The 47,788-nt window shown below is 69.6% G+C and carries 45 protein-coding genes and 1 pseudogene; 3 read left to right on the top strand and 43 right to left on the bottom strand.

Features of this window, described 5'->3' with window-relative positions; genetic code table 11:
- From ACFY9I_RS16610 to pyrR, 13 genes are all read right to left on the bottom strand, one after another.
- Positions 1-290: S-adenosylmethionine synthetase N-terminal domain-containing protein (locus ACFY9I_RS16610; RefSeq protein ID WP_391002100.1), on the bottom strand; the 290-nt coding region annotated here is incomplete at its 3' end.
- A gap of 239 nt (positions 291-529) precedes the next feature.
- On the bottom strand, positions 530-1,732 hold the full coding sequence (gene coaBC, locus ACFY9I_RS16605) for a bifunctional phosphopantothenoylcysteine decarboxylase/phosphopantothenate--cysteine ligase CoaBC (protein ID WP_391002099.1): 1,203 nt from the start codon (positions 1,730-1,732) through the stop codon (positions 530-532).
- A gap of 117 nt (positions 1,733-1,849) precedes the next feature.
- Entirely contained in the window at positions 1,850-2,119 is a 270-nt protein-coding gene (rpoZ, locus tag ACFY9I_RS16600; RefSeq protein WP_005485492.1) for a DNA-directed RNA polymerase subunit omega, read from the bottom strand.
- A 64-nt stretch (positions 2,120-2,183) separates the two neighbouring features.
- Positions 2,184-2,777, bottom strand: coding sequence for a guanylate kinase (gmk, locus tag ACFY9I_RS16595; RefSeq protein ID WP_391002098.1), 594 nt, complete (start codon positions 2,775-2,777; stop codon positions 2,184-2,186).
- Positions 2,778-2,837: 60 nt separating this feature from the next.
- Positions 2,838-3,161 (bottom strand): integration host factor, encoded by a 324-nt coding sequence (locus ACFY9I_RS16590; RefSeq protein ID WP_003977346.1) that lies wholly within the window; start codon positions 3,159-3,161, stop codon positions 2,838-2,840.
- A 265-nt stretch (positions 3,162-3,426) separates the two neighbouring features.
- Positions 3,427-4,266 carry an orotidine-5'-phosphate decarboxylase gene (pyrF, locus tag ACFY9I_RS16585; RefSeq protein WP_391002096.1) on the bottom strand — a complete coding sequence of 280 codons (840 nt, stop codon included), beginning with the start codon at positions 4,264-4,266 and terminating at the stop codon, positions 3,427-3,429.
- Complete coding sequence (locus ACFY9I_RS16580; RefSeq protein WP_391002094.1) at positions 4,263-5,369, bottom strand: quinone-dependent dihydroorotate dehydrogenase; 1,107 nt, start codon at positions 5,367-5,369, stop codon at positions 4,263-4,265. The genes pyrF and ACFY9I_RS16580 overlap by 4 nt, the downstream gene beginning before the upstream one ends.
- Before the next feature lie 53 nt (positions 5,370-5,422).
- A complete protein-coding gene (carB, locus tag ACFY9I_RS16575; RefSeq protein ID WP_391002092.1) occupies positions 5,423-8,731 on the bottom strand; it encodes a carbamoyl-phosphate synthase large subunit in 3,309 nt (1,102 codons plus the stop codon).
- A complete protein-coding gene (gene carA, locus ACFY9I_RS16570) occupies positions 8,724-9,881 on the bottom strand; it encodes a glutamine-hydrolyzing carbamoyl-phosphate synthase small subunit (protein ID WP_391002090.1) in 1,158 nt (385 codons plus the stop codon). The genes carB and carA overlap by 8 nt, the downstream gene beginning before the upstream one ends.
- Positions 9,878-10,444, bottom strand: a complete 567-nt coding sequence (locus ACFY9I_RS16565) for a hypothetical protein (RefSeq protein WP_391002088.1) — start codon at positions 10,442-10,444, stop codon at positions 9,878-9,880. The genes carA and ACFY9I_RS16565 overlap by 4 nt, the downstream gene beginning before the upstream one ends.
- Complete coding sequence (locus tag ACFY9I_RS16560; protein WP_391002086.1) at positions 10,441-11,727, bottom strand: dihydroorotase; 1,287 nt, start codon at positions 11,725-11,727, stop codon at positions 10,441-10,443. Before ACFY9I_RS16560 ends, ACFY9I_RS16565 begins: the two co-directional genes overlap by 4 nt.
- Before the next feature lie 3 nt (positions 11,728-11,730).
- Positions 11,731-12,762, bottom strand: coding sequence for an aspartate carbamoyltransferase catalytic subunit (locus tag ACFY9I_RS16555; RefSeq protein WP_391002084.1), 1,032 nt, complete (start codon positions 12,760-12,762; stop codon positions 11,731-11,733).
- Between the two features lie 89 nt (positions 12,763-12,851).
- Positions 12,852-13,436: a bifunctional pyr operon transcriptional regulator/uracil phosphoribosyltransferase PyrR gene (gene pyrR, locus ACFY9I_RS16550; RefSeq protein ID WP_391002082.1), complete on the bottom strand. Its 585-nt coding sequence runs from the start codon at positions 13,434-13,436 to the stop codon at positions 12,852-12,854.
- Between the two features lie 245 nt (positions 13,437-13,681).
- Between pyrR and bldD the strand changes: the two genes are divergently transcribed.
- Positions 13,682-14,182, top strand: coding sequence for a transcriptional regulator BldD (gene bldD, locus ACFY9I_RS16545; RefSeq protein WP_019059743.1), 501 nt, complete (start codon positions 13,682-13,684; stop codon positions 14,180-14,182).
- 217 nt (positions 14,183-14,399) lie between these two features.
- Here the strand turns inward: bldD and nusB are convergent, their stop codons facing one another.
- From nusB to ACFY9I_RS16450, 19 genes and pseudogenes are all read right to left on the bottom strand, one after another.
- The gene (gene nusB, locus ACFY9I_RS16540; RefSeq protein WP_391002080.1) at positions 14,400-14,834 is read right to left on the bottom strand and encodes a transcription antitermination factor NusB; all 435 of its coding nucleotides are present in this window, start codon (positions 14,832-14,834) and stop codon (positions 14,400-14,402) included.
- A gap of 2 nt (positions 14,835-14,836) precedes the next feature.
- Positions 14,837-15,403 carry an elongation factor P gene (gene efp / locus ACFY9I_RS16535; protein ID WP_033532566.1) on the bottom strand — a complete coding sequence of 189 codons (567 nt, stop codon included), beginning with the start codon at positions 15,401-15,403 and terminating at the stop codon, positions 14,837-14,839.
- Between the two features lie 59 nt (positions 15,404-15,462).
- Positions 15,463-16,569, bottom strand: coding sequence for a M24 family metallopeptidase (locus tag ACFY9I_RS16530; RefSeq protein ID WP_391002077.1), 1,107 nt, complete (start codon positions 16,567-16,569; stop codon positions 15,463-15,465).
- A gap of 198 nt (positions 16,570-16,767) precedes the next feature.
- Positions 16,768-17,769 (bottom strand): AAA family ATPase, encoded by a 1,002-nt coding sequence (locus ACFY9I_RS16525; protein ID WP_391002075.1) that lies wholly within the window; start codon positions 17,767-17,769, stop codon positions 16,768-16,770.
- 177 nt (positions 17,770-17,946) lie between these two features.
- Entirely contained in the window at positions 17,947-19,038 is a 1,092-nt protein-coding gene (aroB, locus tag ACFY9I_RS16520; RefSeq protein WP_391002073.1) for a 3-dehydroquinate synthase, read from the bottom strand.
- Positions 19,035-19,517 (bottom strand): shikimate kinase, encoded by a 483-nt coding sequence (locus ACFY9I_RS16515; protein WP_391002132.1) that lies wholly within the window; start codon positions 19,515-19,517, stop codon positions 19,035-19,037. Before ACFY9I_RS16515 ends, aroB begins: the two co-directional genes overlap by 4 nt.
- 32 nt (positions 19,518-19,549) lie before the next feature.
- Positions 19,550-20,734, bottom strand: a complete 1,185-nt coding sequence (aroC, locus tag ACFY9I_RS16510) for a chorismate synthase (protein ID WP_391002071.1) — start codon at positions 20,732-20,734, stop codon at positions 19,550-19,552.
- A 182-nt stretch (positions 20,735-20,916) separates the two neighbouring features.
- Positions 20,917-21,334 (bottom strand): annotated as a pseudogene (locus tag ACFY9I_RS16505) ((2Fe-2S)-binding protein); the annotation flags it as partial.
- Positions 21,335-21,346: 12 nt separating this feature from the next.
- Positions 21,347-22,186, bottom strand: a complete 840-nt coding sequence (locus tag ACFY9I_RS16500; RefSeq protein ID WP_391002069.1) for a shikimate dehydrogenase — start codon at positions 22,184-22,186, stop codon at positions 21,347-21,349.
- Complete coding sequence (mltG, locus tag ACFY9I_RS16495) at positions 22,183-23,991, bottom strand: endolytic transglycosylase MltG (RefSeq protein ID WP_391002067.1); 1,809 nt, start codon at positions 23,989-23,991, stop codon at positions 22,183-22,185. The genes ACFY9I_RS16500 and mltG overlap by 4 nt, the downstream gene beginning before the upstream one ends.
- A gap of 124 nt (positions 23,992-24,115) precedes the next feature.
- Positions 24,116-24,580 carry a Holliday junction resolvase RuvX gene (gene ruvX, locus ACFY9I_RS16490; RefSeq protein ID WP_391002130.1) on the bottom strand — a complete coding sequence of 155 codons (465 nt, stop codon included), beginning with the start codon at positions 24,578-24,580 and terminating at the stop codon, positions 24,116-24,118.
- Positions 24,581-24,618: 38 nt separating this feature from the next.
- Positions 24,619-27,291: an alanine--tRNA ligase gene (gene alaS, locus ACFY9I_RS16485; protein ID WP_391002066.1), complete on the bottom strand. Its 2,673-nt coding sequence runs from the start codon at positions 27,289-27,291 to the stop codon at positions 24,619-24,621.
- Positions 27,291-27,665 carry a hypothetical protein gene (locus tag ACFY9I_RS16480; protein ID WP_391002064.1) on the bottom strand — a complete coding sequence of 125 codons (375 nt, stop codon included), beginning with the start codon at positions 27,663-27,665 and terminating at the stop codon, positions 27,291-27,293. The genes alaS and ACFY9I_RS16480 overlap by 1 nt, the downstream gene beginning before the upstream one ends.
- Before the next feature lie 7 nt (positions 27,666-27,672).
- Entirely contained in the window at positions 27,673-28,119 is a 447-nt protein-coding gene (locus ACFY9I_RS16475; RefSeq protein ID WP_391002128.1) for a DUF948 domain-containing protein, read from the bottom strand.
- Between the two features lie 208 nt (positions 28,120-28,327).
- On the bottom strand, positions 28,328-28,942 hold the full coding sequence (gene rpsD / locus ACFY9I_RS16470) for a 30S ribosomal protein S4 (protein ID WP_033532580.1): 615 nt from the start codon (positions 28,940-28,942) through the stop codon (positions 28,328-28,330).
- 302 nt (positions 28,943-29,244) lie between these two features.
- A complete protein-coding gene (locus ACFY9I_RS16465; protein WP_391002062.1) occupies positions 29,245-30,597 on the bottom strand; it encodes an AAA family ATPase in 1,353 nt (450 codons plus the stop codon).
- A gap of 62 nt (positions 30,598-30,659) precedes the next feature.
- A complete protein-coding gene (locus ACFY9I_RS16460; RefSeq protein ID WP_391002060.1) occupies positions 30,660-31,298 on the bottom strand; it encodes a vitamin K epoxide reductase family protein in 639 nt (212 codons plus the stop codon).
- 146 nt (positions 31,299-31,444) lie between these two features.
- Positions 31,445-32,707 carry a histidine--tRNA ligase gene (gene hisS, locus ACFY9I_RS16455; protein ID WP_391002059.1) on the bottom strand — a complete coding sequence of 421 codons (1,263 nt, stop codon included), beginning with the start codon at positions 32,705-32,707 and terminating at the stop codon, positions 31,445-31,447.
- A gap of 13 nt (positions 32,708-32,720) precedes the next feature.
- On the bottom strand, positions 32,721-33,437 hold the full coding sequence (locus ACFY9I_RS16450) for an MBL fold metallo-hydrolase (RefSeq protein WP_391002057.1): 717 nt from the start codon (positions 33,435-33,437) through the stop codon (positions 32,721-32,723).
- Positions 33,438-33,604: 167 nt separating this feature from the next.
- Here ACFY9I_RS16450 and ACFY9I_RS16445 point away from each other — a divergent pair, with 167 nt between their 5' ends.
- Positions 33,605-34,441 (top strand): peptidylprolyl isomerase, encoded by an 837-nt coding sequence (locus ACFY9I_RS16445; RefSeq protein WP_391002055.1) that lies wholly within the window; start codon positions 33,605-33,607, stop codon positions 34,439-34,441.
- Positions 34,442-34,577: 136 nt separating this feature from the next.
- Positions 34,578-35,807, top strand: a complete 1,230-nt coding sequence (locus tag ACFY9I_RS16440; RefSeq protein ID WP_391002053.1) for a DUF349 domain-containing protein — start codon at positions 34,578-34,580, stop codon at positions 35,805-35,807.
- A gap of 88 nt (positions 35,808-35,895) precedes the next feature.
- Here ACFY9I_RS16440 and ACFY9I_RS16435 read toward each other — a convergent pair whose 3' ends face one another.
- The 11 genes from ACFY9I_RS16435 to pdxS all read right to left on the bottom strand — a co-directional run bounded on the left by ACFY9I_RS16435 (position 35,896) and on the right by pdxS (position 47,756).
- A complete protein-coding gene (locus ACFY9I_RS16435; RefSeq protein WP_391002051.1) occupies positions 35,896-38,457 on the bottom strand; it encodes a RelA/SpoT family protein in 2,562 nt (853 codons plus the stop codon).
- 320 nt (positions 38,458-38,777) lie between these two features.
- The gene (locus ACFY9I_RS16430; RefSeq protein ID WP_391002049.1) at positions 38,778-39,317 is read right to left on the bottom strand and encodes an adenine phosphoribosyltransferase; all 540 of its coding nucleotides are present in this window, start codon (positions 39,315-39,317) and stop codon (positions 38,778-38,780) included.
- Complete coding sequence (gene secF, locus ACFY9I_RS16425; RefSeq protein ID WP_391002047.1) at positions 39,314-40,408, bottom strand: protein translocase subunit SecF; 1,095 nt, start codon at positions 40,406-40,408, stop codon at positions 39,314-39,316. Before secF ends, ACFY9I_RS16430 begins: the two co-directional genes overlap by 4 nt.
- A 1-nt stretch (position 40,409) precedes the next feature.
- The gene (secD, locus tag ACFY9I_RS16420) at positions 40,410-42,212 is read right to left on the bottom strand and encodes a protein translocase subunit SecD (RefSeq protein WP_391002045.1); all 1,803 of its coding nucleotides are present in this window, start codon (positions 42,210-42,212) and stop codon (positions 40,410-40,412) included.
- Between the two features lie 132 nt (positions 42,213-42,344).
- The gene (gene yajC, locus ACFY9I_RS16415) at positions 42,345-42,854 is read right to left on the bottom strand and encodes a preprotein translocase subunit YajC (protein ID WP_239752461.1); all 510 of its coding nucleotides are present in this window, start codon (positions 42,852-42,854) and stop codon (positions 42,345-42,347) included.
- 174 nt (positions 42,855-43,028) lie between these two features.
- Complete coding sequence (gene ruvB / locus ACFY9I_RS16410; protein ID WP_391002042.1) at positions 43,029-44,099, bottom strand: Holliday junction branch migration DNA helicase RuvB; 1,071 nt, start codon at positions 44,097-44,099, stop codon at positions 43,029-43,031.
- Positions 44,100-44,172: 73 nt separating this feature from the next.
- Positions 44,173-44,778 carry a Holliday junction branch migration protein RuvA gene (gene ruvA / locus ACFY9I_RS16405; protein ID WP_391002040.1) on the bottom strand — a complete coding sequence of 202 codons (606 nt, stop codon included), beginning with the start codon at positions 44,776-44,778 and terminating at the stop codon, positions 44,173-44,175.
- Entirely contained in the window at positions 44,775-45,305 is a 531-nt protein-coding gene (gene ruvC, locus ACFY9I_RS16400; RefSeq protein WP_391002038.1) for a crossover junction endodeoxyribonuclease RuvC, read from the bottom strand. The genes ruvA and ruvC overlap by 4 nt, the downstream gene beginning before the upstream one ends.
- 117 nt (positions 45,306-45,422) lie before the next feature.
- Entirely contained in the window at positions 45,423-46,175 is a 753-nt protein-coding gene (locus tag ACFY9I_RS16395) for a YebC/PmpR family DNA-binding transcriptional regulator (protein ID WP_391002036.1), read from the bottom strand.
- A 48-nt stretch (positions 46,176-46,223) separates the two neighbouring features.
- On the bottom strand, positions 46,224-46,832 hold the full coding sequence (pdxT, locus tag ACFY9I_RS16390) for a pyridoxal 5'-phosphate synthase glutaminase subunit PdxT (protein ID WP_391002034.1): 609 nt from the start codon (positions 46,830-46,832) through the stop codon (positions 46,224-46,226).
- Positions 46,833-46,838: 6 nt separating this feature from the next.
- Positions 46,839-47,756: a pyridoxal 5'-phosphate synthase lyase subunit PdxS gene (pdxS, locus tag ACFY9I_RS16385; protein ID WP_033532596.1), complete on the bottom strand. Its 918-nt coding sequence runs from the start codon at positions 47,754-47,756 to the stop codon at positions 46,839-46,841.
- Positions 47,757-47,788: the final 32 nt, after the last annotated feature.

Here is a 47,788-nt window from a genome sequence, read left to right as displayed (position 1 = left end):
CCGATCGACACCGACACACCGCAGGAGGCGCCGTCGAAGCCCTTCTTCGACGAGTCGTAGCCGATGTCCAGGATGGTGTCGCGCACCAACTGGGCGATCGGCGCGTACGCCTTGGTCGTGACCTCTCCGGCCACATGGACCAGGCCGGTCGTGATCAGCGTCTCGACGGCGACCCGGGAGGTCGGGTCCTCGCGCAGGAGTGCATCGAGAATGGCATCGCTGATCTGGTCAGCGATCTTGTCGGGGTGACCTTCGGTCACGGACTCCGAGGTGAACAGACGACGGGACACAACGCTCCCTGTGGTTGCAGCGGCTGCTGGCTGATCATGGGCGGACGGGCTGGGGGCTGCGCCCGGCGTCGTCCGTGAACAGTTTATCGGTCGGGCTCGGCCACCGGCCCACCTGTCTCGCCTCTCGGGAGCTCTGTGACCTGCGGCACCTGCATTCTGCCCAATGTCCGTCGGTGTCCGCCAGGGTCGCCACGCCCGAATGTACGAGGTTCGAGGCGGCCTTGGCTCGAATGGAACCGTCAGTCCAGGCGGCTCGCCACCAGGTCCCACACCGTTTCGGCCAGGGCTTCCTTGGGGCCGTACGGCACTGGTGTCTCACTCCCGTCCGCTCCGAGCACAACGGCCTCGTTCTCCTCGGAGCCGAACGTCTTACGCTCCCCCACCTCGTTCACCACCAGCAGATCGCATCCCTTGCGTGCCAGTTTGGCGCGGCCGTTGGCGAGGACTTCGTCGGTCTCGGCGGCGAAGCCCACGACCACCTGCCCCGGGCGGGGGCGGTCCGCCGATATCTCCGCGAGGATGTCCGGATTGCGTACCAGGACGACAGGCTCGGGCTCCTGTCCGTCCTTTTTCTTGATTTTGCCGGCGGCGTAGGTCTCGGGGCGGAAGTCGGCCACCGCCGCCGCCATCACGACGACGTCCGCGTCCGGCGCCGCCTTGAGCACCGCCTCGCGCAGTTGGACGGCCGTGCCGATCCGGACGATGTCCACGCCCGCGGGGTCCGGCAGTCCGGTGTTGGCCTCGATCAGGGTGACCCGGGCGCCCCGCGCGGCGGCCGTACGGGCGAGGGCGTACCCCTGCTTGCCGGAGGAGCGGTTGCCGAGGAAGCGGACGGGGTCGAGGGGCTCGCGGGTGCCGCCGGCGGTCACGACGACGTGCCGGCCGACGAGGTCCGGCTCGGTGACGCCCCGGGCCAGGACCCGGCGGCAGACCTCGAAGATCTCCGCGGGGTCCGGCAGTCGGCCCTTGCCGGTGTCGACGCCGGTCAGTCGGCCCACGGCGGGGTCGATGACGAGGGCGCCCCGGCGGCGCAGCGTGGCCACGTTCTCCTGGGTGGCCGGGTGTTCCCACATCTCGGTGTGCATGGCGGGGGCGAAGACGACCGGGCAGCGGGCGGTGAGAAGGGTGTTGGTGAGGAGGTCGTCGGCGAGGCCGTGGGCGGCCTTCGCCAGCATGTCGGCGGTGGCCGGGGCCACGATCACCAGGTCGGCCTCCTGGCCGATGCGGACGTGGGGCACCTCGTGGACGCTCTCCCAGACCTCGGTGGAGACCGGATTGCCGGAGAGCGCGGACCAGGTGGCGGCGCCGACGAAGTGGAGCGCGGAGTCGGTCGGCACGACCCGTACGTCATGCCCGGACTCGGTCAGCCGACGCAGCAGCTCGCACGCCTTGTAGGCGGCGATCCCTCCACTGACCCCCAGAACGACCTTCGGCTTGCCCACCGGGCCTCCCCGCACTCGGATGTGTACGCCTCTGTGTACGCCTCAATGACACACCACAGGCCCGACAGTCGCACTGTCGGGCCTGTGGAAAAACCTACTGCGATCTGCTGATAGGACTTACGCGGGGCCCTCGACGGCCTCGGACGTCAGCAGACCGGCGTTGATCTCACGCAGGGCGATCGAGAGCGGCTTCTCGTGCACGTGGGTGTCGACGAGAGGACCGACGTACTCCAGCAGACCCTCGCCGAGCTGCGAGTAGTACGCGTTGATCTGGCGGGCACGCTTCGCCGCGTAGATCACGAGGCTGTACTTCGAGTCGGTGGCCTCGAGGAGCTCGTCGATCGGCGGGTTGATGATGCCCTCGGGCGCGGAGATGGAAGAGGACACGCTCTACCTTCCGATGGATGGGAAAAGATCGGTCGTGATCACAGAAAACGGACAGAGCCCGTGATCACACAACATCCATCAAGGCTAGCAGCTCGCGAGCCACGTCCTCGACGGAGGTGTTGACCAGGGTCACGTCGAACTCCGGCTCGGCCGCCAGCTCGATCTTGGCGGCCTCCAGACGGCGCTCGATCACCTCGGGCGGTTCGGTGCCCCGCCCGGTGAGCCTGCGCACCAGTTCCTCCCAGGAGGGAGGGGCCAGGAAGACAAGCTGGGCGTCGGGCATGGTCTCGCGGACCTGCCGGGCGCCCTGGAGGTCGATCTCCAGCAGGACCGGCTCGCCCCGCTCCAGGCGTTCGAGCACGGCGGCCCGGGGGGTGCCGTAGCGGTTGCCGGCGAACTCGGCCCACTCCAGCAACTCACCGTTGGCGATGAGCTTGTCCATCTCCTCGTCGGTGACGAAGAAGTAGTGGACTCCGTTCTGTTCACCGGGGCGTGGCTTGCGGGTCGTCGCCGACACCGAAAGCCAGACCTCGGGATGTGCTTTGCGCATATGGGCGACGACCGTGCTCTTGCCGACCCCGGAGGGGCCGGAGAGCACGGTCAGCCGCGGACGTACGTCCGGGGGCTCGGGGGTCGTCCCCCGGAATGTTGCAGCCATGCAGCGATTATTCCAGCAATCCCGGAGTGCCCGGGACTCCCTTCCCGTCAGGGGGCGGGATCAGGAACCGGTGCTGCCGAACTCACGCTCCAGGGAAGCGATCTGGTTGGAACCGAGGCCGCGTACCCGGCGGCTCTCGGAGATGCCGAGTCGCTCCATGATCTGCTTGGCGCGGACCTTGCCCACGCCAGGCAGGGACTCGAGCAGGGCGGAGACCTTCATCTTGCCGATGACGTCGTTCTCCTGGCCCTGCTTGATGACCTCATGCAGGGAGGCGCCGGAGTGCTTGAGTCGATTCTTGACCTCGGCCCGCTCCCGGCGAGCCGCGGCGGCCTTTTCGAGCGCGGCTGCGCGCTGTTCAGGGGTAAGGGGCGGAAGAGCCACGCCTACGTCACCTCGGATGTCGAACTGTCGGATACGGACCGGTGAGGAACCTAGTCGCCCCACACCTGGGGTGCTACGAGCAACACGCTTGCCCGAAGCCCCTGCTCGGAGACTAGCGGCCAAGTCCGCCAGAGTCAGCGAGAACAGCGGAAAAGTCCTGGTCAGCCTCCCTGGAGTCGGACATAAGCCGCATACCGCCCTGGATTTGAGCATGTATTCAGACTCAAGCCGTCCGGGAAGCACCCCTGGGGCACTCATCGGAGGCTCAGACGGGCGCCGTAGCGGTGCGGATCTCGTCCGAGAAACGATCCGAGGCGTCACGCAGCGCGACGACGTCGGGACCGTGACGAAGGACACCTCGGCTGACGTTCGGCACCACGTTGCGCACAGCGGTCCCGAAGACCGCGGGAAGATCGGCCGGTGTGGCCCCCTGGGCACCGATCCCGGGCGCGAGGAGAGGTCCGTTGATGTCCAGCTCGTACGACGAGAGGTCACCGAGGGTGGCGCCTACGACGGCACCGAAGGACCCCAGCGGCTCCTCCTCGGCGTTCTCGGCCGCCAGATGCGCCAGCATGGTCGCGCCGACGTTCCGGCCGTCCCCGCGCACCGCGTGCTGCACCTCGCCGCCCTCCGGGTTGGAGGTGAGCGCGAGCACGAACAGCCCGGCCCCGCTCTCGCGCGCCAGCTCCACGGCGGGTTTCAGCGAGCCGTAGCCGAGATAGGGCGAGACCGTCAGCGCGTCCGAGAAGAGGGGTGCGTCCTCGCGCAGGAAGGTCTCGGCGTACGCGGCCATGGTGGAGCCGATGTCGCCGCGCTTGGCGTCCATGACGACCAGCGCGCCGGCCGCCCGTGCCTGCTGGACCGACGTCTCCAGGACGGCGATGCCGCGCGAGCCGAAGCGCTCGAAGAACGCGCTCTGCGGCTTCAGGACGGCCACGCGGTCCGCCAGCGCCTCGACGACCGTGCGGCTGAAGCGCTCCAGGCCCGCGATGTCGTCGTTCAGGCCCCAGTCGGCGAGCAGGGAGGCGTGCGGGTCGATACCGACGCACAGCGGTCCGCGCTCGTCCATGGCACGGCGCAGCCGCGCGCCGAAGGGCTCGGTCATACCGTCTCCCTCACATCGGCGCCGACCGCGTCGGCGAGGGTGGCGTACGGGCTCGTCCGCAGGCGTGCGGCGAGGCCCTTGTGGAGGGAGCGGGACCAGAAGGGGCCCTCGTAGACGAAGGCGCTGTAGCCCTGGACGAGCGTGGCACCGGCCAGGATGCGCTGCCAGGCGTCCTCGGCGTTCTCGATGCCGCCGACGCCCACCAGGGTGATCCGGTCGCCCACGCGCGCGTAGAGGCGGCGCAGGACGGCGAGGGAACGGGCCTTGACGGGGGCGCCGGAGAGCCCGCCGGTCTCCTTCACGAGGGAGGGTGCGGAGGTCAGGCCGAGCCCCTCGCGCGCGATGGTGGTGTTCGTGGCGATGATCCCGTCCAGGCCCAGCTCCACGGCGAGGTCGGCGACGGCGTCGACGTCCTCGTCGGCGAGGTCGGGCGCGATCTTCACCAGCAGCGGTACCCGGCGCGTGCGGACCGTGCGGTCGGCGGCCTCGCGGACGGCGGTCAGCAGGGGACGCAGGGCCTCGGTGGCCTGGAGGTTGCGCAGGCCGGGGGTGTTGGGCGAGGAGACGTTGACGACCAGGTAGTCGGCGTAGGGCGCGAGGCGCTCGGTGGACTTCACGTAGTCCCCTGCCGCCTCGTCCTCCGCGACGACCTTGGTCTTGCCGATGTTGACGCCCACGACGGTCTTGAACACGGGCGTACGGGAGGCCAGACGGGCCGCGACGGCGAGCGAGCCCTCGTTGTTGAAGCCCATGCGGTTGATCAGGGCGCGGTCGGCGACCAGCCGGAACAGCCGCTTCTTGGGGTTGCCGGGCTGGGCCTCCCCCGTCACCGTGCCGATCTCGACGTGGTCGAAGCCCAGCATCGACATCCCGTCGACGGCGACGGCGTTCTTGTCGAAGCCGGCGGCCAGCCCGAAGGGCCCGTGCATGCGCAGCCCGAACGCCTCGGTGCGCAGTTCCTCGTAGCGGGGCGCGAGGGCGGCGGCGACGAACGTACGCAGTACGGGGACTCGGACGGCGAGCCTGATCCAACGGAAGGCCAGGTAGTGGGCTTGCTCGGGGTCCATCCGCTGGAAGACCAGACGGAAGAAGAGCTTGTACATGTGGGTGTCCTCATGCGGAGGGGGACACCGTTTCCGGTGTCCCCCTCGGGCTGCTAGTCGCGGGCCGCGGTCAGGTGTTCGGCGTGTTCCTGGAGCGAGCGCACGCCCACGTCGCCGTGGTTGAGCGCGTCGATGCCCTGGACGGCCGCGGCGAGTGCCTGGACGGTCGTCAGGCACGGCACGGAGCGGGCCACGGCTGCCGTGCGGATGTCGTAGCCGTCGAGGCGCCCGCCGGTGCCGTACGGGGTGTTGACGATGAGGTCGACCTCGCCGTCGTGGATGAGCTGGACGATGGTCTTCTCGCCGTTCGGGCCGGTGCCCTCGGACTGCTTGCGGACGACCGTGGCGTTGATGCCGTTGCGCTTGAGGACCTCGGCCGTGCCGGACGTGGCGAGCAGTTCGAAGCCGTGGGCGACCAGCTCGCGCGCCGGGAAGATCATCGAACGCTTGTCGCGGTTGGCGACGGAGATGAACGCGCGGCCCTTGGTGGGAAGCGGCCCGTACGCGCCCGCCTGCGACTTGGCGTAGGCCGTGCCGAAGACGGAGTCGATGCCCATGACCTCGCCGGTGGAGCGCATCTCCGGGCCGAGGACCGTGTCGACGCCGCGCCCGTGGATGTCGCGGAAGCGCGACCACGGCATCACGGCCTCCTTGACGGAGATCGGCGCGTCCAGCGGCAGCTCGCCGCCGTCACCGGTGGCCGGCAGCAGCCCCTCCGCCCGCAGCTCGGCGATGGTCGCGCCCAGCGAGATCCGGGCGGCGGCCTTGGCCAGCGGCACCGCGGTCGCCTTCGAGGTGAAGGGGACGGTGCGGGAGGCGCGCGGGTTGGCTTCCAGGACGTAGAGGATGTCCCCGGCCATCGCGAACTGGATGTTGATCAGTCCGCGGACCCCGACGCCCTTGGCGATGGCCTCGGTGGAGGCCCGCAGGCGCTTGATGTCGAAGCCGCCGAGGGTGATCGGGGGCAGGGCGCACGCCGAGTCGCCGGAGTGGATGCCGGCCTCCTCGATGTGCTCCATCACACCGCCGAGGTACAGCTCGTGGCCGTCGTACAGGGCGTCGACGTCGATCTCGATGGCGTCGTCGAGGAAGCGGTCGACCAGGACCGGCCGGGAGGGGCTGATCTCGGTCGACTCGGCGATGTACGACTCCAGGCGGGTCTCGTCGTACACGATCTCCATGCCGCGTCCGCCGAGCACGTACGACGGGCGGACGAGGACCGGGTAGCCGATCTCGTCGGCGATGGCCTTGGCACCGGCGAAGGTGGTCGCCGTGCCGTGCTTGGGCGCCGGGAGGCCGGCCTCGGCGAGGACCTGCCCGAAGGCGCCCCGGTCCTCGGCGGCGTGGATGGCCTCCGGGGAGGTGCCCACGACCGGTACGCCGTTGTCCTTGAGCGCCTGCGACAGGCCCAACGGGGTCTGACCGCCGAGCTGGACGACGACGCCCGCGAGGGGACCTGCCAGCGACTCGGCGTGGACGATCTCCAGTACGTCTTCCAGCGTCAGCGGCTCGAAGTAGAGGCGGTCGGAGGTGTCGTAGTCCGTGGAGACGGTCTCCGGGTTGCAGTTGACCATCACGGTCTCGTAGCCCGCGTCGCTCAGCGCGAAGGAGGCGTGGACGCAGGAGTAGTCGAACTCGATGCCCTGGCCGATGCGGTTCGGGCCGGAGCCCAGGATGATCACGGCGGGCTTCTCGCGCGAGGCGACCTCCGACTCCTCGTCGTAGGACGAGTAGAAGTACGGCGTCTTCGCGGCGAACTCGGCGGCGCAGGTGTCGACCGTCTTGTACACCGGGCGTACGCCCAAAGCGTGCCGGACCTCGCGCACGACGTCCTCGCGCAGCCCGCGGATCTCGCCGATCTGCTGGTCGGAGAAGCCGTGGCGCTTGGCCTCGGCGAGCAGCTCGGGGTCGAGCTTCTCGGCGGCGGCCAGCTCGTCGGCGAGCTCCTTGATCAGGAAGAGCTGGTCGACGAACCACGGGTCGATCTTGGTGGCCTCGAAGACCTCCTCGGGCGTGGCGCCCGCACGGATGGCCTGCATGACGGAGTTGATGCGGCCGTCGGTGGGACGCACGGCCTCTTCGAGGAGGAGAGCCTTGTCACCGGGCTCGCCGACGAACGTGAACTGGCTGCCCTTCTTCTCCAGCGACCTCAACGCCTTCTGCAGCGCCTCGGTGAAGTTGCGGCCGATGGCCATGGCCTCGCCGACCGACTTCATGGTCGTGGTCAGCGTGGAGTCGGCCGACGGGAACTTCTCGAAGGCGAAACGCGGGGCCTTCACGACGACGTAGTCGAGCGTCGGTTCGAAGGAGGCCGGGGTCTGCTCGGTGATGTCGTTGGGGATCTCGTCCAGCGTGTAGCCGACGGCGAGCTTGGCCGCGATCTTGGCGATCGGGAAGCCGGTCGCCTTGGACGCGAGGGCCGAGGAGCGCGACACACGGGGGTTCATCTCGATGACGATCACGCGACCGTCCTCGGGGTTCACCGCGAACTGGATGTTGCAGCCGCCGGTGTCGACGCCGACCTCACGGATGACGGCGATGCCGATGTCGCGGAGGATCTGGTACTCGCGGTCGGTGAGCGTCATCGCGGGCGCGACCGTGATCGAGTCACCCGTGTGGACGCCCATGGGGTCGAAGTTCTCGATGGAGCAGACGACCACGACGTTGTCGTGCTTGTCGCGCATCAGCTCCAGCTCGTACTCCTTCCACCCGAGGATGGACTCCTCCAGGAGCACCTCGGTGGTCGGCGAGAGGGTCAGGCCCTGGCCGGCGATGCGGCGCAGCTCCTCCTCGTCGTGCGCGAAGCCGGAGCCGGCGCCGCCCATGGTGAAGGAGGGGCGGACGACGACCGGATAGCCGCCGAGGGTCTCAACGCCGCCGAGCACGTCGTCCATGGAGTGGCAGATGACCGAGCGGGCGGACTCGCCGTGCCCGATCTTGCCGCGGACGGCCTCGACGACCTCCTTGAAGAGGTCGCGGTCCTCGCCCTTGTTGATGGCCTCGACGTTGGCGCCGATCAGCTCGACGCCGTACTTCTCCAGCGTTCCGGCCTCGTGCAGCGAGATGGCCGTGTTGAGGGCCGTCTGACCGCCGAGGGTCGGCAGGAGGGTGTCCGGGCGTTCCTTGGCGATGATCTTCTCGACGAACTCCGGGGTGATCGGTTCGACGTACGTGGCGTCGGCGATCTCCGGGTCGGTCATGATCGTCGCCGGGTTGGAGTTCACGAGGATGACGCGCAGGCCCTCGGCCTTGAGGACGCGGCACGCCTGGGTGCCGGAGTAGTCGAACTCGGCGGCCTGGCCGATGACGATCGGGCCGGAGCCGATGACCAGGACGGACTGGATATCGGTGCGCTTAGGCACGCTGGCCCTCCATCGGGACTGTGTTCATCAAAGACGTGAAGCGGTCGAAGAGGTAGGCGGCGTCGTGCGGGCCCGCTGCCGCTTCGGGGTGGTACTGGACGCTGAAGGCCGGCCGGTCCAGGAGCCGGAGCCCCTCCACCACGTTGTCGTTGAGGCAGACGTGGGAGACCTCGACGCGGCCGTAGGGGGTGTCGGAGACCTTGTCGGTCGGGGCGTCGACGGCGAAGCCGTGGTTGTGCGCGGTGACCTCGACCTTGCCGGTCGTACGGTCCTGCACCGGCTGGTTGATGCCGCGGTGGCCGTACTTCAGCTTGTAGGTGCCGAACCCGAGGGCGCGGCCCAGGATCTGGTTGCCGAAGCAGATGCCGAAGAGCGGGGTGCCGCGCTCCAGGACGGCCCGCATCACGGCGACCGGGTGGTCGGCGGTGGCCGGGTCGCCGGGGCCGTTGGAGAAGAACACGCCGTCGGGGTTCACGGCGTACACGTCCTCGACCGTGGCCGTGGCCGGAAGCACGTGCACCTCGATGCCGCGCTCGGCCATGCGGTGCGGTGTCATGCCCTTGATGCCGAGGTCGACGGCGGCGACGGTGAACTTCTTCTCGCCGATCGCCGGGACGACGTACGCCTCCTTGGTGGCGACCTCGGCGGAGAGGTCCGCGCCCTTCATCTCGGGGGCCTGGCGGACCTCGGCGAGCATGGTGCCCTCGTCGGGCAGCGCGTTGCCGGAGAAGATGCCGACGCGCATGGCGCCGCGCTCGCGGAGATGACGGGTGAGGGCGCGGGTGTCGATGCCGCTGATGCCGACGACACCCTGCCGGTCCAGCTCCTCGTCCAGGGAGCGGCGGGAGCGCCAGTTGGAGGGCACCCGCGCGGGGTCGCGGACGACGTATCCGGAGACCCAGATCTTCCGGGACTCGGGGTCCTCGTCGTTGACGCCGGTGTTGCCGACGTGTGGGGCGGTCATGACGACTACCTGGCGGTGGTACGACGGGTCGGTGAGGGTCTCCTGGTAGCCGGTCATCCCCGTGGAGAACACGGCCTCGCCGAAGGTCACCCCCACGGCCCCGTAGGCGCGGCCACGGAAGGTCCGGCCGTCCTCCAGGACGAGTACGGCGGGAACCTTGGTGGCTCCCCTGGTGGAGGTCGTCATCGTGCGCCTTCCGTTTCCGTCTTGTTGATCATCTGGTTCAGGGTCATGACCCACTCGTTGTGCTCGGCCGCGTGGTCGGAGCGGAATCCGGAGTCGAGCAGTTTGCCGCCGTGCTCCCAGGTGACGACCAGCAGGCCGCCCTCGGTGAGGACCTTGCCGGCGATGCCCTTGTCGAGCCGGGCCTCGCGCAGGGCGCCGACCGGTACGAAGAAGTCCGTCGCTCCGGGGCGTACGACGTCCAGGCCCGCGTCCGTCAGTGTCAGCTCGACCCGGCTGCGGGTGCCCAGGCCGTGCGCCACGATGCGGTCGAGCCACTGTCCGGCGGTGGTGGACCCGTGGTAGCGGCCGCTCATGCTCAGTCTGGCCTCGCCGGGCTCGTCCGGCGCGGCGAGGAGGGCGGGCAGATCGCTCTGGAGCGTGCCCCGCCACTTCCAGCCCTCGCGCATCAGCCAGTACACGAGCGCGACGAAGAGGGCGAGTCCGACGACCCAGCCGATGCGCGCGGCCCAGTCGGTGACCTCGGCCGATTCCTTCTCTGCGGCCAGCAGGATTACAGGTGTCACGTGAGCTTCCCGTCGACGAGCGTGGCCTTGCCCCGCAGCCACGTGTGCGTGACACGGCCCGGCAGCTCGCGGCCCTCGTACGGGGTGTTGCGGCTGCGCGAGGCGAAGCCCGCGGGGTCCACGGACCCACGGTATTCCGTGTCGACGAGCGTGAGGTTGGCGGGCTCACCTGCCGAGACGGGACGGCCGTGTCCCTTGGCCTGCCCGATCTTGGCCGGCTTGAAGGACATACGGTCCGCGACGCCCGCCCAGTCGAGCAGCCCGGTGGTGACCATCGTCTCCTGGACCACCGACAAGGCGGTCTCCAGTCCGACCATGCCCATGGCGGCCGCGCCCCACTCGCAGTCCTTGTCCTCGTGGGGGTGCGGGGCGTGGTCGGTGGCGACGATGTCGATGGTGCCGTCGGCGAGCGCCTCGCGCAGGGCCAGCACGTCGCGCTCGGTGCGCAGCGGCGGGTTGACCTTGTAGACCGGGTTGTAGGTGCGCACCAGCTCGTCGGTGAGGAGGAGGTGGTGCGGGGTGACCTCGGCGGTGACGTCGATGCCCCGGGACTTGGCCCAGCGGACGATCTCGACGGACCCGGCGGTGGAGAGGTGGCAGATGTGGACGCGGGAGCCCACGTGCTCGGCGAGCAGGACGTCGCGGGCGATGATCGACTCCTCGGCCACCGCGGGCCAGCCGCCGAGGCCCAGCTCGGCGGAGACGACGCCCTCGTTCATCTGGGCGCCCTCGGTCAGGCGCGGCTCCTGCGCGTGCTGGGCGACGACCCCGCCGAAGGCCTTCACGTACTCCAGGGCCCGGCGCATGATCACCGCGTCGTCGACGCACTTGCCGTCGTCCGAGAAGACGGTGACCCCGGCGGCCGACTCGTGCATGGCTCCCAGCTCGGCGAGCTTCCTGCCCTCCAGGCCGACGGTGACGGCGCCGATCGGCTGGACGTCGCAGTAGCCGTGCTCCTGGCCGAGCCGGTAGACCTGCTCGACCACACCGGCGGTGTCGGCGACGGGGAAGGTGTTGGCCATGGCGAAGACGGCCGTGTAGCCGCCGGAGGCCGCCGCGCGCGTGCCGGTCAGCACGGTCTCGGAGTCCTCGCGGCCGGGCTCGCGCAGATGAGTGTGCAGGTCGACGAGGCCCGGCAGCAGCACCCTGCCGTCGGCCTCGACGACCACGGCGCCTTCGTCGGAGAGGCCGGTGCCGACCTCGGCGATGATCTCGCCGTCGATCAGCAGGTCCTGCGGCTCGCCGCCCAGCACCTTCGCACCACGGATAAGGATCTTGCTCATGTCTTACTTCTCCTCGGTGGTGCGGAATTCGGAGGTGGGCGCGAAGCGCCTCGTCGAAAGGGTGGTGGCGGGCGACGGATGGGCGACGGCGGGCTCGTTGCCGCCGAGCAGCAGGTACAGGACGGCCATCCGGATGGAGACGCCGTTGGCGACCTGCTCGACGACGGTGCAGCGGTCGGAGTCGGCGACCTCGGCGGTGATCTCCATGCCCCGGACCATCGGGCCCGGGTGCATCACGACGGCGTGCTCGGGCATGCGGGCCATGCGGTCGCCGTCGAGGCCGTAGCGCCGTGAGTACTCGCGCTCGGTCGGGAAGAACGCGGCGTTCATCCGCTCGCGCTGCACCCGCAGCATCATCACCGCGTCGGACTTGGCGAGCGTGCGGTCGAGGTCGTAACTGACCTCGCAGGGCCAGGTCTCCACACCGACCGGGACCAGGGTCGGCGGGGCGACGAGGGTGACCTCGGCGCCGAGGGTGTGCAGCAGGTCGACGTTGGAGCGGGCGACACGGCTGTGCAGGACGTCACCGACGATCGTGATCCGCTTGCCGGACAGGTCCTGGCCGAGCCCGGCGTCCCGGCCGACGAGGCGGCGGCGCATGGTGAAGGCGTCCAGCAGGGCCTGGGTGGGGTGCTGGTGCGTGCCGTCGCCCGCGTTGATCACGGCGGCGTCGATCCAGCCCGATGTGGCCAGGCGGTACGGGGCCCCCGAGGCGCCGTGCCGGATGACGACGGCGTCGACGCCCATGGCTTCGAGGGTCTGGGCGGTGTCCTTGAGGGACTCGCCCTTGGAGACGCTCGACCCCTTGGCGGTGAAGTTGATGACGTCCGCCGAGAGGCGCTTCTCGGCGGCCTCGAAGGAGATCCGGGTGCGGGTGGAGTCCTCGAAGAAGAGGTTGACGATCGTGCGGCCGCGCAGGGTCGGCAGTTTCTTGATCGGCCGGTCCGCGACCCTGGCCATCTCCTCGGCGGTGTCGAGGATCAGGACGGCGTCGTCGCGGGTGAGATCGGCGGCCGAGATGAGATGACGCTGCATCTGTCAGGCTCCGTAAGGCAGTTCGGGAGATTCCGGGCAGTCAGGGGCACCGCGGGGCGACGTACGGCGCGGGGCCGTACGCGCGGGTGCTACTGCTGTGCGGTCCGCTTCGCACCGAGCAGCACGGTGTCCCGACCGTCCTCCTCGGCGAGCTGGACCTTGACCGTCTCCCGCAGCGACGTGGGGAGGTTCTTGCCGACGTAGTCGGCGCGGATGGGCAGTTCGCGGTGGCCCCGGTCGACGAGGACCGCGAGCTGGACGGCGCGCGGCCGGCCGATGTCGTTCAGCGCGTCGAGCGCCGCGCGGATCGTGCGACCGGAGAAGAGCACGTCGTCGACGAGGACGACCAGACGGCCGTCGATGCCGTCGCCGGGGATCTCGGTGCGGGCCAGCGCGCGCGGGGGGTGCATGCGCAGGTCGTCGCGGTACATGGTGATGTCGAGCGAGCCGACCGGGATCTTGCGGTCGGTGATCTCCGCGAGCTTGGCGGCGAGCCGCTGGGCGAGGAAGACGCCCCGGGTCGGAATGCCGAGGAGCACCACGTCGTCGGCGCCCTTGGCGCGCTCGACGATCTCGTGGGCGATGCGGGTCAGTACCCGCGCGATGTCGGGACCTTCGAGCACGGGCCGCGCATCGGACGACTGGTCTTCTTGCGGATTCTCTTGCGTGTCCATACGAAACGGACCTCCTTCTCCGCCTCACGGGACGGACCTTAAAGGACGTCGGAATTGCGCCATCCAAGGTACCAGGCCCTCACAACGTCCCTGATCACCCCCTTGGCGTAACCGATAACGGTTACCACGGAAGAGTCGGTCCGGACCATTCGGCTTGACGGGGCAGAGTCACGCTGCGTAACCTCACAGTGAGTCACCAGCCACGCGGCGGAGCCGCATGATTGTCGCAGCGTCCGGGGAGCCATATGTCCAGCGAATACGCCAAACAGCTCGGGGCCAAGCTCCGGGCCATCCGCACCCAGCAGGGCCTTTCCCTCCACGGTGTCGAGGAGAAGTCCCAGGGACGCTGGAAGGCGGTCGTGGTCGGCTCCTACGAGCGCGGCGACCGCGCCGTCACCGTGCAGCGCCTCGCGGAGCTGGCGGACTTCTACGGGGTCCCTGTGCAGGAGCTGCTTCCCGGTACGACCCCTGGTGGCGCCGCCGAGCCGCCGCCGAAGCTGGTCCTCGACCTTGAGCGTCTGGCTCATGTACCGGCCGAGAAGGCGGGTCCGCTGCAGCGCTACGCGGCGACGATCCAGTCCCAGCGCGGTGACTACAACGGCAAGGTGCTCTCGATCCGCCAGGACGACCTGCGCACACTCGCCGTCATCTACGACCAGTCCCCCTCGGTCCTCACCGAGCAGCTGATCAGCTGGGGCGTCCTCGACGCGGACGCGCGCCGGGCTGTCTCCCACGAGGAGAACTGACCCCTGGGCGGGGCTCAGCAGAAACGTGCCGCCGGGGTGACCCGAACCATTCGGTTCAAGGTCACCCCGGCGGTTTTTTCGGCACGTCGTCACGGAAGAGCGGCGGCAGCGCCCCGAAGGGGCGCGGGGAACTGCGCGACCAGCCACGGACAACCCGCAGCCAGGTCCGCACAGCACCCCCGACGGCAACCCCGACGGCGCACTCCTGGCGGCTTGCCTACTCGGCTTCCCGGCGAAGCGAAGGCTTGAGGTCCTTCAGCCGACCGAGCAGCCCGTTCACGAACGACGGCGAGTCGTCCGTGGAGAACTCCTTCGCCAGCTGCACCATCTCGTCCAGCACGACCGCGTCCGGGGTCTCGTCGACCCAGATCAGTTCGTAGGCCCCGAGGCGCAGGATGTTCCGGTCGACGACCGGCATCCGGTCGAGGGTCCACCCCACCGAGTACTGCGCGATCAACTCGTCGATCCGCTTGGCGCGCTCGGCGTACCCCTCGACCAGCTGCATGGTGTACTCACTGACCGGCGGCTGCCGGGTGTCGGACCGGGAGTGCCGCACCCAGTCCGCGAGCACGGTCAGGACGTCGACCCCGCGCTGGTCGCCCTCGAAGAGGATCTGGAAGGCACGCTTGCGGGCCGTGTTACGGGCAGCCACGGTTAGCTGTTCACCCGGCCGAGGTAGTCGCTCGTGCGGGTGTCGACCTTGATCTTCTCGCCGGTGGTGATGAAGAGCGGCACCTGGATCTGGTGGCCGGTCTCGAGCGTCGCCGGCTTGGTGCCACCGGTGGAGCGGTCGCCCTGGACGCCCGGCTCGGTCTCCTGGATGACGAGCTCGACGGCGGCCGGCAGCTCGACGAAGAGCACCTCGCCCTCGTGCTGCGCGACGGTGGCGGTGAAGCCCTCGATCAGGAAGTTGGCGGCGTCGCCGACGGCCTTGCGGTCGACCATGAGCTGGTCGTAGGTCTCCATGTCCATGAAGACGAAGTACTCGCCGTCCATGTAGGAGAACTGCATGTCGCGCTTGTCGACAGTGGCCGTCTCGACCTTGACGCCGGCGTTGAAGGTCTTGTCGACGACCTTGCCGGAGAGCACGTTCTTGAGCTTGGTGCGCACGAAGGCCGGGCCCTTGCCGGGCTTGACGTGCTGGAACTCGACGACGGACCAGAGCTGGCCGCCTTCGAGCTTGAGCACCAGGCCGTTCTTGAGGTCGTTCGTGGAAGCCACGGTTGCGGAATCTCCTGGACTGACGTGGACGACCCTGGGCCACGCGCCCAGCCGATGAGCTAGAGCGCGAGCAGCTCCTTGGTCGTGATGGTGAGTAGCTCGGGTCCGCCGTCCGCCTCGGGGCGTACGACGAGCGTGTCATCGATCCGGACGCCGCCCCGGCCCGGGAGGTGGACCCCCGGTTCGACGGTGACCGGCACGCAAGCGTCCAGTTTACCCATGGCCACGGGGGCCAACTGCGGGTCCTCGTGGATTTCCAGTCCGACCCCGTGCCCCATCAACGGCGGGAGGCCGTCGCCGTGCCCCGCGGAGTCCAGGACCTGGCGGGCCGCACGGTCCACGATGCGGTAGGCCGTGCCGGGCACAAGCGCCTCCCGTCCGGCCCGCTGGGCTGCGAAGACCACGTCGTACAGCTCGATCTGCCAGTCGGCGGGCGAGGTGCCGATCACGAACGTACGGCCGATCTCACAGCGGTAACCGCGGTAGGTCGCGCCGAGGCAGACGGAGAGAAAGTCGCCCTCCTCGACCCTGCGGTCGGTGGGGACATGGCCACGACGGCCGGAGTTGGGGCCGGTGGCGACGGACGTGGTGAAGGCCGGGCCGTCGGCGCCGTGGTCGACGAGGCGGCGCTCCAGTTCCAGGGCGAGATGACGCTCGGTGCGGCCGACGAGGATCGATTCGAGCAGTTCACCGAGGGCCTGGTCGGCGATCTCCGCCCCGATCCGGAGACAGGAGATCTCCTCCTCGTCCTTGATCACTCTCAGCTGCTCGACCGCGCCGCCGACATCGGCGAGCCGCAGTCGGGGAGCGACCGAACGGATCGCGCGGTGCCGGGCCACAGTGAGGTGGTGTTCCTCCACGGCCAGGGAATCGGCACCGAGGTCCGCGGCCATGTCGGCGGCAGCGACCGCCGGGTCTCCACCGGGGCGCGGCAGCACCTGGACGCGTACGGTCTCGTCGGGTCGGCCCTCGCCGATCTGGCCACTCGGTGGCGAGCCGCAGACGAGGAGGTCCTCCCCCCTGGCGAGCAGCAGGACAGCATCGCGGGGTGCGGCGCCCGCGAGGTAGCGCACGTTGGCCGGGCGGGTCACCAGGGCGGTGGCGCTGCCGCCGGCTTGGCAGCGTTCTCTCAGCCGGGCTCGCCGGGCCGCGTAGACCTCTGACATGAACCGAGCGTATGAGCTTCGCTGAACAGTCGCCGGTCGAGTGCGGCCGAGTGGGGGTGCGCCTCGACGGGAGACGGGGGTGCGGCGCGGGGTCGTGTGCCGTCCGCGAGCCGGTGGGGGTCTTTCGCGCAGTTCCCCGCGCCCCTTCCGGGCCGGCTTCGGGCGACGGCGTTCACAGTGCTGTCCGCTTCCACGGATCTACCACTTCGGCGGGCTCGCTATCGACCTCGCCAGGACCTCGTCCAGGACCCTTGCCGTGCTCGGTACGTCGAGTTGGGAGTTGTCGATGATCGGGAGGCCGGAGCCGTACCAGCCCGCCATCCGGCCGTGGATGCGGGCCACCTCCTCGTCGGTGAGGCGGCGGTTGCCCGAGCGCTCGGCGTTGCGCTCGAGGACGATCTCCAGGCCCGGCAGGAGGACGACGGGCAGCAGGCCGGGGCCGACGTGCCGCTTCCAGCCGCCGAGGCCGACGACGGGGCGGTCGGGGAAGACCGCGTCGTCGAGGATGCAGGAGATGCCGTTGGCCAGGAAGTTCCGGGCGGAGAAGCCGCAGGTGCGGCGGGCGAGACGATACTGCGCCTCGGAGTTGTCGTTCCAGCCGGACTGGGGGTCCGCGAAGCCGGAACGCACCCATTCGCGTACGTCGTCCAGGCTGATGTGCGCGGTGGGCACCCGGCGGTGGTCCGCCCAGTACTTGGCGACGCTGGTCTTGCCGGCCCCGGCGGGCCCGATGAGCAGGACCGCGAGCGTGGTGGTGGTGACGTCCGGCGCACCCGTGGCGGGCGGCGGGCTCGGCATGGTGACGGGACCGCCCGGCGGCAGTGGCACGTGTCCGGTCGTGTCCCTCGGGGCTGCGGTGTGCCGCGGGGCCGATGCGTGCGGATGCCCGGGGCCGCCGACGAAGCCCGGCGCGGGCGGGGGGACGGATCCGGGTGGCGCGGGCGGAGGGGCCGACCCGGGGGGCGCGGCCGGTGTCGGTGGCGCGGCGGGGGCGGGCGGGCTCGCCGGCGCGGGGCCCGGGTGGGTGCCCGGGGGCAGCGGGTGGCTCCCGCCCGGGTGTCCCTGCGGGTTCGCGCCCGTCGCGCCCGGGTGGTGGGGGGCCGGGTGTCCCTGGTGGTTCGCGGTGGGCGACCACGGGGTCGCCGGGTCCTGCCCCGGCCGATGGGGCGGCGGCAGCGGAGCTCCCACTGCGTGCTGCATCCGGTGCCACTCCGTCTCGTACAGTCACATCGACACTGACGGGCGGGGCCTTTCGACCCCGCCCTTACCGAACGGTACCGTCCCCGGCCACCGTTTGGTGAACGGCCGGGAGCAGCCCGGAGTGCCCAAGTGGCCATGACCACAAGGCGAATCGGGCAGGAGCCGCCCGAGCGGGCGTCACTGTCCCACTTCGCCGTAGGCGGCGAGGAGGACGGCCGGGTCGGGGCCCTCCAGGACGGTGGGTTTGGCCAGGCCGTCCAGCACGATGAAACGCAGCAGATCGCCCCGGGACTTCTTGTCGACCTTCATCGTCTCCAGCAGCTTGGGCCACTGGTCATAGCGGTAGTGCAGCGGCAGCCCGACCGCTTCGAGTACCGTGCGGTGGCGGTCGGCGGTCGCGTCGTCCAACCGGCCCGCGAGGCGCCCCAGTTCGGCCGCGAAGTGCATGCCGACGGAGACGGCCGCACCGTGGCGCCACTGGTAGCGCTCGTTCTTCTCGATGGCGTGGGCCAGGGTGTGCCCGTAGTTGAGGATCTCCCGGCGGCCGGACTCCTTCAGATCGCCCGAGACGACCTCGGCCTTCACCCGGATCGACCGTTCGATCAGCTCCGAGGTGTGCGGTCCGGTGGGGGTGCGGGCGGCCTGCGGGTCGGCCTCGATCAGGTCCAGGATCACCGGGTCCGCGATGAACCCGGCCTTGATGATCTCGGCCAGCCCGGAGACGTAGTCGTTGACCGGCAGCGAGTCCAGCGCGGCAAGGTCGCACAGGACGCCGGCCGGCGGGTGGAAGGAACCGACCAGGTTCTTGCCCTCGGCGGTGTTGATGCCGGTCTTGCCGCCCACGGCCGCGTCCACCATCGCCAGGACGGTGGTGGGGATGGCGATCCAGCGCACCCCGCGCAGCCAGGTCGCCGCCACGAATCCGGCGAGGTCCGTGGTGGCGCCGCCGCCGACGCCGACGATGACATCGGTGCGGGTGAAGCCGGACTGTCCCAACGCCTTCCAGCAGTAGGCGGCGACCTCGGCGGCCTTGGCCTCCTCCGCGTTCGGCACCTGGATGGCGACGGCCTCGTAGCCCTGCTCTGCCAGGTCCGCGCGCAGCGCCTCCCCGGTGTCGTCCAGCGCCTCGGGGTGGATCACCGCGACCCGCCGCGCCCGGTTGCCGATCAGCCCGCCCAGCTCGCCGAGGAGTCGACGTCCCACCAGGACCTCGTACGGCTCGGTGCCCGCCGTGCCGCCGACCTGGACACGGGTCACTGTCTCGCTCATGCTTCTTTCAACTCCAGTGCGTCCAGGGCCGCTTGCGTGACTTCCTCGGGGGTGCGCCCGTCGGTGGGCACGACCGCGGTGGCGACCTCCTCGTACAGGCTCCGCCGGGCCTCCATCAGCTCCCGCCACTGCTTGCGCGGATTGACGGCCAGCAGCGGGCGGGCAGCGTTGAGGCCGGTGCGCTTGACCGCCTCCTCGACGTCCATCGAGAGGTAGACGACCCGCTGCCCGACGAGCTGTGCGCGCGTGTCGGCGTCGAGGATCGCGCCCCCGCCGAGGGCGAGGACGCCGTCGTGCCCGGTCAGCGCCGTGTGCACGGCCCTCTTCTCGATGGCGCGGAAGGCGGGTTCGCCCTCGTCGACGAAGATCTCCGCGATCTCGCGGCCCTGCTCGGCCACGATGTCGTCGTCGGTGTCCCGGTAGGCGACGCCGAGCCGCTCGGAGAGCATCCGTCCGACGGTGGACTTGCCGACGCCCATCGGGCCGACGAGGACAACCACAGGCACCGGGGTCACCGGATCGCGAGGTTGTCGAGGTAGGAGCGGACGTTGCGGGCCGTCTCGGTGACGCTGTCACCGCCGAACTTCTCCGCCACAGCGTCCGCCAGAACGAGGGCCACCATCGCCTCGGCGACGATTCCGGCGGCCGGGACCGCGGAGACGTCGGAGCGCTGGTGGTGGGCCTGTGCGGCCTCGCCGGTGGTCACGTCCACGGTCCGCAGCGCGCGCGGCACGGTCGCGATCGGCTTCATCGCCGCGCGTACCCGCAGCAGTTCGCCCGTCGTGAGGCCGCCCTCGGTGCCGCCGGAGCGGCCGGAGACGCGCTTGATGCCCTCGGGGCTGTTCACGATCTCGTCGTGCGCCTTCGAGCCGGGCACCCGGGCCAGCTCGAAGCCGTCACCGATCTCGACGCCCTTGATGGCCTGGATGCCCATCAGCGCGCCGGCGAGACGGGCGTCCAGCTTGCGGTCCCAGTGGACGTGCGAGCCGAGGCCCACCGGCACGCCGTACGCCAGGATCTCGACGACGCCGCCGAGCGTGTCGCCGTCCTTGTGGGCCTGGTCGATCTCGGCGACCATCGCCTTCGAGGCATCCGCGTCCAGGCAGCGCACCGGGTCGGCGTCCAGCTTCTCGACATCGGCCGGGGTCGGGTACACACCCTGCGGGGCCTTCGCGGCGGCCAGCTCCACCACGTGGCTGACGATCTCGATCCCGGCCGTCTCCTTCAGGTACGACCGCGCCACGGCACCGAGGGCGACTCGGGCGGCGGTCTCCCGGGCCGAGGCCCGCTCCAGGATCGGCCGCGCCTCGTCGAAGCCGTACTTCTGCATACCGGCCAGGTCCGCGTGACCGGGCCGGGGGCGGGTCAGCGGCGCGTTGCGGGCGAGCCCGGCGAGGATCTCGGGGTCGACGGGGTCGGCCGCCATGACCTGCTCCCACTTCGGCCACTCGGTGTTCCCGACCATGATCGCCACCGGCGAGCCCATCGTCAGACCGTGCCGCACACCACCGAGGAACGTGACCTCGTCACGCTCGAACTTCATGCGCGCACCGCGCCCATAGCCCAGGCGCCGGCGGGCGAGGTGGTCCGCCACCATCTCCGTGGTGATCGGCACGCCGGCGGGAAGTCCCTCCAGCGTCGCGACGAGTGCGGGACCGTGGGACTCCCCCGCGGTCAGCCAGCGCAACCTGCTCAACGGTGCTCCTCAGTCCTCGCGCCCTGCGTACTGCCTTGGTGTACACGCGTCCTCGCGTACGGCGACGGCTCCCGGGTGCGCGGCCCCGGCCCGCAGGTCCGATCCTCCCACGTCCGGGGCGTGAGCCGGTCACGGGTCCAGCAGACGGACGAGCGCACGAGCACCGAGCCGCGTCCGGCCCTCTTCGTCGCCGCGCCCTTGATCGCCTCGCGGATGCGGAAGCACGTGCCGCAGCGGCAGACGTTCGCGACATCGTCGATGCCGGCGTCGGTGGGGTCGCTGGTGCGCTTGAGCGGGGCGACGATCTGTCCGGGCCGGAGATAACCGCACTGGGCGACGTCCTGCTCCAGCCAGGCCTCCTGGACCCGGTGCAGCCGGTCGCCGTCGGCCAGCCCCTCGGTGGTGACCGCACGGCCGGCCGCCTCGTCGACCGGCACCGCACAGGGCCGGACGGCCTCGCCGTCGAGGTGGCTGGTGCAGGCCTTGCAGACGCCGATCCCGCAGCCGTACCCGGGCCGCGGACACGAGCAGATCGCGCAGCGCCCAGAGCAGGGGCAGGCCGTCGGGGGCGTCGACGGTGACGGTCTCACCGTCGACGATGAAGGTGCCGGCTCAGCCCCGCTCCGCCAGCGCCCGCTCCCCCGCCTGTCTCATCGCCGCCACCGGAGCCGTCTCGCACCCGGTCATCTGTTCCACCTGCAGCACCGCCTGGTGCACCAGCAGATCGAGCCCACTGACCACCGCGCCTCCGTACGCCGACCAGCGGGCGGCGAGTTCCGTCGGCCACGGGTGGTACAGCACGTCGAACAGCGTCGTCGGCCGTTCCGGCACGGCACCGGAGAGCGTGTCCGTCGCCCCCGCCGGCGTGGTGGCGACGACCAGCGGTGCCCTCAGCCCTCGCTCGGCCTCCGCCCAGTCCGCCGTTCGCACTTCGACGTTCAGCCGCTCGCCCCACTGCCGCATCTCGGCGGCCCGTGCCTCGCTCCGGACGTACGCCACGACCTCACCGGTGCAGATCCGGGCGAGCGCGGCCAGCGCGGAGGAGGCCGTGGCGCCCGCGCCGAGGATGGCCGCCGACTCCACCTGCTCGATGCCGCGCTCCCTCAGGGCGGCGACCATCCCGGGGATGTCGGTGTTGTCCCCGATCCGCCGTCCGTCCTCCGTGAACACCAGCGTGTTGACCGCCTCGACGGAGGTCGCCGTCTCGCTGATCTCGTCCAGCAGCGGAATGACCGCCCGTTTGAGCGGCATGGTCAGCGACAGCCCCGCCCACTCCGGCCCCAGCTTCTCCACGAACCCGGGCAGCGCCTCCTCGTCGACCTCGAAACGGTCGTACGTCCAGTCGGCGAGCCCGAGTTCGGCGTACGCGGCACGGTGCAGCACCGGCGAGAGCGAGTGGGCGATGGGCGAACCGACCACAGCGGCGCGGTTCTTGCTGGAGGTGCGGCTCATTGGGCGTTCTGCGCTTCCTGGTACTTCCTGCGGTTCCTGTTGTGCTCCTCGTTGGTCACGGCGAAGAGCGTCTCATCCTCGCTGATCGACACGAAGTAGTACCAGTCGCCCTTGGCCGGCTGGAGGGCACCCTCTATCGCGAGCTGGCCCGGATTGTCGATCGGCCCGGGCGGCAAACCCTTGATCTTGTAGGTGTTGTACGGGTCGTCGATCTGCCGCAGCGAGTCGACCGAACCCGTGGCCAACTTGGACTCCCCCCGCAGGTAATTGACCGTTGAATCGAAGTCGAGCAGGCCGGCTGTTTCCTGGTTGTTGGGTTCAAGCCGGTTGTAGACGACCCGTGCGATCTTCTTGTAGTCCTTCTTGTTGTTCCCCTCGGCCTCTACCAGGCTCGCCACTGTCAGTACCTGAAGGGGGCTCTCGAGGTTCAGGCTCTTGGCCTTGCCCTCCAGACCGAATTGCTCGAACTTCGCCTTGGCGAGGGAAATCATTTCCTTCAGGACGGCCTCGGGCTTCATTCCCTTGGCAATGGGATACGTGGACGGATAAAGGAATCCCTCCAGCGGATCCTTGATGTCCTCATTGTCGTTCGCCCACTCAGGGAGGCCGAGAGAGTCCCACTTCTTCTCGGCGACGTCCTCGGTCGTACCCTTCTTGAGCCCGAGTTCGTTGTCGATCTTCTTGTAGATCGAGATGTTGCGCTCGCCCTCGATGACGGTGAAGTTGTTCTGGCTCTTGGGGTTGAGCATCATGGCGAGAGCGCTTGCGGCGGACATCTCCTTCTTGAGCAGATAGACGCCCGCCTGAACCGATGAATCACGCTGCCCGGCCTGGGCGGCCGTGAAGGCGTCGACGCTCTTGACGACCCCCGCCGCTTTCAGTTTCCGCCCGATGTCCGACCCGAAATCACCCTTCTCGACGGTGATCGTGACGGTTTCATTCGTACCGTTCCCCGCGTAGTCGGGAACCTCGCCGTACCGGCTCTGAAAGAACTGGTAACCGAAGTAGCTGACGCCGGCGAGACCGCCGCCGAACACCATGACGACCACCAGGCACGCGCACCCACTACGGCGCTTCTTGCCGCCCTTGCCCGATTTTCCGGACGTGCCGCCACGGCCCTTGCGCTCACCGCGGCCGGTGCGCCCCTCGGCCTCGTCGTCCTCGTCGTCATCACCGCCGCCCGCGAAGAACGCCTGCTCGCCCCGGTCCGGCCCGGGGTCCCAGTCGGTCCGCCCGGCGACCGGCTGCTTCTCGGCCTCGGGCTCCGGAGTGGGTGCCGGTGCGGGCGTGGTCTCCGCGCTGCGACGTGCGGGCGGCTCCGGCGGCGGGTACGCGTCGGGCGTGCCGTAGAAGTCTGGTTGACCGCCGCCATAGGCCATCGCCTGCTGCTGGCCCTGATAGGGGTCGGCGGTGTAGGGGCCCTGCGCCTGCTGGTGACTTCCGTTGTTCCAGACGCCGTTGCCCTGATCGTACTGCTGCTGGTCATGACCGGGGTACTGCTGGTGCTGGTTCTGGCCGGGGTACTGCTGCTGGTGCTGGCCGGGGTACTGCTGCCCGGGGTCGCCGTACTCCTGCTGGTACTGCTGCTGGATGTAGGCGTCCTGATGGCCGTTGTTCCAGCCCCCGTTGCCTTGGTCGTACTGCTGCTGGTACTGCTGCTGCTCCGGGTAGTGCTGCTGCGGCTGGCCGCCGTAGGCGGACTGCGGGCCCGCCTGGGCCTGCTGTCCGTCCCATCCGCCGTCCCCGTACAACGGGTCGTCCGGATGCCACGGTTCGGAGCCTGGGCCCCGGCCATACTCAGTCATCGATCCCCTAGAGCCGCGAGGCGGCGGTCACGCGGGGCTTGTGGCTCGGCTTTCGTCCCCGCCTCATTTGGTGCGGAGGCTGTTCGAAGGCCACCGCATCGCGCGGAACGTTACCGTATCGCGATCAGTGGGCCACTTCGATGCCTTCGCCTGGAGCTTTACCTGACGCTCGTTCGGATTCCAGCGCCTGTTGCAGGATGATCACGGCTGCCACCTGGTCAATGACCGACCTGCCCTTTTTGGATTTCACACCCGAGGCGCGCAGACCTTGACCGGCCGTCACTGTGGTCATCCTCTCGTCGAGAAGTCTGACCGGAACGGGCGCGATCATCCGGGCCAACTCCTGGGCGAAAGCCCGTACCTTGACTGCGGCCGGGCCCTCTCCTCCTTTGAGGGAACGCGGAAGCCCGACGATTACCTCGATAGGTACGTACTCGTCGACCAGTTGTCTCAATCGCCGTTGAGCCGCCGGGACATCGCGTCCGGGAACGGTCTCGACCGGGGTGGCGAGGATCCCGTCGGGGTCGCAGGAGGCGACCCCGATGCGGGCGTCCCCGACATCGATCGCGAGGCGACGGCCACGGCGCATGGCCGGACCGTCGCCTTCGCTCGTGTGATCTGCGGCGCTCACTTGGCCGTCTCGGCGACCAGGCGCTCGACCGCGTTCACGGCCTCGCCGATGGCAGCCGGGTTCTGGCCACCGCCCTGGGCGACGTCCGGCTTGCCGCCCCCGCCGCCGCCGAGGGTCTTGGCGGCCGTGCGGACCAGGTCGCCGGCCTTCAGACCGCGCTCGCGGGCGGCCTCGTTGGTGGCGATGACCGTCAGCGGCTTGCCGTTCACGGCGGTGAAGAGGGCGACCACGACGGCCCGGCCGCCCTGGATGCGTCCGCGCACGTCGAGGACCAGCTTGCGGAGGTCGTCGGCGGTGGTGCCGTCCGGGACCTGACCGGTCACGAGGGCGACGCCGGAGACGTCCTTGGCGGACTCGGCGAGACCGGCGGCGGCCTGCAGCACCTTCTCGGCGCGGAACTTCTCGATCTCCTTCTCGGCGTCCTTCAGCTTGCCGAGCATGGCGGAGACCTTCTCCGGAAGCTCCTCCGGGCGGCCCTTGATCAGCTCCTGGAGCTGGGCGACGACCGTGTGCTCACGGGCGAGGAAGTTGTAGGCGTCGACGCCGACCAGGGCCTCGATACGGCGCACACCGGAACCGATCGAGGACTCGCCGAGCAGCTTGACCAGGCCGAGTTGCGAGGTGTTGTGGACGTGCGTGCCGCCGCACAGCTCCTTGGAGAAGTCACCGATGGTGACGACGCGGACGCGGTCGCCGTACTTCTCGCCGAACTCGGCGATGGCGCCCTGCTTCTTGGCCTCGTCGATGCCCATGATGTCGGCGCGGACGTCCAGGTCGCGGGCGAGGACCTCGTTGATCTTCTGCTCGACGTCGGTCATCACGGCCGTCGGAACGGCGGACGGGGAGCCGAAGTCGAAGCGGAAGCGGCCGGGCTGGTTCTCGGAACCGGCCTGGGCGGCCGTCGGACCGAGGGCGTCACGCAGGGCCTGGTGGGTGAGGTGGGTGGCCGAGTGGGCGCGGGCGATGGCCGTACGGCGGCGGCCGTCGATGGAGGCCTGGGCCTTGGCGCCGACGGTCACCTCGCCGACCTGGACGACGCCCTTGTGGACGTAGACGCCCGGGACCGGCTTCTGGCAGTCGCGGATCTCGATGACGGCACCGGAGTCGACCTTGATCCGGCCGGTGTCGCCGATCTGGCCGCCGCCCTCGGCGTAGAACGGGGTGCGGTCGAGGACGATCTCGACCTCGTCGCCCTCGGTGGCGGCGGGCGAGGAGAGCCCGTCGACGAGGATGCCGACGACCGTGGACTCGCCCTCGGTGTCCGAGTAGCCGATGAACTCGGTCTCACCGGCGGCGTCGGCGATCTCGCGGTAGGCGCCGAGGTCGGCGTGGCCGGTCTTCTTGGAACGGGCGTCGGCCTTGGCCTTGTCCCGCTGCTCCTGCATCAGGCGGCGGAAACCGTCCTCGTCCACGGAGAGCCCCTGCTCGGCGGCCATCTCCAGGGTGAGGTCGATCGGGAAGCCCCAGGTGTCGTGGAGCAGGAACGCCTTGTCGCCGGGCAGCTGCTTGCCACCGGCGGCCTTGGCGTCGGTGATGGCCGTGTCGAGGATGTTCGTGCCGGCCTTCAGCGTCTTGAGGAAGGCGTTCTCCTCGGCGAGGGCGACCTTCTCAATGCGCTCACGGTCGGTGACCAACTCGGGGTACTGCTGGCCCATCATGCCGATGACGACGTCGATGAGGTCCTGGACGACCGGGCCGGTGGCGCCGAGGAGGCGCATGTTGCGGATGGCGCGGCGCATGATGCGGCGCAGGACGTAGCCACGGCCCTCGTTGCCGGGGGTGACGCCGTCGCCGATGAGCATCACGGCGGTGCGGATGTGGTCGGTGACCACGCGCAGGGAGACGTCGGAGGCCTTGGCGTCGCCGTAGCGGACACCGGTCAGCTCGGTGGCCTTGTCGATGACGGCCATGGAGGTGTCGATCTCGTACATGTTCTGCACGCCCTGCAGAATCATGGCGAGGCGCTCCAGGCCGAGGCCGGTGTCGATGTTCTTGGCGGGCAGGTCACCGAGGATCGGGAAGTCCTCCTTGCCGGAGCCCTCACCGCGCTCGTACTGCATGAAGACCAGGTTCCAGATCTCCACGTACCGCTCGTCGTTGACGGCCGGGCCGCCCTCCTCGCCGAACTCCGGGCCACGGTCGTAGTTGATCTCGGAGCACGGGCCGCAAGGGCCGGGGACGCCCATGGACCAGAAGTTGGGGCCCATGCCCAGGCGCTGGATGCGCTCGGCGGGGACGCCGACGACGTCGCGCCAGATGCGCTCGGCCTCGTCGTCCTCCTTGTAGACGGTGATCCAGAGCCGCTCCGGGTCCAGGCCGTAACCGCCCTTGTCCTGAGAGCTGGTAAGCAGCTCCCAGGCGTGCTTGATGGCGCCTTCCTTGAAGTAGTCACCGAAGGAGAAGTTGCCGCACATCTGGAAGAACGTGCCGTGCCGGGTGGTCTTGCCGACCTCTTCGATGTCCGGCGTACGGACGCACTTCTGCACGCTGGTGGCGCGGGCGTACGGCGGCTTGACCTCGCCCAGGAAGTACGGCTTGAAGGGGACCATGCCCGCGTTGACGAGGAGCAGAGTCGGGTCGTCCGCGATGAGCGACGCCGAAGGGACAACGGTGTGACCGCGCTCCTCGAAGAAGCTCAACCAGCGGCGACGAATCTCGGCCGACTCCATCAGTGGTCCTCATTCCGGTTGTACGGGTACGACGAGCTGTCGACGTACCTCGAATTCCTGCTGTACTTCGGGGTGTTGCTGTTCTCGATGGCGACGACGCGCCTCGGGGCCGGAAGCTCCGGGTACTCGTCGGGGTTGGTCTCGATGCCGAGGGCCTCGCCCAGTTCGGCCTCGCGCTGCGCCATGTTGTCGCGGACGTCGAGTGCGAAGCCGACCGCCCGGTCCTTGAGCTTGTGGCCCGCCTCGACCGCCTTGTTCGCCGCCTGGGTGGCGAGGTGCTCGGGGGTGAGCTGCTTGAGCTTCCGGTTGACCTTGGTGGTGGCCCACACACCGGCGGCGACGCCTGTGGTGAACCAGAACGTACGGCGGAACATCGCTCGGTCAGTCCTTCTTTCCACGGGTGTCGCGCCTGCTCCGGCGGCTGCCCGGAACGGTGCGTCCCACGATCACGGTACGACGCCGCCCCTGGGCGGGCTCACCCTCCCGGCGGCCGCCCATGGCCCGGCGTACGCCGTAGCCGAAGGCGGCGACCTTCACGAGGGGGCCGCCGAAGGTGGACGCGACGGTCGTGGAGAGCGCCGAGGCGTTCGACGTGACCTCCTGGACGTCGGACGCGATGGCGTCGACCCGCTCGATCTGGGTCTGCGCGGAGCGGACCGCGGTGGACGCCTCGGCGAGGAGGGGGACGGCCTGGTCGGTCACGTCCGCGACGAGCTTGGTGGTCGCCTTGAGCGTCTGGGCCAGCCTCACCAGCGCGACGGCGAGGAAGGAGACCAGGATCGCCCAGAAGACGGCCACCAGGACCCCGGCCACCTCTCCACCGGACACTGTCTGCACCCGCTCCCTGGAACTTGCCTGAACGTCGAAAGTCGTGTCCCGAGCCTATCGCGCCAAGGCCGCCACTCCGTACCGCATTACGGGCCCCGAGGCACGGCCGCACAGGAAAGGCGAGAGCCCGCCGCCCCGCCCGCCTCGGAGGGCGGGGAGGCGACGGGCCGACGCTCGGTGCGTGTGTACTACGTCCGTCGAAAGAGGATCAACGGGCGTAGTACTCGACGACGAGCTGCTCGTCGCAGATGACCGGGATTTCCTTGCGGTTCGGGTCGCGGTCCAGGCGGAAGGCCAGGGCCTTGAGGTTCACCTGGAGGTAGCGCGGGGTCTCACCGTCGGCGGCGAAGCCACCCTCGCGGGCGACCTCGAACAGCGGCTTCTGACGGCTGCGCTCACGGACCATGACGACGTCGTCCGGCTTGACGCGGAAGGACGGCTTGTCGACCTTGTGGCCGTTGACCTCGATGTGGCCGTGGACGACCATCTGGCGGGCCTGGTAGATCGTGCGGGCGATGCCCGAACGCAGGACCAGCGCGTCGAGACGGCGCTCGAGCTCGATGATCAGGGCCTCACCGGTCTTGCCCTGGACCTTGGAGGCACGCTCGTAGGCGCGGACGAGCTGGCGCTCGGACACGTCGTACTGCGCGCGCAGACGCTGCTTCTCGAGCAGACGGACCTTGTAGTCCGAGTTCTGCTTGCGGCCACGGCCGTGCTCACCCGGCGGGTAGGGGCGGGCCTCGAAGTACTTGACGGCCTTCGGGGTCAGCGCGATGCCGAGGGCACGCGACTTCTTGACCTTGGGGCGGGACTGGTTCGCCACTTCTTTTCCTTTTCCTTCAATCGGCTGCCTCAGGGTTACGGGAGGTCGCATCCGCAGCCGGGGGAATCCCGTCAGGTCCACGAGGGACTTGCCGGGCAGCCGCTCCCCTGGTCTGGGCACATACGTGCAGCACACGAACGGCCCACCGACCGGTCCCTGGACTGCGGGTGGTGGTGGGCTGCCCGCGACACCTACGACGGTGCGCGACGCTCCTGGATCAAAGATCCGGCTGGATGTCCCGCCTGAGGCGCCGACCGGAGCCGGACACGGGACGCAGCGCTATGAGGGATTCTACAGGGGGCTCAGGACTGCTTCCGACCGAGGTGCTTCCTGGTCCACTCCACCGCGTCGGCGTACCGGGCCTCGGCGCCGTGCCTCGTCGGTGCGTAGTACTCCCGCCCGTTGATCGCGTCCGGCGCGTACTGCTGGGCGGCGATCCCCTCGGGCAGGTCGTGCGGGTACACATACCCCTGGGCGTGCCCGAGTTTGGCGGCGCCCTTGTAGTGCCCGTCCCGCAGGTGCGGGGGCACGGGACCGGCCAGGCCCTTGCGCACGTCCTCCATGGCGGCGCCGATGGCCAGGGTCGCGGCGTTCGACTTCGGGGCCAGGGCGAGGGCGATGGTGGCGTGGCTGAGGGTGAGGGCGGCCTCGGGGAAGCCGATCATGGCGACGGCCTGGGCGGCGGCGACGGCTGTCGGCAGCGCGTTCGGGTCGGCCAGGCCGATGTCCTCGCTGGCGGAGATCATCAGACGGCGGGCGATGAAGCGCGGGTCCTCACCGGCTTCGATCATCCGCGCCAGGTAGTGCAGCGCGGCGTCCACATCCGATCCCCGGATGGACTTGATCAGGGCGCTGGCCACGTCGTAGTGCTGGTCGCCGTCGCGGTCGTACTTCACGGCGGCGCGGTCGACGGTCTCCTCCAGCGTCTGGAGTCCGATCTCCTGCTCCCCCTTGTCGAGAGCCGCGCCGGCCGCGGCCTCCAGGGCTGTCAGGGCTCGTCGGGCGTCGCCGCCGGCGATCCGCAGAAGGTGGGCCTCGGTGTCCTCGGGGAGGGTGGCGGCGCCCTTGAGGCCGCGCTCGTCGGTCAGCGCGCGCCGGAGGAGGCCGCGCAGGTCGTCGTCGGTGAGCGGTTCGAGGGTGAGGAGCAGGGAACGGGACAGGAGTGGGGAGATCACCGAGAAGTACGGGTTCTCCGTCGTCGCCGCGATCAGCGTGACCCAGCGGTTCTCGACGGCCGGGAGGAGGGAGTCCTGCTGGGCCTTGCTGAAGCGGTGGATCTCGTCGAGGAAGAGGACGGTCTCCTTGCCGAAGCCGCCGGTGGCACGGCGGGCGCCCTCGATGACCGCGCGGACCTCCTTGACGCCGGCGGTGATCGCCGAGAGCTCCACGAAACGCTTGTCGGTGGCCTTGGAGACGACGTACGCCAGGGTCGTCTTGCCCGTGCCGGGTGGCCCCCAGAGGATCACCGAGGAGGGGCCGGCCGGTCCGCCGGACTCGCCGACCAGTCTGCGCAGGGGCGAGCCGGGCTTGAGCAGGTGCTGCTGGCCCACGACCTCGTCGAGGGTGCGCGGGCGCATCCGTACGGCCAGAGGGCTGGCGGCCGGGTCCTTCTCCTGGCGTTCTTCGGCGGCGGCGGTGAACAGATCGGGCTCCACCCTGAAAACCCTATGTCACCGCACTGACAATCCGGTCGGCCCGGTGGCGGGCCGCCGGGTCGTCAGCTCGTCCAGAAGTCCCACCAGCGGGTCAGGATCAGCATGCCGATGACGCCGATGTGCATGACGGGCAGCACCCAGGTGAACTCGCCGAAGAAGCCCTTCAGCCAGTCGGGGGCGGGCAGGAAGCCGTTGCGGATGTTGAAGGACGTCACGTACCAGAACATCAGGATCGTGGCGACCCAGGCCAGGCAGCACCACAGGCAGAGCGAGTTGATGTTGTACAGCGACTGGTACTGCAGCCAGGTCACGAAGCCGACGCCGAAGAGGGTGCCCGCGTTGAAGGTGAGCCAGTACCAGCGGGGGTACGTCGCCCGGGCCAGCAGGCTCATGCCGACGCAGATCACCATGCCGTACGCGACGAGGCCGAGCATCGGGTTGGGGAACCCGAAGACGGAGGCCTGGTCGCTCTTCATGATGTTGCCGCAGGAGACGACCGGGTTGAGGCTGCACCCCGGCGTGAAGTTCGGGTCTTCGAGCAGCTTGAACTTGTCGAGCGTAATGACCCAGGAGGCGAGCAGCCCGGCCGCACCGGTGATCAGCAGCAGGATCGCGAAGGCCCGGCTTCCGCCCACCGTGCGCGGGGCCGCGGTGTGTTCCCGGTCGGTGGTCGAGACGTCCCTGACTGTCGTCTTGCTCATCACGTCGATTCCGTCGATTCCATAGCGTCGGAGGGCCGCTGGGGCACGGTCATTGTGCCGTACACCCTCGCGCGCGCACCGTTCACTGGACGTAAAAGTCGCCCCCGCCACCCGTAAAGGGCGACGGGGGCGACAACAGTTCGAACTCAGCCCAGCCGGGCTTCCAGCTCGGCCACGATCTCGTTCACACCGATGGCGGCCTGTTCGCCGGACTCCATGTCCTTGAGCTGGACGACTCCTTCGGCGAGGTCGCGCTCGCCGGCGACGATCGCGTACCGCGCGCCGCTGCGGTTGGCGTTCTTCATCGCGCCCTTCAGGCCCTTCCCGCCGTACGAGAAGTCGGCCGCGATGCCCACCTTGCGCAGCTCGGTGACCTTGGCGAAGAGCAGGCGGCGGGCCTCCTCGCCGAGCGGGACGGCGAACACGCTGGTGGTGGCGGGGAGTTCGAGCTCGACGCCCTCCGCCTCCAGGGCCAGCACCGTGCGGTCGACGCCGAGGGCCCAGCCGACCGACGGCAGCGCGGGGCCGCCGATCATCTCGGAGAGGCCGTCGTAGCGACCGCCGCCGCCCACCGCGGACTGGGAGCCGAGGCCGCCGTGGACGAACTCGAAGGTCGTGCGGGTGTAGTAGTCCAGGCCGCGCACCAGCTTCGGGTCGTCCTCGTAGGAGACTCCCGCCGCCTTGATCAGCGCGCGCACCTCCTCGTGGTACGCCTTGCAGGCGTCGCAGAGGTAGTCGCGCAGCAGCGGGGCGTCCCCGAGCTGCTTCTGGACCGACTCGCGCTTGTCGTCGAGGACCCGCAGCGGGTTGATCTCCGCGCGGCGCAGTGTGTCCTCGTCCAGATCCAGGCCGCGCAGGAACTCCTGCAGGGCGGCGCGGTAGACGGGACGGCACTCCTTGTCGCCCAGGCTGTTGAGCAGGATGCGGAAGTTCCGGAGGCCCAGCGAGCGGTACGCCTGGTCGGCCAGGATGATCAACTCGGCGTCCAGGGCCGGGTCCTCGGCCCCGATGGCCTCGGCGCCCACCTGGGAGAAGTGGCGGTAGCGGCCCGCCTGCGGTGCCTCGTAGCGGTAGTACGAGCCCGAGTACCAGAGCTTGACGGGGAGGTTGCCCTGCCGGTGCAGGCTCGCCTCCAGCGTCGCGCGCAGCACGGACGCGGTGCCCTCGGGGCGCAGGGCCAGCCTGTCGCCGCCCTTCGTCTCGAAGGCGTACATCTCCTTCGTCACGATGTCGGTCGACTCACCGACACCACGTGCGAACAGCTCGACGTTCTCGAAGCCGGGCGTCTCGACATAGCCGTATCCGGAGTTGCGCAGCGGGACGGCGATGGCCTCGCGGACCGCGAGGAACGTCGCGGAACGGGGCGGCAGCAGGTCGTACGTGCCCTTGGGGGCCTGAAAGGTGCTCACGGAAGGTCTCTCGTCACATTCCTCGTCGGGGAGGGGTCGTGGGACCCGCTCCCTGGCCGCCGGCCGCCACCTGCCGCAGATACGGGTTGGTGGCGCGCTCCTGGCCGATGGTCGTCTGGGGGCCGTGGCCGGACAGCACCACGGTCGAGTCGTCGAGCGGCAGGCACACGCGGGCCAGCGAGTCGAGCATCTCGGCCATGTCACCGCCGGGCAGGTCGGTCCGTCCGATGGAGCCGGCGAAGAGCAGATCCCCGGAGAAGAACACGGAGGGGATCTCCGTGGTCTCGGGCATCCGGAAGGTCACCGACCCCTTGGTATGGCCGGGCGCGTGCGCGACGGACAGCTCCAGACCGGCCAGCTCCAGCTTCGCGCCGTCGGTCAGCTCCTTGACGTCGTCGGGCTCCCCGATGGTCAGCTCGCCCAGCAGCGGCATGCCGATGGAACGGCCGAGCGCCTTCTCGGGGTCGCTCATCATGTACCGGTCGTCCGGGTGGATCCAGGCCGGTACGTCGTGAGCGCCGCAGACGGGGACGACCGAGGCCACATGGTCGAGGTGGCCGTGGGTGAGGACGACGGCGACGGGCTTGAGCCGATGCTTCCGCAGCGTCTCCTCGACTCCCTGGGTGGCCTCGTGGCCCGGGTCGATGATCACGCACTCCTCACCGGCGGCGGGGGCGACCAGATAACAGTTGGTCCCCCAGGCCCCGGCGGGGAACCCGGCAATGAGCACGATCGTCCTTCTTGTGGCGTACGGGGGTGGGTTGCTGTGGATCAGAGCCTACCGGCGCTGCCGTTTCCTCAGCGAACCCATATACGGTACGGGTCACACACAATCAGTGGACTCACGAGACGCGCGACGCACCCGTCGACGTACGAGACGCATGAGGAGAGAACCCCGTGGTCAGCCAGGAGCAGCGGCGGCGTCAGCTCGCCCGGGAGAAGTTCTTGCGGCAGCAGCAGCGGCGTACGTCCGCCCGGCGCAAGGCACGAGTCCGCAACGCCGTGATCGCCTCGGTGCTCGGCGTGATCCTGGTGGGCAGTGTGGCGCTGTACACGACCGACGTCCTCAAGGGGGACGACAAGAAGGAGAACGCGAGCGCGGAGGTGTCTCCCAGCGCCCCGCCCAGCAAGGCGCCGGACCCGTGCGAGAAGGCGGCCGAGGGCAAGGTCGAGAAGCTCAGCTTCAAGAAGGAGCCCGCGCTCACCATCGACAAGACCGCGTCGTACACGATGGATCTGCAGACGACCTGCGGTTCCATCCCCATAACGATGGACGCGGCGAAGGCCCCGCACACCGTCAACTCCTTCAACTTCCTGGTGAACAAGGGGTACTTGGACCACACCAAGTGCCACCGTCTCACCACCCAGGGCATCTACGTGCTGCAGTGCGGTGACCCGCAGGGCACCGGCATGGGCGGTCCCGGCTACACGATCCCGGACGAGAACCTGAAGGACCCGCGGCTCAAGGGCGATGTGTACCCGGCGGGCACGGTCGCGATGGCGAACCAGTTCGACGCGCAGACCGGCCAGGGCAAGAACAGCGGTGGCAGCCAGTTCTTCCTGGTCTTCCAGGACAGCCAGCTTCCAGCCAACTACACACCGTTCGGCACGATCTCCAAGGACGGCATGAAGGTCCTGAAGAAGATCGCCGACGCGGGCGAGAACACGGGAATGGGTGACGGGGCGCCCAACGCGACCGTGGTGATCAACAAGGCGACTGTCAAGAAGTCCTGATCGTCGGCGGTGAAATTTCGGTCGCGCGGGATGCGGACAGGCAACCCGCCGGTCGCCTATGTTGGCCGTGACGAAACTGTGGACGATGCCCGGGGGAGCTTCAGGCCCCCCGCAGGCATCATGTGGAGGAGGCGCTGTGAGCAGCGACCCGTGGGGCCGCGTCGACGAGACGGGGACCGTGTACGTGCGTACGGCCGACGGCGAGCAGGTCGTCGGTTCCTGGCAGGCCGGCTCTCCTGAGGAGGCGCTGGCCTACTTCGAGCGCAAGTACGAAGGCCTGGTTGTCGAGATCGGCCTCCTCGAGAAGCGCGTGAAGACCACCGATCTGTCGGCGAAGGACGCACAGGCAGCGATCGACCACATTCGCGAGCAGGTGGACGCGCATCACGCGGTCGGTGATCTGGACGCGCTCAAGGTGCGGCTGGACAAGCTGGTGGAGACCGTCGAGGCCCGCCGTGAGGAGCGCAAGCAGCAGCGGGCCAAGCAGTCCGACGAAGCCCGGCACGCCAAGGAGGCGCTGGTCACCGAGGCTGAGGAGCTGGCCCAGTCCGATCAGTGGCGGTCCGCCGGTGAGCGGCTGCGGGCGCTGGTGGACACCTGGAAGGGGCTGCCGCGGCTGGACCGCAAGTCCGACGACGAGCTCTGGCACCGCTTCTCGCACGCCCGCTCGGCGTTCTCCAAGCGTCGCAAGGCCCACTTCGCGCAGCTCGACGCGCAGCGCGAGGACGCCCGCAAGACCAAGGAGAAGCTGGTCGCGGAGGCCGAGGCGCTGTCGAACTCGACGGACTGGGGTCCCACGGCGGCGCGCTACCGCGAGCTGATGGCGGACTGGAAGGCGGCGGGCCGCGCCCAGCGCGAGCACGAGGACGACCTGTGGAACCGCTTCCGCGGCGCCCAGGACGTGTTCTTCGCCGCCCGCAGCTCGGTCTTCGCCGAGCGTGACGCTGAGCAGGCCGAGAACCTCAAGCTCAAGGAGGAACTGGCCGAGGAGGCGGAGAAGATTCTGCCGGTCACGGACCTGAAGGCGGCCCGTGCCGCCTTCCGCTCGGTCAACGAGCGCTGGGAGGCCATCGGCCATGTGCCGCGCGACGCCCGCCCGAAGGTCGAGGGCCGGATGCACGCGGTCGAGCGCGCCATCCAGGAGGCCGAGGAGGCCGAGTGGCGCCGCACCAACCCGGAGGCCCGTGCCCGCGCGGCCGGTCTGACGGGCCAGCTCCAGGCCGCGGTGGACAAGCTGCACGGCCAGATCGAGGCCGCGCGCGCCCAGGGCAACAACGCCAAGGCCGACAAGCTCCAGCGCGAGCTCGACGGTCGCCAGGCCCTGCTCGACCAGGCGCTGAAGGGTCTGCAGGAGTTCGGCGGCTGACGCTTCCCGCGCACGACTGAAAGGGGCTCCCCATGGGAGCCCCTTTTGTCTGTGCCGTGCCTACGGCCTCCTTTTGTCGGCGCCGCGCTTACGGCCTCCGCGCCGACGTCACCCGGTACACGTCGTAGACGCCCTCTACTCCCCTGACCGCCTTCAGGACGTGGCCCAGGTGCTTGGGGTCACCCATCTCGAAGGTGAAACGGGAGGTGGCGACACGGTCTCGGGACGTCTGGACGGCCGCCGACAGGATGTTGACGTGCTGGTCGGACAGGACGCGGGTGACGTCCGACAGCAGACGGCTGCGGTCCAGGGCCTCGACCTGTATGGCGACGAGGAAGACCGAGGACTGGGTGGGCGCCCATTCGACCTCGAGGATGCGCTCGGGCTCGCGGGAGAGCGACTCGACGTTGACGCAGTCGTTGCGGTGAACCGATACGCCGCTGCCCCGGGTGACGAAGCCGATGATGGGGTCACCGGGGACGGGCGTACAGCAGCGGGCCAGCTTGACCCACACGTCCTCGACGCCCTTGACCACGACACCGGGGTCGTTGCTGCCGCGCCGCTTGCGGCTGCGGCTGCTGGTCGGCGGTACGGCCTCGTCGATCTCCTCGGTGGCCGCCTCCTCGCCGCCGAGGGCCTGGACCAGTTTCTGCACCACGCTCTGCGCGGAGACATGGCTCTCGCCTATGGCGGCGTACAGCGCGGAGATGTCGGGGTAGCGCATCTCGTGCGCGAGGGTGACGAGCGAGTCGCCGGTGAGGATGCGCTGGATCGGCAGGTTCTGCTTGCGCATCGCCCGGACGATGGCGTCCTTGCCCTGTTCGATGGCCTCGTCACGCCGCTCCTTGGAGAACCAGGCGCGGATCTTGTTACGGGCGCGCGGGGACTTCACGAAGCCGAGCCAGTCGCGGGAGGGGCCCGCGCCGGCCGCCTTGGAGGTGAAGACCTCCACCAGGTCGCCGTTGTCGAGGGTGGATTCGAGCGGGACCAGGCGTCCGTTGACCCGGGCGCCTATGGTGCGGTGGCCGACCTCGGTGTGCACCGCGTACGCGAAGTCGACGGGGGTCGCGCTGGCCGGCAGCGCTATCACGTCGCCCTTCGGGGTGAAGACGAAGACCTCGTTGCGGGACAGGTCGAAGCGCAGGGACTCCAGGAACTCCCCGGGGTCCTCGGTCTCCTTCTGCCAGTCCAGCAGCTGGCGCAGCCAGGCCATGTCGTTGAGGTGGTCGTCCTTGCCGGTGCTCCTCGGCGCGTCCGTACGCACCTTCGAGGCGCCGGCGACGGCCTCCTGCTTGTACTTCCAGTGCGCGGCGATGCCGTACTCGGCGCGGCGGTGCATGTCGAACGTACGGATCTGGAGTTCGACGGGCTTGCCGTTGGGTCCGATGACCGTGGTGTGCAGCGACTGGTACATGTTGAACTTGGGCATCGCGATGTAGTCCTTGAACCGCCCCGGAACGGGGTTCCAGCGGGCGTGGACGGTGCCCAGGGCCGCGTAGCAGTCGCGGACGGTGTCCACCAGGACGCGGATGCCGACCAGGTCGTAGATCTCCGCGAAGTCACGGCCGCGGACGATCATCTTCTGGTAGACGCTGTAGTAGTGCTTCGGGCGGCCGGTGACGGTGGCCTTGATGCGGGCGGCCCGCAGGTCCTGCTGGACCTCGTCGGTCACTATGGCCAGGTACTCGTCGCGCTTGGGGGCACGCTCGGCGACGAGCCGGACGATCTCGTCGTACATCTTGGGGTAGAGGATCGCGAAGGCGAGGTCCTCCAGCTCCCACTTGATGGTGTTCATGCCCAGGCGGTGGGCGAGCGGCGCGTAGATCTCCAGGGTCTCGCGCGCCTTCTTCTCCTGCTTCTCGCGCTTGAGGTAGCGCATGGTGCGCATGTTGTGCAGCCGGTCGGCGAGCTTGATGACCAGGACGCGGGGGTCCTTGGCCATGGCGACGACCATCTTGCGCACCGTCTCGGCCTGCGCGGCCTCGCCGAACTTGACCTTGTCCAGCTTGGTGACGCCGTCGACGAGGAGCGCGACGGAGTCCCCGAAGTCGCGGCGGAGCTGGTCGAGGCCGTACTCGGTGTCCTCGACGGTGTCGTGCAGCAGACCCGCCATCAGGGTGGCCGGATCCATGCCCAGCTCGGCGAGGATGGTGGTCACCGCGAGGGGGTGCGTGATGTACGGGTCGCCGCTCTTGCGCTTCTGGCCCCGGTGCCAGCGCTCGGCGACCTGGTAGGCCTTCTCGATCTGACGGAGCGTCGACGTCTCGATCTTGGGGTCGTTGCCGCGCACGATCCGCAGCAACGGCTCCAGGACCGGGTTGTAGGGGTTGGAGCGCTGCACGCCGAGGCGTGCGAGCCGGGCGCGCACGCGGTTGGAGGATCCGGAGCGCGCCGGCTGTCCCGTGGGGGCGGGGCGGGGCGGTGGCGCCGGAGTGGGCGCGGGCGCGGGGCGCTCGGGCGGGGAGGACTTGGGGCGCGACGGTCCGGCGGCCTTGTCTGCGGGCCCGGACTGGGCGTGTTCGACCGGGCCCTGCGAGGACGTCGCGGTGTTCGCGGGGTTCGCCGGCGCCGCGTGCTGCGCGGGCTTGGCCGCGGGGCCCGAGGCGGTCTCGGGCTTGGCGGCGGTCAGGTGCTGGGCCTCGTCTGGCAAGAGGGCTCCTCGTGCGCGATCCGGGTCCCCCGGTCAGGCTCCGGAGCACCCATGGTAGCGATCCCGGGCCTCAGGATCCCCTTCAGGCCACTGTGAGGGCCGTCTACCCGTGAAACACCAGGGGCGCGCGGCGGATTCCTCGGGCCGCCTCGGGGTGTTCGGTGGCCGGTTCAGGGCGGGCCGTGTGGGGTTGCTCGCGCAGTTCCCCGCGCCCCCTTGGGGCACGGTCCGGCGGGAGGGCGCGCTGTACGGGGCGCGCAACGCGGCGGGCGCTCCGGGGAGATTCCCGGGGCGCCCGCCGCGTGGTTGTGTGCCGTGCGTCAGACGGTGATCAGGGCCTCCAGCGGGGCCCCCGCCAACGCGGTCTCCAGGCGTTGCCTGCCCGGCAGGAACGACAGCTCCATCAGGACCGCGACGCCGGCGACCTGGGCGCCCGCGCGGCGGATCAGCTGAAGGGAGGCCTCGGCGGTGCCGCCGGTGGCGAGAACGTCGTCGATGACCATGACGCGGTCGCCCGCGGCCAGGTCCTCGGCGTGCACCTCGATCTCGGCGGAGCCGTACTCCAGGTCGTACGCCTGGCTGAGCGTGGCTCCGGGGAGCTTGCCCGCCTTGCGTACGGGGATGAAGCCGACGCCCGCCCGGACGGCGGCCGGGGCACCCAGGATGAAGCCCCGGGCCTCCAGGCCGACGATCTTCGTGGCACCGTGCCGTACGGTCAGCTCCGCCAGCGCGTCCGTCAGCGCGGTGAACGCCGCCGGGTCGGCCAGCAGCGGGGTGATGTCCTTGAACATCACCCCCGGCTCCGGATGGTCCGCGACGTCACGGATGCGGCTGAGCAGCAGCTCCTTGATGTCGGTCACCGCCGCTTCCCGCCCTTGCCCCGGCTGCGGCTCGCGGACTGGGCTCGCGGGCCGACCACCGCCGGGGTGGCGTCCGCGGGCTCGTCGTCGTACGGTCCGTCGGCGGCCGGCTCCACATCGTGGTCGGCCTGGGCCCGCTTGGCGAGGACGCGCTTCTTGAGGGCCTTGAGCTGCGGCTCGCGCTCCTTGAGGTCGGCGACGAGCGGCGTGGCGATGAAGATCGAGGAGTACGCACCGGCCGCGAGGCCGACGAACAGCGACAGCGAGATGTCGTTCAGCATGCCCGCGCCGAGGACACCGCCGCCGATGAAGAGAAGGCCGGCGACGGGGAGGAGCGCCACCACCGTGGTGTTGATCGACCGCACCAGGGTGCTGTTGATCGAGCGGTTGGCGATCTCCGCGTACGTCCAGCGGTTCTGCTTGGTGATGTCCTTCGTCTGCTCCTTGAGGCTGTCGAAGACGACGACCGTGTCGTAGAGCGAATAACCGAGGATCGTCAGCAGACCGATCACCGTGCCGGGTGTCACCTCGAAGCCGACGAGGGCGTAGATGCCGATGGTGATGGTGATGTCGTGGATCAGGGCGACGAACGCGGCGATGGCCATGCGCCATTCGAAGGCGATCGCCAGATAGATCACCACGAGGACCATGAAGATCCCGAGGCCCTGCCATGCCTTGTTGGCGATCTGGTCACCCCAGCTGGGACCGACCAGATCGGCGTTGATCCTCTCCGGGTCCATCTTGAGGTCGCCTGCGAGCGTTTTCTTGATCTCGTCGGACTTGCTGGTGTCCACACCGGAGATCTGGATGCGCAGGGTGTCGTTGCCGAGTTTCTGGACGATCGCCTGGTGACCGGAGGCCTCTGTGGCGTACTCCTCCGCCTGGGCGACCGAGACACTCGTCTTCGGCGTCGTGAAAACGGCGCCACCCTGGAACTCGATACCCATGTTCAGGCCACGGACCGCGAGGCCGACGATGGCCGTGATGGTGATCAGGATGGAGAGGCCGTACCAGAGCTTGCGGTTGCGGACGAAGTCATAACCGACCTCGCCGCGGTGGAGTCGGGCTCCGAGGTCGCCGAGCTTCGACATCTCAGGCCTCCTTCGGGTCGGCGGGGACGGCGGGACGGCGGGTGCGGCGCAGCGGCGGCTGGGCACCCAGTCGCTTCGGGTCGAGACCCGACCAGCTGTGGCCGTTGCCGAAGAACTTGGTGCGGGCCAGCAGGGTCAGCAGCGGCTTGGTGAAGAAGAAGACGACCACGACGTCGAGCACGGTCGTCAGGCCCAGCGTGAACGCGAAGCCCTGCACCTTGCCGACGGTGACGACGAACAGCACCGCGGCGGCGAGGAAGGACACGAAGTCGGAGACCAGGATGGTGCGCCGCGCGCGCGGCCAGGCCCGCTCGACCGCGGGGCGCAGTGTGCGACCCTCGCGAATCTCGTCCCGCACGCGTTCGAAGTACACGATGAACGAATCCGCCGTGATGCCGATCGCGACGATCGCACCACAGACCGCCGGGAGGTTCAGCGCGAAGTTGATGGTCGGGCCGAGCAGCGCCATGATCAGGTAGGTCAGGGCCGCCGAGACCAGCAGCGAGGCGATGGCGATCAGCGACAGGCCGCGGTAGTAGACGATCAGGTAGATCACGACCAGCGCGAGGCCGATCGCACCGGCGATCAGACCGGCCTGCAGCTGCTCACCGCCGAGCGCGGGGCTGACGGTGGTGACGCTGGACTCCTTGAAGGTCAGCGGGAGCGCGCCGTAGGAGAGCATGTTGGCGAGGTTCTGGGCCTCCTCCTGCGTGAAGCTGCCGGAGATCTCGGCCTTGCCGCCGGTGACCGCCGCCTGCACGAAGGGGTGGGAGACGACCTCGTCGTCGAGGACGATCGCGAACTCGTTCTGCGGAGAGGGCTGGGTCGCGAGCTGACCGGTGATCTTGGCGAACTTGTCGGCGCCCTTGGAGTCGAAGTCCATGACGACCTGCCAGCCGGAGCCGTTCTGCGTGTCGAGCAGCGCCTGGGCCTTGTCGACCTCGGTGCCGTCGACGCCGACCGGGCCGAGGACGAACTTGCTCCAGCCGCCGTTGTCCTGACCACAGGCCACGACGGTGTCGGTGGTCTTGCCCTTGCCGGCCTCGGCGCGCTGCTTCGGGTCGTTGCAGTCGAGGGCGGCGAACTTGGCCTGGACCGCCTGGGTCGCCTCGTCCACGCCGGGGCTCGCGGGCGGGGAGGCGCTGCCGGAGGCCTTGGCGGACGCGGAGCCGCTGCCCGACGGCGTGGGGTCGGCCTTCAGCGCGTCGGTGAGCGCACGGCCCTGCGACGTGGCCGAGGACGAGGGGCTGGACGACGCGCCGGCGGAGTCACCGGCCCCGGGCTCGGTGGCCTCGTCCTTGCCGTCGGAGCTCGACGGGCTCGGCGAGCCACTGCCACTGGGGCTGGCGCTGGTGCTGGTGCTCGGCGAGGCGGTGGGGTTCTCCGCCGCACCGGAGCCGACCTGGCTCTGGAGGACGGGACGGAAGTACAGCTTCGCGGTGGTGCCGACCTGGTCCCGGGCTTCCTCGGAATCCGTGCCCTTGGGGATGTTGACAATGATGTTGTCACGGCCCTGGGTCTGGACCTCCGCCTCGGACACGCCCAGACCATTGACACGGCGGTTCATGATCTCGACCGCGGTGTCCATGTTGGTCTGGTTGATCGCGTCGGGCTGGCCAGGCTCGTTGATTGCGGTCAGCGTGATGCTCGTACCACCGGCAAGGTCGATGCCGAGACGCGGAGTGGTGTGTCCGGAGGCAAACATTCCCCCGGTGAGCGCCACGATGGCGATCAGGATGAGGGCCAGCGCGCGCCCAGGCTTGCTCTGGGTGCTCGCGCTCCGGCCCTTCTTCGGTGCTGCCACCTTCTCGTACTCCCTCTCGGGCCGCCGTGCGCGGGGTCAGCGCGGGGCGGCCATGACTTGTGTCGGGGAATCCGGCGAAAACGGCACGTTCCCGGGGCGCGGGCGGTTCTCGCTCGCACTCCCGGGACGTGACTACTTCGCGTCGGACTCGCCGTCGGTCTTCTTCGGCTCTGCTTCGTCGGCCTTGGCCTCGTCGGCCTTCGCCTCGGCGGTCTTGTCGGCCGCGTCGTCGGACGCGTCCTTCTTGCCGAGGTCGATGGGCTTGTCGTCGGAAGCGGCGGAAGCGTCGTCGGAGGGCTCGTCGGTCTCGGTGAGGGAGGAGGCGTCGTCCGGGACGACGTCGGACTTCAGGTCGTGCTCGATGCCGTGGACGATGCGGTTGTACTCCTCGTCGCTGAGGACGGCACCGATGGAGTTCTTGGCGAACAGCAGCTCGACGCCCGGCCCGGCGTCGAGGAGGACCGTGTCCTCGCTGACCTCCTTGACGGTCGCGTACATGCCCCCGATCGTGCGGACGCCGGAACCGGGCTGCATCTGGTTCCGCATGTCGACGGCCTGCTGCTGCTTCTTCTTGGCCGATCGGGTCATCAGGATCATGGCCCCGATGAGCACGATGAACGGGAGGAGGGTCACGAGACTCACGGGTCGGAACTTCCTTCACACGACCGCGATGGCGAGCGGCCTGATGGTTGGGGGTATGTGTGTCGCCGACAAGGGCGGCATCGGCGGAGTCTAAGCGAGTCCACCGTGATGGAACAACGCACAGCATGTCACCGGGGTTCCATGCCGGGCGAGTACCGCGCCGTCACGAGAAGGTCACGCCCCGAACAGGTCCTGTTGTCCGTTTCCGCCGGTCGTGCCGCGTGGCGGGGTGAGGCCGAGGTGGGCCCACGCGGCGGGGGTCGCCACCCGGCCGCGGGGGGTCCGGGCGAGCAGTCCCTCGCGGACGAGGAAAGGCTCGGCGACCTCCTCGACGGTCTCACGCTCCTCCCCCACCGCGACGGCGAGCGTGGACAGGCCGACCGGTCCGCCGCCGAAGAGCTTGAGCAGGGCTTCGAGGACGCCCCGGTCGAGGCGGTCGAGGCCGCGGGCGTCCACCTCGTAGACGGCGAGGGCGGCCGACGCGATGTCGCGTGTGATGACGCCGTCCGCCTTGACCTGCGCGTAGTCCCGTACGCGGCGCAGCAGACGGTTGGCGATACGGGGTGTCCCGCGTGAGCGGCCCGCGATCTCGGCGGCGCCGTCCGTGTCGATCTCCACGTCGAGGAGGTTGGCCGAGCGGTGGATGACGCGCTCCAGTTCGCCGGGCTCGTAGAACTCCATGTGCGCGGTGAAGCCGAAGCGGTCACGCAGTGGCGGTGGCAGCAGTCCGGCGCGCGTGGTGGCGCCGACCAGGGTGAAGGGCGGCAGTTCGAGGGGGATCGCGGTGGCGCCGGGGCCCTTGCCGACGATCACGTCGACCCGGAAGTCCTCCATTGCCATGTACAGCATCTCCTCGGCGGGCCGGGACATGCGGTGGATCTCGTCGAGGAAGAGGACCTCGCCCTCCTGGAGGGAGGAGAGAATCGCGGCGAGGTCGCCGGCGTGCTGGATGGCGGGGCCGGAGGTGATGCGGATGGGGGCTCCCATCTCGGCCGCGATGATCATCGAGAGGGTGGTCTTGCCGAGGCCCGGGGCGCCGGAGAGCAGGACGTGGTCGGCGGTGGCACCGCGCGCGCGTGCCGCCCGCAGGACGAGGTCGAGTTGCTCGCGGACCTTCTCCTGGCCGATGAACTCGTCCAGGTCCTTGGGGCGCAGGGCGGCCTCGACGGCCTGGTCCTCACGGTCGGCGACGGACCCCACCAGACGGTCGGGGGCGGTGTCGTCGGTCGTGTCGTCCCAGTTCATTGCGTGTGCCTCGCGGTCGCGGTCGGATGGGCTGAGCTTCAACAGGTGGGCCGGTGGGCTCCGTTGAGGATATTCAGCGGGCTCTGTTGAGGGTCTGGAGGGCGGCCTTCAGCAACTGGCCCACCTGGGGCGTGCCTTGGGTGGCCTCGGCCTGGGGGGTCACAGCCGACACGGCCTCGTCGGCCTCGCGGGTGGCGTACCCGAGGCCGATCAGGGCGGCGTGCAACTGGTCGCGCCAGCCCTGGGTGACCGGGGCGCCGATCGCGGGGGCGCCGACGGGCTCGCCCAGGCGGTCCTTCAGCTCGAGCAGCAGCTTCTGGGCGCCCTTCTTGCCGATGCCGGGGACGGCGATCAGTGCCTTCTCGTCGCCGGTGGCGACCGCTCGGCGCAGGGCGTCGGGCGTGTGCACGGCGAGCATCGCCTGCGCCAGGCGCGGGCCCACGCCGCTCGCGGTCTGCAGCAGTTCGAAGACCTGGCGTTCGTCGTCGTCCACGAAGCCGTAGAGGGTCAGCGAGTCCTCACGGACGACGAGGGAGGTGGCGAGCTTGGTCTGCTGTCCCATGCGCAGCCCGGAGAGCGTGTTCGGTGTGCACTGGAGCGCGATGCCGATCCCGCCCACCTCCACGACCGCGGAGTCGGGGGCGAGGGCGGCGACCGGGCCGCTGACGAAGGCGATCATGTCGTACGGCCTTTCGATGCATGCAGAGCCATCGCCTGCTGCAGGCGGTTCTGGGCGGGGGCCCGCCAGATGTGGCAGATGGCGAGGGCGAGGGCGTCGGCGGCATCCGCCGGTTTCGGAGGTGCGTCGAGCCGGAGGAGACGGGTGACCATGGCGCCGACCTGGGCTTTGTCAGCACGGCCGCTGCCGGTGACCGCGGCCTTGACCTCGCTGGGGGTGTGCAGGGCGACGGGGATGCCACGGCGGGCGGCACAGAGCATGGCGACGGCGCTGGCCTGGGCGGTGCCCATGACCGTCCGTACGTTGTGCTGGCTGAACACCCGCTCCACCGTGACGAATTCGGGGCGGTGCTCGTCGAGCCACTGCTCTATTCCGTGCTCGATCGCGACGAGGCGGTGTCCCAACTCGGCGTCGGCGGGCGTCCGTACGACTCCGACGCCGAGCATGGTGAGCGGCCGGCCCGCAACTCCCTCGACCACGCCGACACCACACCGTGTCAGTCCGGGGTCCACCCCGAGTACGCGCACCGCGCCCCCTCCCACTCGATCGCCTGTTTGTGCAGGCTATCTGCTGCCACCGACAACGGCGGCGGGCCGGTGGGTGTGTCCCACCGGCCCGCCGGATCCACTCGGTTCGCGGCAGCGCTACGCGTCGACCTTGGCCATCACTTCGTCGCTCACGTCGAAGTTGGCGAAGACGTTCTGGACGTCGTCGCTGTCCTCCAGGGCGTCGATCAGCTTGAAGATCTTCTTGGCGCCCTCCTCGTCCAGCTCGACCTGCATGGTGGGGACGAAGTTGGCCTCGGCGGAGTCGTAGTCGATGCCGGCCTCCTGGAGGGAGGTGCGGACCGCGACCAGGTCGGTGGCCTCGCTGAGCACCTCGAAGGACTCGCCCAGGTCGTTGACCTCCTCGGCACCCGCGTCGAGCACGACCTCCAGCACATCGTCCTCGGACAGCTCGCCCTTGGGGACGATCACGACGCCCTTGCGGTTGAACAGGTACGACACGGACCCCGGGTCGGCCATCGAGCCGCCGTTGCGGGTCATGGCGACGCGGACGTCCGAGGCGGCGCGGTTGCGGTTGTCGGTGAGGCACTCGATGAGCACCGCGACGCCGTTGGGGCCGTAGCCCTCGTACATGATGGTCTCGTAGTCGGCGCCACCGGCCTCGAGACCGCCACCGCGCTTGATCGCGGAGTCGATGTTCTTGTTCGGGACCGACGACTTCTTCGCCTTCTGAACGGCGTCGTACAGCGTCGGATTGCCGTCCAGGTCCACGCCGCCCATGCGCGCCGCGACCTCGATGTTCTTGATCAGCTTCGCGAAGAGCTTGCCGCGCTTGGCGTCGATCACGGCCTTCTTGTGCTTCGTCGTGGCCCATTTAGAGTGGCCGGACATCTGCCTGTCTCCTTCGCGTAACCCATCTCTGTACGAACGGCAGAGATCCTACAAGGACTCCGTTGTCCGGTTGGAGCGCACCATCTCGACGAACAGCGCGTGCAACCGGTGGTCGCCGGTCAGCTCCGGGTGGAACGACGTGGCGAGGGCGTTGCCCTGGCGCACGGCGACGATGTGACCGTCGTGCTCGGCCAGCACCTCCGTCTCGGCGCCCACGGACTCGACCCAGGGTGCGCGGATGAAGACGCCCTCTACCGGATCGCCCTCGACTCCCTTCACGTCGACCGCCGCCTCGAAGGACTCGTTCTGCCGCCCGAAGGCGTTGCGGCGCACGATCATGTCGATGCCGCCGATGGTCTCCTGGCCCGAGCGCGGGTCGAGGATCTTGTCGGCGAGCATGATCAGGCCGGCGCAGGTGCCGTAGACGGGCAGGCCGTCGCGCACGCGCGCGCGTAGGGGCTCCATCACGCCGAAGAGGACCGCCAGCTTCGAGATGGTGGTGGACTCGCCGCCGGGGATGACGAGGCCGTCCACCTCGGCGAGTTCCTCGGGGCGCCGCACCGGCCTGGCCACGGCGTCGGCCGCGGCCAGGGCGACGAGGTGCTCCCGTACGTCGCCCTGGAGGGCCAGGACGCCTATGACGGGGGTGTCGCTCATGGGTGCTTACCAGCCCCGGTTCGCGTAGCGCTCGGCCTCGGGGAGGGTGTCGCAGTTGATGCCGACCATGGCCTCGCCCAGGTTGCGGGAGGCGTCCGCGATGATCTTCGGGTCGTCGTAGAAGGTGGTGGCCTTCACGATGGCGGCGGCGCGCTTGGCCGGGTCGCCGGACTTGAAGATGCCCGAGCCGACGAAGACGCCCTCGGCACCGAGCTGGCGCATCAGCGCGGCGTCGGCCGGGGTGGCGACGCCACCGGCGGAGAAGAGGACGACCGGCAGCTTGCCCAGCTCGGAGACCTCCTTGACCAGCTCGTACGGGGCGCGCAGTTCCTTGGCGGCGGCGTACAGCTCGTTGTTGTCGAAGCCGCGCAGCTTGGCGATCTCGTTCTTGATCTGGCGCAGGTGGCGGACGGCCTCGACGACGTTGCCGGTGCCGGCCTCGCCCTTGGAGCGGATCATGGCCGCGCCCTCGGCGATACGGCGCAGGGCCTCGCCCAGGTTGGTGGCGCCGCAGACGAAGGGGGTCGTGAAGGCCCACTTGTCGGAGTGGTTGACCTCGTCGGCCGGGGTGAGGACCTCGGACTCGTCGATGTAGTCGACGCCGAGCGACTGCAGGACCTGGGCCTCGACGAAGTGGCCGATGCGGGACTTGGCCATGACCGGGATCGAGACGGCCTCGATGATGCCCTCGATCATGTCGGGGTCGGACATCCGGGCCACGCCGCCGTCCTTGCGGATGTCGGCGGGGACCCGCTCCAGGGCCATGACCGCGACGGCGCCCGCGTCCTCGGCGATCTTCGCCTGCTCGGGGGTGACAACGTCCATGATCACACCGCCCTTGAGCTGCTCGGCCATGCCGCGCTTCACGCGGGCGGTGCCGGTCTCGGGGGTCTGGGCGGCGGAGTTCGAGAGCGTGCTGGACACGGGTTTGACCTCGCTCGGGGGAAGGGGGTTTG

Origin of the sequence: Streptomyces sp. NPDC012510 (assembly GCF_042955065.1) — a bacterium.
GTDB lineage: Bacteria > Actinomycetota > Actinomycetes > Streptomycetales > Streptomycetaceae > Streptomyces.
The sequence above is the reverse complement of the archived record's forward strand: the minus strand, read 5'-3'. Positions and strand labels throughout refer to the sequence as shown.

Excerpts from the sequence above, each read along its gene's own strand:
- gmk (WP_391002098.1), bottom strand. The coding sequence starts at position 2,777 with ATGGCTGCAACATTCCGGGGGACGACCCCCGAGCCCCCGGACGTACGT.
- pyrF (WP_391002096.1), bottom strand. The coding sequence starts at position 4,266 with ATGACCGAGCCCTTCGGCGCGCGGCTGCGCCGTGCCATGGACGAGCGC.
- ACFY9I_RS16580 (WP_391002094.1), bottom strand. The coding sequence starts at position 5,369 with ATGTACAAGCTCTTCTTCCGTCTGGTCTTCCAGCGGATGGACCCCGAG.
- carA (WP_391002090.1), bottom strand. The coding sequence starts at position 9,881 with ATGACGACCTCCACCAGGGGAGCCACCAAGGTTCCCGCCGTACTCGTC.
- ACFY9I_RS16560 (WP_391002086.1), bottom strand. The coding sequence starts at position 11,727 with ATGAGCAAGATCCTTATCCGTGGTGCGAAGGTGCTGGGCGGCGAGCCG.
- ACFY9I_RS16555 (WP_391002084.1), bottom strand. The coding sequence starts at position 12,762 with ATGCAGCGTCATCTCATCTCGGCCGCCGATCTCACCCGCGACGACGCC.
- pyrR (WP_391002082.1), bottom strand. The coding sequence starts at position 13,436 with ATGGACACGCAAGAGAATCCGCAAGAAGACCAGTCGTCCGATGCGCGG.
- bldD (WP_019059743.1), top strand. The coding sequence starts at position 13,682 with ATGTCCAGCGAATACGCCAAACAGCTCGGGGCCAAGCTCCGGGCCATC.
- ACFY9I_RS16530 (WP_391002077.1), bottom strand. The coding sequence starts at position 16,569 with ATGTCAGAGGTCTACGCGGCCCGGCGAGCCCGGCTGAGAGAACGCTGC.
- ACFY9I_RS16525 (WP_391002075.1), bottom strand. The coding sequence starts at position 17,769 with ATGCAGCACGCAGTGGGAGCTCCGCTGCCGCCGCCCCATCGGCCGGGG.
- aroB (WP_391002073.1), bottom strand. The coding sequence starts at position 19,038 with ATGAGCGAGACAGTGACCCGTGTCCAGGTCGGCGGCACGGCGGGCACC.
- ACFY9I_RS16515 (WP_391002132.1), bottom strand. The coding sequence starts at position 19,517 with ATGGGCGTCGGCAAGTCCACCGTCGGACGGATGCTCTCCGAGCGGCTC.
- ACFY9I_RS16500 (WP_391002069.1), bottom strand. The coding sequence starts at position 22,186 with ATGAGCCGCACCTCCAGCAAGAACCGCGCCGCTGTGGTCGGTTCGCCC.
- mltG (WP_391002067.1), bottom strand. The coding sequence starts at position 23,991 with ATGACTGAGTATGGCCGGGGCCCAGGCTCCGAACCGTGGCATCCGGAC.
- ruvX (WP_391002130.1), bottom strand. The coding sequence starts at position 24,580 with ATGCGCCGTGGCCGTCGCCTCGCGATCGATGTCGGGGACGCCCGCATC.
- alaS (WP_391002066.1), bottom strand. The coding sequence starts at position 27,291 with ATGGAGTCGGCCGAGATTCGTCGCCGCTGGTTGAGCTTCTTCGAGGAG.
- ACFY9I_RS16480 (WP_391002064.1), bottom strand. The coding sequence starts at position 27,665 with ATGTTCCGCCGTACGTTCTGGTTCACCACAGGCGTCGCCGCCGGTGTG.
- ACFY9I_RS16460 (WP_391002060.1), bottom strand. The coding sequence starts at position 31,298 with ATGAGCAAGACGACAGTCAGGGACGTCTCGACCACCGACCGGGAACAC.
- secF (WP_391002047.1), bottom strand. The coding sequence starts at position 40,408 with ATGTCGAAGCTCGGCGACCTCGGAGCCCGACTCCACCGCGGCGAGGTC.
- ruvB (WP_391002042.1), bottom strand. The coding sequence starts at position 44,099 with ATGAACTGGGACGACACGACCGACGACACCGCCCCCGACCGTCTGGTG.
- ruvA (WP_391002040.1), bottom strand. The coding sequence starts at position 44,778 with ATGATCGCCTTCGTCAGCGGCCCGGTCGCCGCCCTCGCCCCCGACTCC.
- ACFY9I_RS16395 (WP_391002036.1), bottom strand. The coding sequence starts at position 46,175 with ATGTCCGGCCACTCTAAATGGGCCACGACGAAGCACAAGAAGGCCGTG.
- pdxT (WP_391002034.1), bottom strand. The coding sequence starts at position 46,832 with ATGAGCGACACCCCCGTCATAGGCGTCCTGGCCCTCCAGGGCGACGTA.